This is a genomic window from Burkholderia sp. AU4i (assembly GCF_000466765.1).
Lineage (GTDB): Bacteria > Pseudomonadota > Gammaproteobacteria > Burkholderiales > Burkholderiaceae > Burkholderia > Burkholderia cepacia.
The window spans coordinates 1-53,953 of sequence record NZ_ASSI01000074.1 but is presented as its reverse complement, the minus strand read 5'-3'; the positions used below and the strand labels follow the sequence as shown (position 1 = coordinate 53,953).

At 68.4% G+C, this 53,953-nt stretch carries 57 protein-coding genes; 36 read left to right on the top strand and 21 right to left on the bottom strand.

The features are described from left to right. A partial coding sequence (locus tag L810_RS17615) for an AAA family ATPase (protein ID WP_042975125.1) occupies positions 1 to 2,435 on the bottom strand: 2,435 nt, incomplete at its 3' end. A gap of 241 nt (positions 2,436 to 2,676) precedes the next feature. On the opposite strand from L810_RS17615, the gene L810_RS17610 reads away from it, so the two are divergent. The 12 genes from L810_RS17610 (at position 2,677) to L810_RS17555 (ending at position 14,764) form a co-directional block, all read left to right on the top strand. Beyond that, a complete protein-coding gene (locus tag L810_RS17610; RefSeq protein ID WP_021159634.1) occupies positions 2,677 to 3,687 on the top strand; it encodes a universal stress protein in 1,011 nt (336 codons plus the stop codon). Positions 3,688 to 3,705: 18 nt separating this feature from the next. Next, positions 3,706 to 4,686: a quinone oxidoreductase family protein gene (locus tag L810_RS17605; RefSeq protein WP_021159633.1), complete on the top strand. Its 981-nt coding sequence runs from the start codon at positions 3,706 to 3,708 to the stop codon at positions 4,684 to 4,686. Between the two features lie 10 nt (positions 4,687 to 4,696). Then, on the top strand, positions 4,697 to 5,545 hold the full coding sequence (locus tag L810_RS17600) for a TauD/TfdA dioxygenase family protein (protein ID WP_021159632.1): 849 nt from the start codon (positions 4,697 to 4,699) through the stop codon (positions 5,543 to 5,545). A gap of 118 nt (positions 5,546 to 5,663) precedes the next feature. Beyond that, positions 5,664 to 6,719 carry a 3-keto-5-aminohexanoate cleavage protein gene (locus tag L810_RS17595; RefSeq protein ID WP_021159631.1) on the top strand — a complete coding sequence of 352 codons (1,056 nt, stop codon included), beginning with the start codon at positions 5,664 to 5,666 and terminating at the stop codon, positions 6,717 to 6,719. Between the two features lie 187 nt (positions 6,720 to 6,906). Continuing rightward, complete coding sequence (locus tag L810_RS17590) at positions 6,907 to 8,259, top strand: MFS transporter (RefSeq protein ID WP_021159630.1); 1,353 nt, start codon at positions 6,907 to 6,909, stop codon at positions 8,257 to 8,259. Positions 8,260 to 8,275: 16 nt separating this feature from the next. Further along, positions 8,276 to 8,869, top strand: a complete 594-nt coding sequence (locus L810_RS17585) for an RBBP9/YdeN family alpha/beta hydrolase (RefSeq protein WP_021159629.1) — start codon at positions 8,276 to 8,278, stop codon at positions 8,867 to 8,869. Positions 8,870 to 9,454: 585 nt separating this feature from the next. Continuing rightward, positions 9,455 to 10,621, top strand: coding sequence for an extracellular solute-binding protein (locus L810_RS17580; protein WP_042975123.1), 1,167 nt, complete (start codon positions 9,455 to 9,457; stop codon positions 10,619 to 10,621). Between the two features lie 49 nt (positions 10,622 to 10,670). Continuing rightward, the gene (locus L810_RS17575) at positions 10,671 to 11,750 is read left to right on the top strand and encodes an ABC transporter ATP-binding protein (protein WP_021159626.1); all 1,080 of its coding nucleotides are present in this window, start codon (positions 10,671 to 10,673) and stop codon (positions 11,748 to 11,750) included. Positions 11,751 to 11,796: 46 nt separating this feature from the next. Then, complete coding sequence (locus tag L810_RS17570; protein ID WP_021159625.1) at positions 11,797 to 12,669, top strand: ABC transporter permease; 873 nt, start codon at positions 11,797 to 11,799, stop codon at positions 12,667 to 12,669. After that, the gene (locus L810_RS17565; protein ID WP_021159624.1) at positions 12,669 to 13,601 is read left to right on the top strand and encodes an ABC transporter permease; all 933 of its coding nucleotides are present in this window, start codon (positions 12,669 to 12,671) and stop codon (positions 13,599 to 13,601) included. The genes L810_RS17570 and L810_RS17565 overlap by 1 nt, the downstream gene beginning before the upstream one ends. Positions 13,602 to 13,725: 124 nt before the next feature. Continuing rightward, on the top strand, positions 13,726 to 14,163 hold the full coding sequence (locus L810_RS17560) for a hypothetical protein (RefSeq protein WP_021159623.1): 438 nt from the start codon (positions 13,726 to 13,728) through the stop codon (positions 14,161 to 14,163). 388 nt (positions 14,164 to 14,551) lie between these two features. Beyond that, entirely contained in the window at positions 14,552 to 14,764 is a 213-nt protein-coding gene (locus tag L810_RS17555; protein ID WP_006497261.1) for a hypothetical protein, read from the top strand. Positions 14,765 to 15,071: 307 nt separating this feature from the next. Here L810_RS17555 and L810_RS17550 read toward each other — a convergent pair whose 3' ends face one another. After that, a complete protein-coding gene (locus tag L810_RS17550; protein ID WP_042975120.1) occupies positions 15,072 to 16,037 on the bottom strand; it encodes a D-2-hydroxyacid dehydrogenase in 966 nt (321 codons plus the stop codon). 253 nt (positions 16,038 to 16,290) lie between these two features. Here L810_RS17550 and L810_RS17545 point away from each other — a divergent pair, with 253 nt between their 5' ends. From L810_RS17545 to L810_RS17525, 5 genes are all read left to right on the top strand, one after another. After that, positions 16,291 to 17,481 carry a CaiB/BaiF CoA transferase family protein gene (locus L810_RS17545; protein ID WP_042975146.1) on the top strand — a complete coding sequence of 397 codons (1,191 nt, stop codon included), beginning with the start codon at positions 16,291 to 16,293 and terminating at the stop codon, positions 17,479 to 17,481. Between the two features lie 22 nt (positions 17,482 to 17,503). Then, entirely contained in the window at positions 17,504 to 18,466 is a 963-nt protein-coding gene (locus tag L810_RS17540) for a hydroxymethylglutaryl-CoA lyase (RefSeq protein WP_021159621.1), read from the top strand. Positions 18,467 to 18,488: 22 nt separating this feature from the next. Continuing rightward, positions 18,489 to 18,872 (top strand): VOC family protein, encoded by a 384-nt coding sequence (locus L810_RS17535; RefSeq protein ID WP_021159620.1) that lies wholly within the window; start codon positions 18,489 to 18,491, stop codon positions 18,870 to 18,872. A 251-nt stretch (positions 18,873 to 19,123) separates the two neighbouring features. Continuing rightward, positions 19,124 to 19,951: an alpha/beta hydrolase gene (locus L810_RS17530; protein WP_021159619.1), complete on the top strand. Its 828-nt coding sequence runs from the start codon at positions 19,124 to 19,126 to the stop codon at positions 19,949 to 19,951. A 114-nt stretch (positions 19,952 to 20,065) separates the two neighbouring features. Continuing rightward, positions 20,066 to 20,959 (top strand): LysR family transcriptional regulator, encoded by an 894-nt coding sequence (locus L810_RS17525; RefSeq protein ID WP_021159618.1) that lies wholly within the window; start codon positions 20,066 to 20,068, stop codon positions 20,957 to 20,959. A gap of 434 nt (positions 20,960 to 21,393) precedes the next feature. Here L810_RS17525 and L810_RS49105 read toward each other — a convergent pair whose 3' ends face one another. Continuing rightward, positions 21,394 to 21,597 carry a hypothetical protein gene (locus L810_RS49105; RefSeq protein ID WP_225740414.1) on the bottom strand — a complete coding sequence of 68 codons (204 nt, stop codon included), beginning with the start codon at positions 21,595 to 21,597 and terminating at the stop codon, positions 21,394 to 21,396. On the opposite strand from L810_RS49105, the gene L810_RS17520 reads away from it, so the two are divergent. The 4 genes from L810_RS17520 to L810_RS17505 all read left to right on the top strand — a co-directional run bounded on the left by L810_RS17520 (position 21,508) and on the right by L810_RS17505 (position 23,854). After that, positions 21,508 to 22,029, top strand: a complete 522-nt coding sequence (locus L810_RS17520) for an RNA polymerase sigma factor (RefSeq protein WP_257008902.1) — start codon at positions 21,508 to 21,510, stop codon at positions 22,027 to 22,029. The two genes, L810_RS49105 and L810_RS17520, sit on opposite strands and share 90 nt — an antisense overlap. Positions 22,030 to 22,380: 351 nt before the next feature. Beyond that, positions 22,381 to 22,689 (top strand): hypothetical protein, encoded by a 309-nt coding sequence (locus tag L810_RS17515; RefSeq protein ID WP_021159616.1) that lies wholly within the window; start codon positions 22,381 to 22,383, stop codon positions 22,687 to 22,689. A 2-nt stretch (positions 22,690 to 22,691) separates the two neighbouring features. Then, positions 22,692 to 22,988 (top strand): 4Fe-4S dicluster domain-containing protein, encoded by a 297-nt coding sequence (locus L810_RS17510; RefSeq protein ID WP_021159615.1) that lies wholly within the window; start codon positions 22,692 to 22,694, stop codon positions 22,986 to 22,988. 104 nt (positions 22,989 to 23,092) lie between these two features. Next, complete coding sequence (locus tag L810_RS17505) at positions 23,093 to 23,854, top strand: O-methyltransferase (RefSeq protein ID WP_021159614.1); 762 nt, start codon at positions 23,093 to 23,095, stop codon at positions 23,852 to 23,854. 202 nt (positions 23,855 to 24,056) lie between these two features. Here L810_RS17505 and L810_RS17500 read toward each other — a convergent pair whose 3' ends face one another. From L810_RS17500 to L810_RS17490, 3 genes are all read right to left on the bottom strand, one after another. Further along, on the bottom strand, positions 24,057 to 25,517 hold the full coding sequence (locus L810_RS17500; RefSeq protein WP_021159613.1) for an MFS transporter: 1,461 nt from the start codon (positions 25,515 to 25,517) through the stop codon (positions 24,057 to 24,059). A gap of 382 nt (positions 25,518 to 25,899) precedes the next feature. Then, on the bottom strand, positions 25,900 to 26,514 hold the full coding sequence (gene prfH / locus L810_RS17495) for a peptide chain release factor H (RefSeq protein ID WP_021159612.1): 615 nt from the start codon (positions 26,512 to 26,514) through the stop codon (positions 25,900 to 25,902). Continuing rightward, the gene (locus L810_RS17490) at positions 26,508 to 27,656 is read right to left on the bottom strand and encodes an RNA ligase RtcB family protein (RefSeq protein ID WP_021159611.1); all 1,149 of its coding nucleotides are present in this window, start codon (positions 27,654 to 27,656) and stop codon (positions 26,508 to 26,510) included. The genes prfH and L810_RS17490 overlap by 7 nt, the downstream gene beginning before the upstream one ends. Positions 27,657 to 28,393: 737 nt before the next feature. On the opposite strand from L810_RS17490, the gene L810_RS17485 reads away from it, so the two are divergent. Both L810_RS17485 and L810_RS17480 read left to right on the top strand, forming a co-directional pair. Further along, positions 28,394 to 29,263: an RNA ligase family protein gene (locus L810_RS17485; protein ID WP_021159610.1), complete on the top strand. Its 870-nt coding sequence runs from the start codon at positions 28,394 to 28,396 to the stop codon at positions 29,261 to 29,263. Positions 29,264 to 29,304: 41 nt separating this feature from the next. Then, positions 29,305 to 30,438 carry an AAA family ATPase gene (locus L810_RS17480; RefSeq protein ID WP_021159609.1) on the top strand — a complete coding sequence of 378 codons (1,134 nt, stop codon included), beginning with the start codon at positions 29,305 to 29,307 and terminating at the stop codon, positions 30,436 to 30,438. Between the two features lie 72 nt (positions 30,439 to 30,510). On the opposite strand, the gene L810_RS17475 is transcribed toward L810_RS17480, so the two are convergent. Together L810_RS17475 and L810_RS17470 are read right to left on the bottom strand one after the other, a co-directional pair. After that, complete coding sequence (locus L810_RS17475) at positions 30,511 to 31,194, bottom strand: hypothetical protein (protein WP_021159607.1); 684 nt, start codon at positions 31,192 to 31,194, stop codon at positions 30,511 to 30,513. Positions 31,195 to 31,207: 13 nt separating this feature from the next. Further along, entirely contained in the window at positions 31,208 to 31,840 is a 633-nt protein-coding gene (locus L810_RS17470; protein ID WP_021159606.1) for a hypothetical protein, read from the bottom strand. A 236-nt stretch (positions 31,841 to 32,076) separates the two neighbouring features. Here L810_RS17470 and L810_RS17465 point away from each other — a divergent pair, with 236 nt between their 5' ends. The 7 genes from L810_RS17465 to L810_RS17445 all read left to right on the top strand — a co-directional run bounded on the left by L810_RS17465 (position 32,077) and on the right by L810_RS17445 (position 37,162). Further along, on the top strand, positions 32,077 to 33,003 hold the full coding sequence (locus L810_RS17465) for a LysR family transcriptional regulator (protein ID WP_021159605.1): 927 nt from the start codon (positions 32,077 to 32,079) through the stop codon (positions 33,001 to 33,003). A gap of 117 nt (positions 33,004 to 33,120) precedes the next feature. Beyond that, positions 33,121 to 33,282, top strand: coding sequence for a hypothetical protein (locus L810_RS47300; RefSeq protein WP_021159604.1), 162 nt, complete (start codon positions 33,121 to 33,123; stop codon positions 33,280 to 33,282). Continuing rightward, positions 33,279 to 34,535, top strand: coding sequence for an MFS transporter (locus tag L810_RS17460; protein WP_021159603.1), 1,257 nt, complete (start codon positions 33,279 to 33,281; stop codon positions 34,533 to 34,535). The genes L810_RS47300 and L810_RS17460 overlap by 4 nt, the downstream gene beginning before the upstream one ends. A 278-nt stretch (positions 34,536 to 34,813) precedes the next feature. After that, the gene (locus L810_RS17455; protein ID WP_042975142.1) at positions 34,814 to 35,914 is read left to right on the top strand and encodes an NAD(P)H-dependent flavin oxidoreductase; all 1,101 of its coding nucleotides are present in this window, start codon (positions 34,814 to 34,816) and stop codon (positions 35,912 to 35,914) included. 183 nt (positions 35,915 to 36,097) lie between these two features. Then, positions 36,098 to 36,469, top strand: a complete 372-nt coding sequence (locus tag L810_RS17450) for a GFA family protein (protein WP_042975116.1) — start codon at positions 36,098 to 36,100, stop codon at positions 36,467 to 36,469. Continuing rightward, positions 36,466 to 36,594 carry a hypothetical protein gene (locus L810_RS49100; protein ID WP_021159600.1) on the top strand — a complete coding sequence of 43 codons (129 nt, stop codon included), beginning with the start codon at positions 36,466 to 36,468 and terminating at the stop codon, positions 36,592 to 36,594. The genes L810_RS17450 and L810_RS49100 overlap by 4 nt, the downstream gene beginning before the upstream one ends. A gap of 112 nt (positions 36,595 to 36,706) precedes the next feature. Further along, positions 36,707 to 37,162 (top strand): MarR family winged helix-turn-helix transcriptional regulator, encoded by a 456-nt coding sequence (locus tag L810_RS17445; RefSeq protein WP_021159599.1) that lies wholly within the window; start codon positions 36,707 to 36,709, stop codon positions 37,160 to 37,162. A 48-nt stretch (positions 37,163 to 37,210) separates the two neighbouring features. Here the strand turns inward: L810_RS17445 and L810_RS17440 are convergent, their stop codons facing one another. Further along, positions 37,211 to 37,945: a GNAT family N-acetyltransferase gene (locus L810_RS17440; protein ID WP_021159598.1), complete on the bottom strand. Its 735-nt coding sequence runs from the start codon at positions 37,943 to 37,945 to the stop codon at positions 37,211 to 37,213. 189 nt (positions 37,946 to 38,134) lie between these two features. Here L810_RS17440 and L810_RS49620 point away from each other — a divergent pair, with 189 nt between their 5' ends. Next, on the top strand, positions 38,135 to 38,548 hold the full coding sequence (locus L810_RS49620; protein WP_373453099.1) for a hypothetical protein: 414 nt from the start codon (positions 38,135 to 38,137) through the stop codon (positions 38,546 to 38,548). 260 nt (positions 38,549 to 38,808) lie between these two features. Here the strand turns inward: L810_RS49620 and L810_RS17430 are convergent, their stop codons facing one another. From L810_RS17430 to L810_RS17415, 4 genes are all read right to left on the bottom strand, one after another. Next, positions 38,809 to 39,138, bottom strand: a complete 330-nt coding sequence (locus tag L810_RS17430) for a DUF4148 domain-containing protein (protein WP_021159596.1) — start codon at positions 39,136 to 39,138, stop codon at positions 38,809 to 38,811. A gap of 72 nt (positions 39,139 to 39,210) precedes the next feature. Beyond that, a complete protein-coding gene (locus L810_RS17425; protein ID WP_042975138.1) occupies positions 39,211 to 39,537 on the bottom strand; it encodes a DUF4148 domain-containing protein in 327 nt (108 codons plus the stop codon). Positions 39,538 to 39,605: 68 nt separating this feature from the next. Next, entirely contained in the window at positions 39,606 to 39,932 is a 327-nt protein-coding gene (locus tag L810_RS17420; RefSeq protein ID WP_042975136.1) for a DUF4148 domain-containing protein, read from the bottom strand. Between the two features lie 70 nt (positions 39,933 to 40,002). Next, the gene (locus L810_RS17415; protein WP_042975135.1) at positions 40,003 to 40,422 is read right to left on the bottom strand and encodes an organic hydroperoxide resistance protein; all 420 of its coding nucleotides are present in this window, start codon (positions 40,420 to 40,422) and stop codon (positions 40,003 to 40,005) included. 388 nt (positions 40,423 to 40,810) lie between these two features. On the opposite strand from L810_RS17415, the gene L810_RS17410 reads away from it, so the two are divergent. After that, positions 40,811 to 42,130 (top strand): MFS transporter, encoded by a 1,320-nt coding sequence (locus L810_RS17410; protein WP_042975115.1) that lies wholly within the window; start codon positions 40,811 to 40,813, stop codon positions 42,128 to 42,130. Positions 42,131 to 42,185: 55 nt separating this feature from the next. Here the strand turns inward: L810_RS17410 and L810_RS17405 are convergent, their stop codons facing one another. Further along, the gene (locus L810_RS17405) at positions 42,186 to 43,073 is read right to left on the bottom strand and encodes a LysR family transcriptional regulator (protein WP_021159592.1); all 888 of its coding nucleotides are present in this window, start codon (positions 43,071 to 43,073) and stop codon (positions 42,186 to 42,188) included. A gap of 169 nt (positions 43,074 to 43,242) precedes the next feature. On the opposite strand from L810_RS17405, the gene L810_RS17400 reads away from it, so the two are divergent. After that, positions 43,243 to 44,430: an alpha-hydroxy acid oxidase gene (locus L810_RS17400; RefSeq protein WP_373453100.1), complete on the top strand. Its 1,188-nt coding sequence runs from the start codon at positions 43,243 to 43,245 to the stop codon at positions 44,428 to 44,430. A gap of 42 nt (positions 44,431 to 44,472) precedes the next feature. Here the strand turns inward: L810_RS17400 and L810_RS17395 are convergent, their stop codons facing one another. Continuing rightward, the gene (locus L810_RS17395) at positions 44,473 to 44,937 is read right to left on the bottom strand and encodes a RidA family protein (protein ID WP_021159590.1); all 465 of its coding nucleotides are present in this window, start codon (positions 44,935 to 44,937) and stop codon (positions 44,473 to 44,475) included. Between the two features lie 210 nt (positions 44,938 to 45,147). Here L810_RS17395 and L810_RS17390 point away from each other — a divergent pair, with 210 nt between their 5' ends. Then, a complete protein-coding gene (locus L810_RS17390; protein WP_021159589.1) occupies positions 45,148 to 46,113 on the top strand; it encodes a LysR family transcriptional regulator in 966 nt (321 codons plus the stop codon). 31 nt (positions 46,114 to 46,144) lie between these two features. Here L810_RS17390 and L810_RS17385 read toward each other — a convergent pair whose 3' ends face one another. The 4 genes from L810_RS17385 to L810_RS17370 form a co-directional block, all read right to left on the bottom strand. Continuing rightward, positions 46,145 to 46,852 carry an SDR family NAD(P)-dependent oxidoreductase gene (locus tag L810_RS17385; protein ID WP_042975114.1) on the bottom strand — a complete coding sequence of 236 codons (708 nt, stop codon included), beginning with the start codon at positions 46,850 to 46,852 and terminating at the stop codon, positions 46,145 to 46,147. A 579-nt stretch (positions 46,853 to 47,431) separates the two neighbouring features. After that, positions 47,432 to 47,995, bottom strand: a complete 564-nt coding sequence (locus L810_RS17380) for a shikimate kinase (RefSeq protein WP_021159587.1) — start codon at positions 47,993 to 47,995, stop codon at positions 47,432 to 47,434. Further along, positions 47,992 to 48,639, bottom strand: a complete 648-nt coding sequence (locus L810_RS17375; protein ID WP_021159586.1) for a hypothetical protein — start codon at positions 48,637 to 48,639, stop codon at positions 47,992 to 47,994. Before L810_RS17375 ends, L810_RS17380 begins: the two co-directional genes overlap by 4 nt. Positions 48,640 to 48,667: 28 nt before the next feature. Next, on the bottom strand, positions 48,668 to 49,078 hold the full coding sequence (locus tag L810_RS17370; protein WP_021159585.1) for an acyl-CoA thioesterase: 411 nt from the start codon (positions 49,076 to 49,078) through the stop codon (positions 48,668 to 48,670). Positions 49,079 to 49,459: 381 nt separating this feature from the next. Between L810_RS17370 and L810_RS17365 the strand changes: the two genes are divergently transcribed. Further along, a complete protein-coding gene (locus L810_RS17365; RefSeq protein ID WP_021159584.1) occupies positions 49,460 to 50,572 on the top strand; it encodes a 3-deoxy-7-phosphoheptulonate synthase in 1,113 nt (370 codons plus the stop codon). A 19-nt stretch (positions 50,573 to 50,591) separates the two neighbouring features. On the opposite strand, the gene L810_RS17360 is transcribed toward L810_RS17365, so the two are convergent. Both L810_RS17360 and L810_RS17355 read right to left on the bottom strand, forming a co-directional pair. Continuing rightward, positions 50,592 to 51,959, bottom strand: a complete 1,368-nt coding sequence (locus tag L810_RS17360) for a glutamate--cysteine ligase (RefSeq protein ID WP_021159583.1) — start codon at positions 51,957 to 51,959, stop codon at positions 50,592 to 50,594. A 114-nt stretch (positions 51,960 to 52,073) separates the two neighbouring features. Then, a complete protein-coding gene (locus tag L810_RS17355; protein WP_021159581.1) occupies positions 52,074 to 52,910 on the bottom strand; it encodes an AraC family transcriptional regulator in 837 nt (278 codons plus the stop codon). Between the two features lie 103 nt (positions 52,911 to 53,013). Between L810_RS17355 and L810_RS17350 the strand changes: the two genes are divergently transcribed. Continuing rightward, a partial coding sequence (locus L810_RS17350; RefSeq protein WP_155836285.1) for an efflux transporter outer membrane subunit occupies positions 53,014 to 53,953 on the top strand: 940 nt, incomplete at its 3' end.

Below are 53,953 nucleotides of genomic sequence, written 5' to 3'. Positions count from 1 at the left end.
GGCGGCAGCGCGTGCCGCGCGGGGCCGGCGCCGGCGGCCGCTTCGTCGCCGGCGCGGCGCGCCCAGTCGGCGATGGCCGGATGCGCGTCGGCGAGCGTGCGCGTGAGCCCGAACAGCTCCGCGAGGTTCATCGCCTCGTCGAGCAGCGCGCGGCCGTCGCCGCCTGACTGTTCGCGCGCGAACGCGCCGAGCGCCATGATCTCGATGCGCGCCTGCCCCATGCTCATTTCACGGGCCAGCACCGCCGCTTCGTCGAGCGCCGCGCGCGCGTCGTCCCAGCGGCGCGCGGCCAGCGCCGCACCCGCATGCGCGCTCGCCTGCAGCAGCACGACCGGGCGCCGCCACAACGGGCCGTGCGACGGAAACTCGGCGGCCGCGATCGCATCGATCCGCTCGACGAGCGCATGGCAGGTCGCCTCGCGATAACGCGCCGCGTGAATACGCACCTGTTCGGCGAGGCTCGCGACCGACAGGCGCGGCAGGCGGCGCGCGACGCCCATCGCGTCGAGCGCTTCGAGCAGGTCGATCGCGCGGTGCTCGACGCCGCGCAGCAGCGCGATGCGCGCGGCGGTGCGATAGCCGAGCAGCACGGTGTCGGGCGTACCCGCATGTTCGAGCACGTCGAGCCGGTTCGCGAGCAACGCGGCGGCCTGGTCGACACGGTCGGCCTCGTACGCGAGCGCCGCGCACATCGCCGCGAGCATGCAGGTGAGCGGATGGCGGCGCCCGAGATCGGCTTCCGCGCGTGCCAGCGCCGGCGACAGCGTGTCGTCGGCCAGCCGGACCTGGCCTTCGCGCAGGTAGCTCAGGCCCGTGATCAGCTCGCCCCAGCGTGCGACGTAGCCGAACCCGGCCGCCGTCTCGCCGCGTGGCGCGGCGTGCTGGAAGCGGCGCGCCTGCGCCGGTTCGCCGACGATGATCGCGCGCGCCGACAGCCGGTTCGCGTGCATTTGCGCGAGCCAGGTCGCCGCCGGCGGCGTGAAGTCGGCCCACGGTTCGAACAGCTCGACGAAACGGTCGATTTCGTCGGCGTAATACGCGGCCGCGCTGAGGATCAGCGCGCATTCGTAGCGCATCGCCGCGGGTGTGCCGGTGTCCGCGAGGATGCCCGCGATCTGGCGCTGCGCCTCGACGTGGCGCTCGCCGAGCGCCAGTGCCCACGCGACCGCGATGCGCAGCGTCGGGCGCTTGTCGAGCTCCGCGTCGGGCAGCAGCGCCAGCCAGTCGAGCACGTCGTTGATGCGGCCCTGCTTGATCGCATCCTCGAGGCAGCGCTGCGCGAGCCCGTACGCCACCTCGAACTGGCCGGCCGCATACGCGTGGCGCGCGGCTTCCTCGGTCATCCCGTGCGCGTCGAGCCAGGCGGCCGCACGCGCATGCAATCCGTTGCGCCCGGCGTCCGCGGCGAGGCGGTCGCGCAGCGTGTCGCGCACGAGCGGATGCAGGCGGCACCAGTCCGAATCGTCCGACGCGATGAACAGCGGCGTGTCGCGGGCGAGCCGCGCGAGACGGCCGGGCGCGTCCGCGTCGTCGAGCAGCGCGGCGCACAGCGACGGATGCAGGCGATCGGCGACGCTCGTGCGGATCAGGAACGCCGTGTCGTCGGCCGACAGGTTCGCGAGCAGCAGCTCGACGAGGCGGTCGCGTGTGCCGTCCACGCGGGCGGCGAGCGCGTCGACCGCCTGGCGCGGATCGGCCGAGCGCGCCATCGCGGCCATCGCGAGCTGCAGGCCGAGCGGCCAGCCGTCGACGCGTTCGAACAGCCGCGCGCACGCGTCGGCGTCGACCCGCTGCGCAAAACGCGCGCCGACCAGCGCGATCGTCTCGTCGAGCGTGAAGCGCAGCCAGTCGGGGCCCGCGAGCGTGCATTGCCCGCCGGCGAGCAGGTCGCCGGCCGTGTGGTCGAGGCCGCGCCGCGCGGCGACGACGACATGCAGGTTTTGCGGCGCATTGTGCAGCACGTAGGTCAGCGCCTCGAGGCCGGCCGGCGGCAACCGCTCCGCATCGTCGACGATCAGGAGCGCGTCGATCGACAGCTGCGCGACCTCGGCCAGCCAGGCGGTCACGCCCTCGAGCGCACGCGCCGCGTCGGCCGCGCCGGGCGGGATCAGGCGCCCGAAGCCGGGCCGGGCGCAACCGGTCCGCACCGCCTGCACGAGCCCCTGCAGCAACCGGGGCGCATCGTCGCGCTCGTCGGCCGACAGCCATACGACCGCGCGGCCGAGCGCGAGGGTCTCGCGACGCCATTGCGCGAGCAGCGACGTCTTGCCGTAACCGGCCGGCGCCTGCACGAGCGTGACCGGCCGGCCGTCGAAAGCGGGCGACGCGAGGCTCAGCCGCGCGCGGGCCAGCAACTGCGCCGGCACGCGCGGCGCGGTCGTCTTCAGGACCAGTTCGGTGGGAGGCGCGTCGGCGCGAGCGGGTGGGTGGGCCATCGGGCAGCAGTGGGAATCCGGCGGTGCCGTGCGGGCCAGCATCCGGGGTGGGTGTGGGGGGAAGGATCGGCCGAACCGCGTTCGCGCGTCAATCCCCCCCGCGACGAGTGGGGCCGTACCGGCACCGCGTCGATAGCATGGGTTCCGATTCACGACGAACGCAACGAGGAGAGGGCCATGAACATCGTATCGACCGGCACGCGGCGCAACGCGTCGCTCGCCGGATAAACGGAGCGGCACGATGTACCGCCATCTGCTCGTGACGGTCGACGGCGCGCCCGGCGGCATCGACGCGATCGGCCATGCGCTCGAACTGGCGCGCGCGGTCGGCGCCCGGGTCACGTTCCTGCTGGCCGGCGCCGCGCCGGCCTCGCGTTTATCCGGAGCGCGGCTGCCGGAACACGGTGCGAAAGTGGAAGCCGCCGCGCGGGCGCAGGGCTTGTCCCATGTGATCGCGGGGGCCGGCCTTCCGGGGGCCGGCCATCCGGGGGCCGGCGACGCGGCACCTGCCGCGCTGGCGGCCGAACTCGGCTGCGACCTGATCGGCGTTGCGGCGCTGCCGCACGATGCCGATGCGGCGGCCTGCGCGCAACGGCGGCACCTGCTCGCGACGAGCGGTGTACCGGTGCTCGTGTGCACGTCGCGGCGCACGCCGGCCGAGGCGCGCGTGATGGCGCGTTGCCTGGATGCGCATCGCGCGGTCGGCGAGTTGCTGCATGCGCTGATGGCGTACGGCGCGGACGCGGATGTGGACGTGGATGCACAGCAGCAGCGGCAAGCGAGAGACGCGCAGCGTGGCCTGATGGCGACCGACGCACACGCGGACGTACCGCTGCGCCACGCGGCCGACGCGCAGCGTGCGCTGGCATCGCTCGCCGCGTTGCAGCGCGCCCGTGTTGGCACGGCCGCCGAAGCGCAGCTCTTCGCGGCATTGCGCGTGCGTGCGGAGTGCGTCGCGGCCGAACTGGACGAACTCGACCGCCAGCGGCAGCGCGATGCGCAAGCGCTCGATGCGCTCGAGCGAATCGCCGCGGACGGCCTGCCGTCGGCCGCGTTCGACGCGGCGCTCGCCCGTTATGCGTACGGCGCGTTCGAGCAGATGGGGCGGATGGAAGGCGTGATTTTCCCGGCCGCGCGACGCTACCTGGGCGACGCGGACTGGGCCGGACTGGACGACCCGCTGGCGGACGGCGCAGCCGCGACGCCGCCGGGCATGAACGAACCCGACGATGCGCGGCGCGCATCCGACTGACAACATACGGAGAACACGATGGCACATGCAGTGCGATTCCACGAAACCGGCGGCCCCGACGTGCTGCGCTGGGAAGCAGTCGACGTCGGCGATCCGGGTGCCGGCCAGGTGCGCCTGCGGCACGAGGCCGTCGGGCTGAATTTCGCCGACACGTATTTCCGCAGCGGCCTGTATCCGGTGCCGCTGCCGGCCGGGATCGGCGTCGAGGCGGCCGGCGTGGTCGATGCGGTCGGCCCCGGCGTGACGAACGTCGCCGTCGGCGACCGCGTGACGTACACGGGCTTCCTGAACACGCTCGGCGCGTACAGCACCGAGCGGCTGATCCCCGCCGCGCCGCTCGTGCGGCTGCCGGCCGGCATTTCGTGCGAAACGGCCGCGGCGATGACGATGCGCGGCCTGACGTCGGCCTACCTGCTGCGCCGTATCCACGCGTTCGCGCCGGGCGACACGATCCTGCTGCACGCGGCCGCCGGCGGCGTCGGGCTGATCGTGTCGCAATGGGCGAAGCTGCTCGGGCTCACGGTGATCGGCACGGTTTCCAGCGAGCACAAGGCCGCGATCGCCCGCGCGCACGGCTGCGACCATACGATCGACTACAGCCGCGAGGACGTCGCGAAACGCGTGCGCGAGCTGACGGACGGCGCGGGCGTCGACGTCGTGTTCGACAGCGTCGGCAAGGACACCTTCGAAGGCTCGCTCGATTCGCTGAAGCGGCGCGGGCTGATGGTGTGCGTCGGCACCGCGTCGGGCCCGATCCCGCCGTTCGATCCGCAGCGCCTCGCGATGAAGGGCTCGCTGTACCTGACGCGCCCGGCGCTGGCCGACTACATCGCCGATCCGGCCGAGAAGAACGACCTGGCCGGCGAACTGTTCGCGCACGTCGCGGCCGGCCGCATCAGGATCGAAATCAACCAGCGCTACGCGCTGCAGGATGCCGCGCAGGCGCACCGCGATCTCGAATCGCGCAAGACGACCGGTTCGTCGGTGTTCATCGTCTGAGGAGACGCGCATGCGAGTCGAACCCCTGACCTGCGCGCTGGGCGCGGAACTGCTGGACGTGAGCCTCGCCGACGCCGTGCACGACGACGGCCTGTTCGCCGAGATCCGCGCGCAGCTGCTGCGGCATCGCGTGCTGTTCCTGCGCGACCAGGACATCACGCGCGCCGAGCACGTCGCGTTCGCGCGGCGCTTCGGCGAGCTCGAGGATCATCCGGTCGCCGGCAGCGACCCGGAACACCCGGGGCTCGTGCGGATCTACAAGTCGCCCGACCAGCCGAACGACCGCTACGAGAATGCGTGGCACAGCGATGCGAGCTGGCGCGTGGCGCCGCCGTTCGGCTGCGTGCTGCGCTGCATCGACGGTCCGCCGGTTGGCGGCGACACGATGTGGGCGAACATGGTGCTCGCCTACGAGCGCCTGCCGGACCACGTGAAGCAGCAGATCGACGACCTGCGCGCGCGCCACAGCATCGAGGCGAGCTTCGGTGCGGCGATGCCGATCGACAAGCGCCTCGCGCTGAAGGCGCAGTACCCGGACGCCGAGCATCCGGTCGTGCGCACGCACCCCGAAACCGGCGAGAAGGTGCTGTACGTGAACGCGTTCACCACGCATTTCACGAACTACCACACGCCCGCGCGCGTGCGGGTCGGGCAGGACGCGAATCCCGGCGCCGGCCAGCTGCTGCAATACCTGATCAGCCAGGCATACATCCCCGAATACCAGGTGCGCTGGCGCTGGAAGAAGAACAGCGTCGCGATCTGGGACAACCGCAGCACGCAGCATTACGCGGTCATGGACTACCCGCCGTGCGTGCGCCGGATGGAGCGCGCGGGCATCGTCGGCGACGTGCCGTTCTGAGCGCGCTCGCACCCTAACCGATTCGCCACGCCGAACAACGCGCCGGGCCCGCCGCCCGGCGCGGCGGGATACGCACGCCCGTACGCCTGCACAAAAACGATTTCCACTGGAGGACGACATGCAATTTCTCGACGATTCGCTGCACCCGGAAAACCAGGACAAGGTAGTCATCACGGTCGCGCCGTATGGCCCCGAATGGATGCCCGCCGATTTTCCGGAAGACATTCCGGTGACGATGGACGAGCACGTGCAGAAGGCCGTCGACTGCTACAACGCGGGCGCGACGGTGCTGCACCTGCATGTGCGCGAACTCGACGGCAAGGGCAGCAAGCGGCTGTCGAAGTTCAACGAGCTGCTCGGCCGGCTGCGCGAGGCGGTGCCCGACATGATCCTGCAGGTGGGCGGCTCGATCTCGTTTGCGCCGGAAGGCGACGGCGCGGAAGCGAAATGGCTGTCCGACGACACGCGCCACATGCTCGCCGAGCTGACGCCGAAGCCCGACCAGGTGACGGTCGCGATCAACACCGTGCAGATGAACATCACCGAGCTGATGAACCGCAAGGACATCGCCGGCACGTCGCTGAACGAAGCCGCGCTGTGGGACGCGTACCGCGAGATGACCGTGCCGGCCGGCCCCGGCTGGGTCGACGAGCACCTGCGCCGCCTGCAGGCGGCCGGCATCCAGCCGCATTTCCAGCTCACCGGCATGCATGCGCTGGAAACGCTCGAACGGATCATCCGCCGTGGCGTCTATCGCGGCCCGCTGAACGTCACGTGGGTCGGCATCGGCGGCGGCTTCGACGGCCCGAATCCGTACAACTTCATGGAATTCGTGCGGCGCTGCCCGGACGGCGCATGCATCACGCTCGAATCCCTGATGAAGAACGTGCTGCCGATCAACACGGTCGCGATGGCGCTGGGCCTGCATCCGCGCTGCGGGATCGAGGACACGATCATCGACCAGAAGGGCAACCGGATGACCTCGGTGCAGCAGGTCGAGCAGTGCGCACGGATCGCGCGCGAACTCGGCCGCGACATCGCGACCGGCAAGGAAGCGAAGGCGATCTACCGGATCGGCGTGCAGTACGACGGCATCGACGAGACCCTCGCGCAGCTCGGGATGGCGCCGAACCGCCGGCCTGGCCAGCCGAACGTGCCGCTGCGGGCCGCCTGACGCGCCGCGCATCCGCGCATCCGCGCATCCGCGCATCCGGGCCCGCGGCCATGGCGGCCGCGGCCCGCCGATCGTTGTGGCGTGGCACCCATCCCCGCGCGTGATGCGGGGGCGGACTCCGGTCAACGGAGCGGGGCCACGCAAGCCGCGCCGGAGCACGACCGCTCCGGTGCCGGAGGAGACACGCATGCTGATCCATCATGTCGAGCCGTCGATCCAGGACGTCGCCGCCGCCGGCCGGCGCGCGCCCGCCTATGCGTGGCTCGTGTTCGGGCTGACCGTCGGCCTGCTGCTGTCGGACTACATGTCGCGGCAGGTGCTCAACGCCGTGTTCCCGCTGCTCAAGCAAGCATGGGCGCTGTCGGACACGCAGCTCGGTTCGCTCTCCGGCGTCGTCGCGCTGCTGGTCGGGCTGCTGACGTTTCCGCTGTCGGTGCTCGCCGACCGCTTCGGGCGCGTGCGCAGCATCGTGCTGATGGCCGCGCTGTGGAGCGTCGCGACGCTCGGCTGCGCGCTGTCGACCCATTACACGGAGATGCTCGTCGCGCGCGGCCTCGTCGGGCTCGGTGAAGCCGCGTACGGCAGCGTCGGCGTCGCGCTGATCCTCAGCATCTTCCCGGCGCGGCTGCGCGCGACGCTGACCGGCGCGTTCATGGCCGGCGGCGCGTTCGGCTCCGTGTTCGGCATGGCGCTCGGCGGGCTCGTCGGCGCGCATCTCGGCTGGCGCTGGTCGTTCGGCGTGATGGCCGCGCTCGGCATCGTGCTGCTCGTCGCGTATCGCTGCGTCGTGACCGAACGGCGGCTCGCCGCATATCGCTCTGAATTCGGCACCGAATGCGGCGCCGAACCCTGCCGGCGCGACAGCGACACGCCGCGCGACCTGCGCGGCAGCGTGCGCGTGCTGATGTCGGGGCTGTTCGCGTCGCGTTCGGTGATCTGCGCGTATCTCGGCAGCGGGCTGCACCTGTTCGTGCCGGGCGCGCTGTTCGCATGGCTGCCGAGCTACCTGAACCGCTACTACGCGATGGCGCCCGACCGCGCGGCCGTGCTCGCCGCCGGCTTCGTGCTGCTCGCGGGTATCGGGATGGTCGGCTGCGGGATCGTCACCGACCGCGTCGGCAAAACCGACGGCAAGCGCAAGTGGCTGACCGCGATCGCGTATTGCGTGCTGACCGGCGTCTGCCTCGCGGTCGCGTTCCGGCTGCCGCCCGGGCCGCTGCAGCTCGCGCTGATCTGCGCGGGCATGCTGGTCGGCGCGGGCGCGTCCGGTGCGTCGGGCGCGATGGTCGCGAACCTGACGCCGGCCGCGATCCACGCATCGGCGTTCGCGACGCTCACGCTCGCCAACAACCTGCTCGGCATGGCGCCGGGCCCGCTGCTGACGGGGTGGGCCGCCGATCGCGCCGGCCTTGTCGGCGCACTCCAATGGATTCCCGTCGTGCCGCTCATGGCCGCCGTGCTGTTCGCGATCGGACGCGCGAGCTATGTGGCCGACCTCGCGCGCGTCGAACGCGAACGACGCGCGTCCAGACTTTCCTGAACGCTTCGGAGGCTGCATGACCCTGACGACCGCACCCACCATCCTGATCGTGCCCGGCTTGCGCGATCACGTCGAAGACCACTGGCAGACGCACCTCGAACGACGCCTGCCGAACGCACGCGCCGTCGCGCCGCTCGAAGCCGACAAGCTGAGCCGCGCCGCACGCGTCGCGGCGCTCGATGCGGCGCTGGCCGCGATCGACGGCCCCGTGATCCTCGTCGCGCACAGCGCGGGGGTGATGATTGCCGTGCACTGGGCGCGGCAGGCCACGCGCGAGATCCACGGCGCGCTGCTCGCGGCGCCGGCCGATCTCGATACGCCGATGCCCGCCGGTTATCCGGCGCCCGACGCGATCGACGCGCACGGCTGGACGCCGGTACCGACCGGGCGGCTGCCGTTTCCGAGCATCGTCGCCGCGAGCCGCAACGATCCGCTCGCGCGCTTCGATCGCATCGAAACGCTGGCGGCAGGGTGGGGCAGCAGGCTCGTCGATCTCGGCGAAGTGGGGCACCTGAATCCGGCGTCGGGGTATGGCGAGTGGAGTGATGCGGAACGGTTGATCGGCGAGGTGATGGCGTTGGGTGAAGGCGATTCAGGCTTGAGGAATTGATATTCGGGCATTGTTTGCCGTCCTCGGGCCGTTTTCGTCCATTCATCGGGCGCCATGACTGACAGCGACGCGACCGCTCCATCCGATTGACGGACAAGCGGCCGATCGCTGTCATTTTTTGCGGAATGCCGTCACGGATCCCAAACGAAAGGTGCTGTACGGCGTTGCGTTGAAACCCCGCACGATCATCCGTCCTACCCACGAGGCCAAGGCTTCGACCGAAGCCGAGGAGGACGACGTCCCGCGCGGCGCGAAATCATTTCCGGCCACCGGGACGTGTTGATCGCGCTGAAGAACCGCTGATTTGCCGGGCCTGCCGAACGCTGACGGCACCGATCCAGTCGGGGCCAGTTGAATCCACTTCGCCGGGATTGCCCCGGCAGAGATATGACGTCGCAAGACGACTGGGCATCCAGCCGCGATCCCGGCCCATCTTGCCGGGTAATCAAACTGGCACTCACCGGAAGGTGTTTGTCAGGGAAAGTCCCGCCCCGGCCACCTCGGTTTTTTGTTGACCGACATCGTATAACGCCGTCATGATTTCCTGAAAAGAAAGGTCCCATCCACCGACCGAAGTGAGGAGACATGAACGCCACCACGATCGCTCGCCGTGTCCGCCGGATCGCACTCGCCGTGGGCTTCACGCTGTCGGCCTCGGCAGCCGTTGCCGCCCCCGTATCGCTGAACATCGTCGATGTCGCGGGCAACCTGCAACTCACGCAGAAGGCCATCGAAGCCTTCAGGGACAAGAACCCGACCCTCGTGTCGAGCGTCACGTTCACGAACGCGCCGGCGCCGCAGCTGCCGGGCAAGATCAAGGCGATGCAGGCGGCGGGGCGCGCCGACATCGACCTCGTGCTGACGGGCACCGACGCGCTGGCCGCCGGCATCGAGCAGAACCTGTGGCTGAAGGTGCTGCCCGACAACGCGGGCGCATTCCCCGGCGTGCTCGACCGGTACGCACCCGGCCCGCGCAAGATGCAGGACCTCGCACAGGGCTTCGGTCTCGAAGTCACCTACATGCCGGCCGGCCCGCTGCTCGAATACAACCCGGCGAAGGTCAGCGACCCGCCGAAGACACCCGACCAGTTGCTCGCGTGGTGCAAGGCGCATCCGAACAAGCTGATCTACGCGCGCCCGGCGAACTCGGGCCCCGGCCGCACGTTCCTGATGGGGCTGCCGTACGTGCTCGGCGACAAGAACCCGCAGGACCCGATCAACGGCTGGGACAAGACCTGGGCGTTCCTGAAGCAGCTCAACGACTGCGTCCCGTACTACCCGGGCGGCACGTCGGCAGTGATGAAGGAGCTCGGCGAAGGCACGCGGGACATGACCGTGACCGTCACCGGCTGGGATCTCAACCCGCGTGCGCTCGGCATCGTGCCGGCCGAGTTCCGGGTCCAGGCGTTCGACAACATGACGTGGGTCAACGATGCGCACTACATGGTGATCCCGAAGGGCGTGCCGAAGGACAAGCTCGACGTGCTGTTCAAGCTGATGAACTTCCTGCTCGAACCGGCGCAGCAGGCGATGACCTACGACGACGGTTACTTCTATCCGGGCCCGGCGGTGAAGGGCGTGACGCTCGAAATGGCGCCCGCGCACAGCCAGGAAGTGATCCGCAAGTTCGGCCGCCCGGAATACGCGAAGCTGCTGGCGGATCGCCCGCACGTGCAGCCGCTCAGCGCGCAGGCGATGGTCGCCGCGTTCCAGAAGTGGGACCGCGAGATCGGTTCGCAGAAGTCGAAGTGACGCATGGGCCGGCGGGCGCCGCGGCGCCCGCGTCGATGGAGTTCGCGCAATGAAGCAGAGTTTCGAACGGCTGCGGCTCGATGGCGTCAGCCGCAGCTTCACCAATGCGGAAGGTGCGCAGGTCGCCGCGCTGAACGGGCTCGACCTCGAGATCCGGCGCGGCGAGTTCATCGCGCTGCTCGGCCCGTCGGGCTGCGGCAAGTCGACCGCGCTGAACTGCATCGCGGGGCTGCAGCCGCTCACGAGCGGCGGCATCTGGCTTGACGACACGCGCATCGACGTGCTGCCGCCCGAGCGCCGCGGCTTCGGGATGGTGTTCCAGAACTACGCGCTGTTTCCGCACCTGTCGGTGCTCGACAATGTCGGTTTCGGCCTCAAGATGCGCGGCGTGCCGAAGCAGGAAACGCGGCGGCGCGCGCAGCAGGCGCTCGAACTCGTGCAGCTCGTCGGCCACGAGGGCAAGCTGCCCGGGCAGCTGTCGGGCGGGCAGCAGCAGCGCGTCGCGATCGCACGCGCGATCGTCATCGAGCCGCCGCTCGTGCTGATGGACGAACCGCTGTCGAACCTCGACACGAAGCTGCGCATCGAGATGCGCGCCGAGATCCGCCGCATCCACACGCAGCTCGAACGCGCGACGATCTACGTGACGCACGACCAGGACGAGGCGCTGTCGATGGCCGACCGCATCGTCGTGATGAAGGAGGGCGTCGTACAGCAGGTCGCGGCACCGAAGGACGTCTACACGCGCCCGCACAACCTGCACGTCGCGCGTTTCATGGGTTATCGCAACGTGCTGCCGTTCACGCTCGACGGGATGGCCGGCGGCCACGTAAACGTCAGCGCCGCAGGCGTGCGGCTCACGGGCGTGCCGATGGCCGGCTTCGACACGAAGGACGTCGCGGTCGCGCTGCGTCCCGACGACATCGAGCGCGCGGCAGACGGCGCCGACAACGCGTTCGACGCGACCGTCGAAACGGTCGAATACGGCGGCCGCGATTCGCTGATCCGTGCGGCCACGCCGTTCGGCCCGATCTGGGCGCGCGTGGCCGGCGAATTCGCGGAAGGCGAGCATTTGCGGTTATGTGTTGCGCCGTCGCGCACGCTCGTCTATGCGGGAGACGCGCGATGAACGGCCGCCGCATCGCGTGCACCGCAACGCGCCACCGGGAGGCCGCGTGAGCACGCTCCCGGCCGGCGGCACACCGCGCGACGCGAAAGCATGGCTCGTCGCGCCCGCACTCGCGTTCATCGTCGCGCTGTTCGTCTATCCGTTCGCCTACGGTCTCGTGCTGTCGTTCCAGCCGATGAACAGCGGCGGCGCGTTCGCGAACTACGTGCAGTTCTTCACCGACACCGCGATGTGGCCCACGGTGCTCGTCACGCTGAAGCTGGCGGTGCCGGCGACGCTACTCAACGTCGGCGTCGCGGTGCCCGTCGCGTTCGCGCTGCGCCGCAATTCGCCTTACCAGAAGTTCGTCACGACGCTGCTCGTGATTCCCGTCACGCTCGGCACGGTGCTCGTCGCCGACGGGATGCTCACGTATTTCGGGCCGAACGGCTGGTTCCCGCAGGCGTTGCAGGGGCTGCACCTGTACACCGACGAAGTGCGCCTCACGCACAACTACTGGGGCGTGCTGCTGTCGCTGATCGTGTCGGGCTTTCCGTTCGCATTCCTGCTGATGCTCTCGTACATCAGCGGCATCGACCCGACACTCGCGCGCGCGGCGGCGACGCTCGGCGCGAACCCGTGGCAGCAGTTCCGGCGGATCTACCTGCCGCTGCTCGTGCCGGGGCTCACGATGGCCGCGTGCCTGTCGTTCGTGCAGGCGTTCTCGGTGTTCCCGTCGGCCGTGCTGCTCGGCGCGCCGGCCGGGCCCACGCGCGTGATCTCGATCGCGGCGGCGGAAGCGGCGTTCGAGAGCTACGACTATTCGCTCGCGTCGGCGATCGCGATCGTGATGGGTTTCGTGCAGCTGCTGGTGGTCGCGTCGATGCTCGGCGCGCGCCGCTTCTTCTATACCGGCGCGGTGACGGGGGGCAAGGGCTGATGGCGACCGACAATCATGCCGCCCGCGCGTGGCCGCCGAAGCACGATGCGCCCGATCCGCCCGACGTGCGGCCCGCCGACGCGAGGAAACCGCGGAAGATGGCAAGCCATCTCGCCGGCCGTGCGTGGCACGCGCTCGTCTGGGGGCTGATGGCGTTCTTCCTGCTGAACGTGATGCTGCTGATCGCGACCGTCGCGGTGAACTCGATCGCGACACGCTGGTTCGGCACGCCGCTGCCGCAGGGCTTCACGCTGCACTGGTACGCGAAGGCGTGGGCGGACTTCCAGCTCGCGAGCGTGCTGTGGGTGACCGTCGAGGTCGTTGGCGCGGTCGTGCTGCTGTCGATCGCGCTCGGCGTGCCGGCCGCCTATGCGCTCGCGCGCGTGCAGTTTCGCGGCAAGCGCTTCGCGCTGCTGGTGTTCCTGCTGCCGCTGATGGTGCCGCCCGTCACGTACGGGATCCCGATGGCCACCGTGATGTACAAGGTCGGGCTCGCGGGCACGCTGCCCGGCGTGATCCTCGCGAACCTCGTGCCGGCGCTGCCGTTCGTGATCCTCGTGATGACGCCGTTCATCGAGCAGATCGATCCGAATCTCGAAGCCGCCGCGCGCATCTTCGGCGCGAACACGTGGCGTTATTTCCGCCATGTGCTGCTGCCGCTGCTCGTGCCCGGCATGCTCGCGGCGGGGCTGCTCGTGCTGGTGCGCACGATCGGGATGTTCGAGCTGACCTTCTTCACCGCGGGGCCGAGCACGCAGACACTCGTCGTCGCGCTGTATTACGCGGTGTTCTCAACCGGTGTGCGCGCGCCGCAGTCGATCGACGCGATGGCGATGATCTACATGGCCATCACGCTCGTGTGGGTGGTCATCGCGCTGCAGTTCGTGAGCCCGACGCAGCTCGTGAGCCGCGTGAAGCAGGAGCGGCAGTAGGGGCGTCAGCAGGCGCGGGCGAAGCGGAGGGGCGATCGCGCCCGTGCAATTGGTTACAAATGGATACCGCGCACGATACGCGGACGTTGCAGACTACGCGGCGTTCACCCGATAACGGATATCCATGAAGTTCCAGACGCTGCTGACACTCGCCGGTGCATCGACTCTCCTGGCCGCGTGCAACCTGCTCCACGACGGCCCCGGATCGGGCGACGTCGATGCCGCCGTGCGCCGCGCGCTCGAGGCGGAAAACCACGGCGGGCTGAACGCGCTGTTCGGCCAGCCGCTGCCCGTCTCGGCCGATGTCGTGTCGGCGAAGCCCGACGGCGACTGCAAGAAGGTCGGCGATCGCACCTACTCGTGCGACGTCGTGGTCACGTGGCGCAATACCGACTACAAGCCGTCGCGCGCGAACCTGACCTTCGTGAAGGCCGCCGACGGCTCGTGGCAGACGTCCGGCGTCGACGCGGCGATCGTGACGGGCACCGCGAAATCGCTGGTCGACCAGATCGGCAAGGCATGGCCCGGCAATGCGGCAAGCGGCGCGTCGGCACCGCAGTGACATGGTGACGCGGTGACCTGCGAGGGCAACGAGCGGGGCGTTTCCCTCCGGTAATACGCGGCCTGTCGCGCCCGAACGCCGCGCCACGCCTTCCACCGACTTCACGCCACCGACCGATTGCCCGCAAGCGGATCGCCGGATGCACCGGGGCTGGCGCACCGCGACCGGGCTGGTGGCCGGACACGGTTGCCGGCAGCGCCAATACGGCGCGAACCCCGCAACCGGTCGACCCATCCTGTTCGATCGACACTCAGGCGCGGACCGGCAGGGAAAAAGGGCGCGAGCATCTTGTCCGCGCGCGACCGAATGCATCCTCGGTATGCGGGCCGACTTATAGGGAAAACCCTAATTTCGAGATATAATCACGGCCTAAGTGATAGGTCGAACCATGCCTGAACGTTTCCAAACCCTTGAAAAATTTGTGTTTTCCCTCGTCGTGATGTCCGCGGTCGTGTGCTCGGCATTCCTCGCGTACGAGCGTCACCCCGAGATCAAGATCGCGCTGCACGAAGGCGAAGCGCTGATGCGCGAGAGCGCCAAGTATTCGGTCATCTGCTCGCCGTCCAAGGTCGATCCTTGCGTCGAGATGTCCGCTTACTGAAACGCGCGCGTTCGGGTCGGGATCAGCGCGCCGGGTGGTGCGCTGCAGCCAAAGCCGGCGAGATCCAGTGCGCGGCCCGACCAGCGTCAGGCCGGCCCTGCAGCATCGGCGGCCCGAGTTCCCTGACGTAGCGCTCATCGGGCATTCAGAAACCCGCTGCAAGACAGGGCGGATGCATGAGCCCGATGCACAAACCCGCTACGTGCCGGGTCACTGGCGTAAGCAACTCCCGATCCAAAGCCCCGCTTCGAGCAATCGAGCGGGGCTTTTCTCGTAGAGCCGTCGAAACGATCTCCGCGCCTGCGCATCACACTACATGCGTCGGAGCGCCCTCGACGAACGCGGCGACATTGTCGACGAGCTGATCGGCGAGCGCCTGCATCGCCTCGTCGCTCGCCCACGCGACGTGCGGCGTCAGGATGAAGGCCGGATGCGACAGGATCGCGTGGAACGGATGCGCGGCCGGCAGCGGCTCCTGCGTGACCACGTCGAACCCCGCGCCCGCGATCTGCCCCGACTGCAACGCGTCGACGAGCGCGTTTTCATCCACGAGCCCGCCGCGCGCGGTGTTGATCAGCAACGGCCGGCGTGCCATCCGCGCGAACGCGGCCGCGTCGATCAGGTGTCGCGTCGCGGGCGTGAGCGGACAGTGCAGCGTGATCACGTCGCTGTCCCGAAGCAGCGTGTCGAGCGGCGCGTAGTCGTCCCCCGATGCATCGCCGTGCGCGGCGAACCGTACCCGCATGTCGAGCGCGCGCGCGATGCCGGCCACCGCGCGCCCGAGCACGCCGTCGCCGACGATCCCGAGCGTCGAGCCGGCCAGGTCGCGAATCGGATGATCGAAGAGGCAGAACTGCCCGCTGTCGAGCCAGCGCCCCGCGCGCACCGCGTCGCGGTACGCGACGAGGCTGCGGCGCAGCGCGAAGATCAGCGCGAACGTGTGCTCGGGCACCGTGCGGACCGCATACCCGCGAATATTGCTCACGACGATGCCGTGCGCGGCACACGCGTCGAGATCGACGATGTCGGTGCCCGTCGCGGCGATCGCGATCATCCGCAGGCGCCGCGCGTCGGCAAGCGCCGCCGCGTCGAGCCGCACCTTGTTGGTCACGACGATGTCCGCGTCGCCGATGCGTGCAGCGACTTCGTGCGCGGCCGTCCGCTCGAACGTGCGCAACACGTGCGGAAACGGGAACGGCTTCAGCACGGTTTGCGGTGACAGCGTCGCGCGGTCGAGGAACACGATCGTCGCGGGAGAGGAAACGGAAAACATGGCGGGCCTCGCTGGCAGGCGCCCGGGGCGGGCGCGGAACGGGTTCGATTCTGCCGGCGGCACGCGGGCCGTCGTTTGACCGTTGCGCGAGTGCGCTTTCCCGGATGGAAAGGCTGGCGCACCGCATTTGTGAACGGACGCGGCGCACGCCTTTCCGTTTCGGAAAGGCTGGTTGAGCATCGATCGATTTTCGCCGGGCGGGAACGCCGTCATGATCGCCGTCATCGACAACACGCTTTCATCGGAGACAACCATGACACGGCCCCTCGACGGCATCCGCGTGCTGGAACTCGGACAACTGATCGCCGGCCCGTTCGCGGGCCGGATGCTCGCCGAATTCGGTGCGGACGTGCTCAAGGTCGAGCCGCCCGCGCTCGGCGACCCGCTGCGCAAATGGCGGCTGCTGCACGACGGCACGTCGGTCTGGTGGGCCGCGCAGTCGCGCAACAAGCGCTCGCTGACGCTCGACTTGCGCACGCCCGAAGGGCAGGACGTGGTACGCCGCCTCGTCGCGGAAACCGACGTGCTGATCGAGAACTTCCGGCCCGGCACGCTCGAAGGCTGGGGGCTCGGCTGGGACGCGCTGTCCGCGATCAACCCTGGGCTCGTGATGCTGCGCGTGTCGGGCTACGGCCAGACGGGCCCGTACCGCGACCGTCCCGGCTTCGGCGTGATCGCCGAGGCCATGGGCGGCCTGCGGCACCTGACCGGCGAGCCGGGCCGCACGCCGGTGCGCGTCGGCATCTCGCTCGGCGATTCGCTGTCGGCGCTGCACGGCGTGATCGGCGTGCTGCTCGCGCTGCGGCATCGCGAGCAGCAGGGCGGCAAGGGGCAGGTCGTCGATGTCGCGCTGTACGAGTCGGTATTCAACATGATGGAAAGCCTGCTGCCCGAATACTCGGCGTTCGGTGCCGTGCGCGAGGCGGCCGGCAGCAGCCTGCCCGGCATCGCGCCGACCAACGCATATCGCTGCCGCGACGGCCGGTATGCACTGATCGCCGGGAACGGCGACAGCATCTTCCGGCGCCTGATGGAGTTGATCGGCCGGCCCGATCTCGGCAACGATCCCGCGCTCGCGCACAACGACGGGCGCGTCGCGCAGGTCGAACGCATCGACGCGGCGATCGGCGCGTGGAGCGCGCGGCACGATCTCGACGCGGTGCTGGCCGCATTGAACGACGCGCGCATCCCGTCCGGGCGCATCTACGACGTGGCCGACATCGCCGCCGATCCGCATTACCGCGCGCGCGACATGCTCGTCGATGCCGCGCTGCCCGACGGCACGCCCGTGCTCGTGCCCGGCATCGTGCCGAAGCTCGGTGCGACGCCCGGGCGCATCGAGCGCCCGGCGCCCGCGCTGGGCGCGGATACCGACGCGGTACTCGAAACGCTCGGCATCGATGCGGCGACGCGCGGCGACTGGCGCACGCGCGGCGTGATCTGAACCCGAACCAGGAGACGACGACATGAGCGCGCAACGCACACGGCTCTACATCCACGAAGTCGCGACGCGCGACGGTTTCCAGAACGAAGCGGCATTCGTCGACACCGACGACAAGATCGCGCTCGTCGACGTGCTGAGCGCCTGCGGCTACGCGAAGATCGAGGTCACGTCGTTCACGTCGCCGAGGGCGATCCCCGCGTTGCGCGACGCCGAGGCGGTGATGCACGGCATCGCGCGCGCACCGGGTGTCGTCTACACGGTGCTCGTGCCGAACGTGCGCGGTGCCGAGCGCGCGCTGTCGTGCGGCGTCGACGAAGTGAACCTCGTGATGTCGACGAGCGAAAGCCACAACCGCGCGAACCTGCGGATGACGCGCGAACAATCGTTCGCGCAGCTGCGCGACGTGATCGACGCGGTACGCGGCACGGGTGTCGCCATCAACGTCTCGCTGTCGACCGCGATGGGCTGCCCGATGGAAGGGGACATCGCGGCCGAGGGCGTGCTCGCGTGGATGCAGCGTTTCGCCGATCTCGGCGTGCATGGCTTCACGCTGTGCGATACGACGGGCATGGCATTTCCGTCGCAAGTGCGGGAGCTGTCGGCACGTGCGCGCGAGCGCTTCGGCGCGCTGCAGCTCACGCTGCACTTCCACAACACACGCGGGATGGCGCTTGCGAACACGCTCGCGGCACTCGACGCCGGGATCGACCGCTTCGACGCATCGCTCGGCGGCCTCGGCGGCTGCCCGTACGCGCCGGGCGCGACCGGCAACGCGTGCACCGAGGAACTCGTGCACATGCTCGAACTCGACGGCTACGATACCGGCGTCGATCTCGCGGCCGTGCTGGCCGCGTCGGCGCGGCTGCCGGCGCTGATCGGCCATGACGTGCCGAGCCAGATCCTGAAGGCCGGGCGCCGCTCGGACCTTCATCCGCCGCCGCGCGCGGACGCCGGCGACATGCCCGCGCAACGCGCTTTCTCGTGAACGACCAACCGGAGCGAACCTCATGGCACTGATTGACCACCTCGACCATCTCGTGCTGACCTGCGTCGATCCCGACCGGACGACGCATTTCTACACCGAGGTGCTGCAGATGCAGCTCGAAACCTTCGGAGCCGGCCGGATCGCGTTCCGCTTCGGCAACCAGAAGATCAACCTGCACGTGCGCGGCGCGGAGTTCGAACCGAAAGCGCATGTGCCGGTGCCCGGCGCGCTCGACCTGTGCTTCATCGCGTCGGTGCCGCTCGACGACGCGATCGCGCACCTGAAGCGCGTCGAATGGCCGATCGTCGAAGGGCCCGTCGAACGCACGGGCGCGACGCGGAAGATCCGCTCGGTCTACGTGCGCGATCCCGACCTGAACCTGGTCGAAATCTCCGAGCTGATCTGACTCGATCCGACCGCCGGCGCACCGTCGGGCATCTCGTGCCATCGCGCATGCGGCCCGGATCGTACCGGTGCGGCCTCCTGCCGCGTCGATCTGCCGCCGAAAACGGACAGCCGGTTTCCGCGCTCGCCGATTCCGGATAGCCGGCCCGTGCCGCGCTGCGGATAATGCGTGCTTCGGCGACTTAGAAGCCGCCTTCGCACCGGACGCGACGCCTGCGTCCGCGCTTCCGCAACCCGACCCGAACGATTCCGATGACGATCCTCTATCGCGGCATGGACCGCGCGGCCCTCGACGCCGCCTATCTGAACACGAAGGTGGTACCCGATTTCCCGGCGCTGCTGGCGTCGATGCAGGCGCGCAGCGCGGCGCTCTATGACACGACGCGCGGCCGGCGCGACCTGCGTTACGGTGCGCAGCCCGCGCAGCGATTCGACTGGCTGTCGTGCGGTCGGCCCGATGCGCCGCTGTTCGTGTTCATTCACGGCGGCTACTGGCAACACTGCGCGAAAGAGGATTTCGCGTACGCGGCGAGCGGGCCGCTCGCACGCGGTTTCGACGTGATACTCGCCGAATACACGCTGGCGCCGGTCGCGACGATGACCGGCATCGTCGGCGAGATCGGTGCGCTGCTCGACTACCTGGCGAACGACCCCGACGCAATCGGTACCGCCGGCCGGCCGATCCACCTGGGCGGCCATTCGGCGGGCGGCCACCTGACGGCCGTGTACCGCGCGCATCCGGCCGTCGTGTCGGCGCTCGCGATCAGCCCGCTCGTCGATCTCGAACCGATCTCGCTGTGCGTCCTGAACGACAAGCTGCAGCTCAGCGCGCGCGAAGTGGACGCGTACAGCCCGTTGCGCCATGTCGGGCCCGGCGCACCGACGGTCGTTGCGGTCGGCGATGCCGAGCTGCCCGAACTCGTCCGGCAGGCACGCGACTATGCGACGGCATGCGAAGCGGCGGGCGAACGGATCGTCCACGTCGGGCTCCCCGGCATGCGGCACTTCGACGTGCTCGACGATCTCGCGAAGCCGGACGGTGCGATGCTCGCCGCGTTGCAGTCGATCGCGCCGCGCTAGGCGCCGTTTTGCGTCGTCGTGCACCGTGTCGCGAGGGGGCGGCCGGGCGTATGATCGGCGTCAGGCCGCCGCGCTGACGGCAAGCACCGGCCTGGCCTCCCCAGGACCCACGACATGGTGAACCCGCTTCATTTCGATCTGCAATCGCTGCGCGTGTTCGCGCTCGTCGCCGAGCACGGCAGCCTGACGAAAGCGGCCGAGCATGGCCAGCTCACGCTGTCCGCGGTCAGCAAGCGCATCGCCGAGCTCGAAAGCGTGACCGGCAGTGCGCTGTTCGTCCGGCATGCGCGCGGTGTCGAGCTGACGCCCGCGGGACGCGCGCTGCTCGACCATGCGGCGAAGGTGATCGAGCAGGTCAACCGGATGGCGCACGAGATGAGCGACTACGTCGCCGGCGTGCGTGGCCACATCCATGTGTGGACCAACACGTCCGCGATCGTCCAGTTCCTGCCCGCCGATCTCGCGGCGTTCCTCACCGACAATCCGGGTATCAAGGTCAGCCTCGAGGAGCGTTTGAGCCACGAGATCGTCGATGCGCTCGCGTCCGGCAAGGCCGATCTCGGCGTGTTCGCCGACAACGTGCCGGCCCCCGGTATCGAACGGCGGCTGTACCGCCGCGACGAACTCGTGCTGCTCGTGCCGCGCACGCACCGGTTCGCCGCGCGCGACAGCATCCGCTTCGCGGACACGCTCGACGAGGACTACGTCGGGCTCAGCGACGGCAGTTCGCTGCTCGCGCGGATGACCGACGCCGCGTTCGCGGTCGAGCGTTCGCTGAAGCTGCGGATCCAGGTATCGAATTTCGACGGCGTGAGCCGGATGATCGAGGCGGGGCTCGGGATCGGCATCCTGCCGCGCGACGCGGTGACCGGCGAGCGCGCGGCGCGGCTCGGGGTCGTGAAGCTCGACGATGCGTGGGCGACGCGCACGCTGTGGGTCGGCGTGAAGGCCGGAACCGTGCTGACGACCGATATCGCGAAGCTGTTCGATTTCATGTCGGCGCGTTGAGGCCGGCCTGCAAGCTGGCGGGAATGGTCGCGGTGCGGCTTCGGGGAAGGGCGATCGTCAGGGCGCATTCGGCTCGCCGTCGCGGGAAACCGATGCTGTTGCGGGAACCCATTCGTAGCAGCCGCGCCGGACCGACCGGCGGACGACCGCGAACAGCCGGCGCGTAGTACGGCCCGGATGCAGCCGACAGTCGCGAGCACGGCACGCGCGTTCCTGTCTGGCCCCGGCAACGCCCGCGCCTGCCGCACACGCCGGTGCCCGCACACGTCGCCGCCGCGAAGCGCATGCTTCGCCTTGTCGTCGCGGGTTCGTTCCTTGCACTATCGTTACGCCGTTCCCGCTCGTGTCGGCGATGACCGTCGGGCCGGACCAATTGCTGCCTGCTGGATGGGCGGTGTAACCGATCTCTCCGTTGAAGCCGCCCGGTTGAGCAGTCATTTTTCGCACTCGCCACAATATTCCCGCGCCTGAAACGTCTTCAGGAGCATGGAATCGCCACCCACTTCACGCACATGACCGACCCAGACCGCGACATCACCGCGATAGTGATGCGTGAACGAACGAGGCTGGTGAGCTTCATCCGGCGTCGGATTCGCGACCCGGACGATGCCGAGGACATCCTTCAGGACGTGTTTCACGAGTTCGTCCAGGCTTACCGGCTTCCGGCGCCCATCGAACAGGCGAGCGCGTGGCTGTTCCGCGCGGCGCGCAACCGTATCGTCGACCGCTTTCGCAAGAAGAAGGAGCAGCCGCTGGCCGATCTGTCCGAGGCCGACGACGACGCGGACAGCGAGTACCGGCTGGATCTCGTGCTGCCGGCGCACGATGCCGGCCCCGAAGCCGTGTACGCGCGCACGCTCCTGCTCGAAGCCTTGCAGGATGCGCTCGACGAACTGCCGGCGAATCAGCGCGAGGTGTTTATCGCGCACGAACTGGAGGGCCGCTCCTTCAAGGAGATGGCCACGCAAAGTGGCGTTGCGCTCAATACGCTGCTCGCGCGCAAACGCTATGCGGTCTTGCATCTGCGTGCACGGCTGCAGCTCATTCATGACGAACTGGACAATATCTAGGGTCTGTTTACATATGGAACGCACATGCGAATGCCCGAAATCGCCCGTCCCCCAAGGGGACTTCCTCCGGGGCGTAGGGCAAGAAGTGAGGAGCGCCGTTTGGCCGAGCCAAACGCCCCGCAGGAAGTCCCCTTGGGGGACAAGCGACGAGCGACGCCGCCATACGGGCGATTTCGGGCATTCCCGTGGAATGAATTTTTTAATTAGGGGTTGCCACGAGAACGGCCGCTCGCCGCGTTGCGCTCCTTGCGAATACGTCAGTATTCGCGGCGTCACGCGCCTCGCGAGCGGCCGTTCTCGTGGCAACGCATGTGCGTTCCATATGTAAACAGACCCTAGAGGAGTCGACAAATGAATTTTCGAATCAGATGCGCGGGCAAGGCGGTGCTCGTCTTGATCGCCATAGGCGTGCTCGGATGGGTCGTCATGATGTTGTGGAACTGGGTGATGCCGGCGCTGTTCGTCGGTGCCCGCACGATCGATTTCGCCCGGGCGCTGGGCCTGCTCGTGTTGAGCCGCATCCTGTTCGGCGGCTTCCGCGGACACCACGGCTGGCGCGGCCGGCGCCACTGGCGCAAGTGGGAATCGATGACGCCCGAGGAACGCGAGCATTTCCGCAACGCGTGGCGCTCCGGCGGCGACCGGCCCACGGGAGCGTGAACGTGCGCGAAAAATCCACGGGCGACTGCAAACAGCAACCGGGCGTGATCGCGCCGATCGTCGATCTGAAACGTTGCGAAGGCAAAGCGGATTGCGTCGCGGTTTGCCCTGAAAACGTGTTCGAGGTCAGACGCATCGACCCGGCCGATTACGTCGGCCTCGGCCTGATGCATCGCCTGAAGCTGCGCGTGCACGGCATGAAAGTCGCCTACACGCCGAACGCGCATGCGTGCCGGTCATGCGGACTGTGTGTGACCGCGTGCCCCGAGCGCGCCATCACGCTCGCCCGAATCGCATGACAACCTCCGCGTGTCGCCGATATCGAGCGGCCGCGCCGAAACCGTGGCGCAAGAGGCGCGCCCGGATACATCGTCGACGTGATCAATCTCGTCAAGGAACGCACATGGCTTCATCCACCGCCGTTCTTCTGCGACGGCTCCACGAAGAGAGCCGGACCGAAATCATCGCCCGCGCCCGCGCGCAGTTCCCGGGATCGAACGAGGAGCTTCTGTCGTTGGCAGAGGAATACGAAGCGATCGCCCCCCGTCTGCGGGGGCGGTTTCTCGAAACGTTCGGGCTGTTCACCGACGACTTCGACTCCCCGGAAGGCAGCCGGCTATCGTTGGCCGTGTCGCCGGAAACGGGCGGGTTCTTGCGCAACATGGTGCTCTCGCAACGGCCGGCCCGCATCCTCGAACTCGGCAGCTCATGCGGCGTGTCCACGCTGTATTTCGCCGACGCACTGCGCACGTTGGGCCGTGGCGTGGTCGTCGCGACCGAACGCGACCCGCTCAAGTGCGCCCGATTGCGCGATCACGTCGGCACGGCGGGCCTGGATGCCCATGTCGACATCCGGGAGGGCGACGTATTCGAGACCGTTGCCGAACTGCACGGCCACTTCGACATGGTATTCATCGACGTCTGGGCCGACGCCTACCTGAAGTTGTTCACGCAGATCGAGCGCCTGCTGCGCCCGGGGTCGATCGTCCTGGCCGACAACATGTACACGGCCGAGGACGCCGTTCGACCGTACAAGCACTATCTCGATGGCGATCCGCGCTTCTCGACCACGACACTGGATTTTGAATCCGGGATCGAATTCACGGTCGTCGTTTCCCGAGCGGACATGGCATCGCAGGGCGCTTGCCGAGACGGCGCGCAGTGAAGGGCAGAACCATCGATCGCCGGGCATCTCGCTTCGGATTTCGCGTGGCAGCGGTCGACGCATACGAGCGTTACGTGACCGTAACCGTATGCGGAAAACACGACCGCCTGCCGTGGGCCGCCGGGCGACCGATACCCCGGCCATCGGCGAAGCATCAGGAACGACGCGTAAACGCGTTCCCGCGCCCCGCATCGACACGCGCTCAAACCGGATTGATCTCGTCCTGGCTGCGCCGCGTCGTCAGCGGCCCGAGCACGCGCAGCGTGACGGCGACAATGCCGAGCGCAACCGAGATCACGCCAAACATCGCGCCCGCGCCGTAACCGCCGAGCACCGGCAGCAACACGAACGGCAGCGCACCGCTGACGATGCGCGACAGCGCATAGGTACTGCCGATCGCCGTCGAACGCACGCGCGCCGGAAAGATCTCCGCCTGGTACACGTGGTACGCGTTGCTGAACACGTTCGACGCGCAGGTCGTCAGGAACCCGAAGCCGACGATCAGCACGGTTTGGCCCGAGTACGCGAAACACAGCCCGAACACCGCGATCGACAGGATCGACGCGATCACGAGCGTGCGGCGCTCGATCCAGTTGAGCAGCGGAATCGACAGCAGCGAGCCGACCGGATAGCCGATGAACGACAGCGCGATGAACAGCGTACTGTCCGTCACGTCGAAGCCGCGGCTCTTCACGACCGTGCCGGCCAGCGTGCCGAAGCCGTAATAACCGAAGCCCTGGAACAGATGAAAGATCGCGAGCATCAGGTAGCGCGCGCCGTACGGTTCGCGCCGCAGCAGCGCGATACGCTCGCCGAGCCCGAGCGGCCGTTGCGGCTCGACCGGTTCCGCGAATTGCTCGGGCACGCGCACGCCGGTGCCCTCCGCGAAGCGCCGCAATGCCGCGTACGCATCGGCGGTGCGGCCCTGTGCGAGCAACCAGCGCGGGCTTTCCGGCAGCCGGTGCTGGACGAACAGCACGTACACCGCGCCGAGGCTGCCGATCGCGAGGATGATGCGCCAGCCGGCCACGCCGCCCACGTGCAGCGGATTCAGCCACAGCGCGAGGAAACCGACGAGCGGCACCGCCACATAGGAAGTCGTATAGGCCCATGCGGCGAGCCGCCCGCGCTTTTCCTTCGGCAGGATCTCGGACAGGAAGCTGTCGGCAACCGGATAGATCGCGCCGACGCCGATGCCGGTCAGGAACCGGCACGCGACGAGCATGTCGGCGTTCACGGAAAACGCGCCGACCAGCGAGAACGCGCTGTACCACGTGAGCGTCAGCAGGAAGGCCTTGCGCCGGCCGATGCGGTCGGCGAGGCTGCCGAGGCACATCGCGCCGACGAACATGCCGATGAACGCCGATGCCAGCAGCAGCTTGAAATCGGTGCTCTGCCGGCTCAGCCCGTATTCGTTCTTCAACGCGGAACCGATCGTGCTGACGAGGAAGATCTCGTACATGTCGAAAAACAGCCCGATGCCGATCACCCAGACGACGAACCGGTGCAATGCGCCGACCGGCAGGTCGTCCATGAAATCGCCGAGCGTGACGCGGCGGGCGGGGAGGGCCGACCCGGCGGCGCCAGTGCCGGCGGCGGCCGCAGGTCGTGCGGGCGCGGGTTCGCCCGTGTTGCCGCCGAGATCGAGGGAATGGCTGTTCATCGTGTCTCCTGATTATCGGTACGCCGTGGCGCGGGGCCCGGCCGTTCGCGACCGGCGCGATGCATCCGGTCACACGACGTGGCGGCAGGCACCGCAAGCCCGTTGAAAGGGCCGGACAGGCGGGCTGTACCGATCGTCCGGCACATGGTGGGCAAATCCGCGGCACGTGATAATTGCGGATGTTTCAAGCGTCCTTTCCCGCGCAGAAAGGGTGCGGAACACGCGGCAGCCGGCATCCGTGCGAGTGGCCCGTGCAGCCTGCCTGGCGTGCGGTCGTGCACCGGAATCGCCGGCGCGCTCACACAACCGGCTGGCCGAGAAAACCATGAGGCCCGTCGCGCGACTGCCGGCGAAACAACCGCCGGCAGCCGGGCCGTCATGGTCAGTCGGCCGGCACGAACGCCGCCCCGTGAAACACGCGCACGGGGTTGCCGCGCTCGAGCGCAAAGTGCTGCATCCGCCGCTGCCGACGCGCGTCGGACGCGTGACGGTCGGCTTCCTGCTGCAGTCGAACCTGCAGCAACTGCAGCGCGAGGCGCTTGTTCGCGTGCTGGCTGCGCTCGCTTTCCACGCGCACCGAAAGGCCGGTCGCGACATGGGTCGCACGAATCGCCGAGCTCGTCTTGTTCACGTGCTGGCCGCCCGGCCCGCGTGCGCGCATCGCTTCGAACCGCACGTCGCCGTCCGGCAGCGGCTGCGCGTCGGCGCAGCGCGTGACACCGATGAACCAGTTCTTGCGCGGATGGCGCAACCGGTACGGGCTCGCGCAGATCCATTGCAGCGTGCCCGTCCAGCGGTCCGCCAGCGCCTGCGCGCCGGCACCGTCGAGATCGAGCAGCGCCGAGCGCAGCGTGCCGGGCCGTTCACCCGGCTGCACATCGAGCACCGTGACGACGACGCGCTGCGCATCGGCTTCCGCCTGCAGGCGCCGCAACGCATTGGCCGCGGCGAGCTGGCACTCCAGCGGCCCGTGCGCGGAAGAAATCTGCATCAGCATCGGCCTGCCTCCCCGGACGTCTTGTAGGTCAGCACCGGCGCGAGCCGCGCGAGCTTGCGCAGCAGGCCGGCCGCCTCGAGCGCGTCGACGACGCTGTCGATCGGCTTGTAGGCCTGCGGCGCTTCCTCGTACAGCAGTTCGCGGTCTTCGCAGACGACGTGGCTGCCGAGCGGCGTACGCGTGAGCTGCGACGGCGTGAAGCGCCGTTCGAGACGCCCCTTGCAATCGCCGCGCGCCCACTTGCGGCCCGCGCCGTGTGCAAGCGACGCGAGGCTGGCCGCATCGTCGGGCCGCACGGGGGCGACGAGATAGCTGTAGTCGCCGCGCGACCCGGGAATCACGACCGGCCCCGCATCGGCCGGCGTCGCGCCTTTGCGATGCAGCCAGCCGGGCTCGCCGTCGACGCGCGCACGGCTCACCAGGTTGTGGTTCACGTCGAGCACGCACCGGCCGTCGCTGCGCCAGCGCGCCAGCATGCGCCGCGCGATCAGGTCGCGATTCGCGATCGCGTAGCGCAACGCCGCGTCGTGGCGCGCAAGGTATGCTGTGCATGCGGTATCCGTGTCGTCGAGCCCGTTGTAGCCGTGCTCGCGCATGTGCTGTTCGAGGATCGACTGGCCGAAACCGCGCGACCCGCTGTGCACGAGCAGCAGCAGGCGCTCGTGATCGAGGCCGAGTGCGTGGACGGCATCGGCGTCGTACACCGCGTCGATCCGCTGCGCTTCCGCGAAATGATTGCCGCTGCCGATCGTGCCGAGCGATGCCGCGAACGCGTGATCCGCGAACCCGGCGGCCGCGATGAGCGGCTGCCAGCTTGCATCGGGCGTGGCGTCGATCGAGCCGAGCCGGCTCGCGAGCTTCGACGCGCTGACGCGCCGCGCATCGAGCGCGGTTTGCCACAGCGCCATTCCGCAGCCGATATCGCCGCCGATCAGCGCCGGGAACAGCCGGCCCGTCGAGAAGAACGCCGCGCCGACCGGGTAGCCGCGTCCGGGGTGAAGATCGGGCATGCCGGCGACACGCCGCATGCCGGGGAGGGTGGCAGCGTGTTCGAGCTGCCGGATGGCCTCACCTTCGATCCAGGTGGTGGCGCAAGCGCACAAGGTGACGCGCTCGCCCAGGTATTGCATGGAATTGCCCATGGAGGTTTCCGTTCGATGAAAAGGTAGAACGGCGGGCCATGGCGCAGGCAGCGCTCGAATGCGCTGCCCGGCATCGGAAGTCGGGAAGAGGGCGGCACGACTGGATCGGAACGACCCGGCTCATCGCCGTGACGGCGATACGGTGTGCTGCTGCGTGGCGTGAACGATGAAACGGACGGACGCGAAAAACCCGGACTACGACCCGCGACGGGAGGAGCGTTGGCGTGACGTCATGATGTTCTTCTCCTTGCGAGTGAGGGGTTGATCGGAATGGCGGCGACTCTAGCATGCACGCAGCGGGCGCAGCAAGCGGGCAGCACGGCGCTGCCCATCGAATCGTCGCCCGATGTGGCGAAAAACACACATATAGATATCCTGACAATGTGCGTGCCGACGGCGCGTGCGGCACGCCACAGCAGGTTTTCGACGCATGCAGGCGGCCGCATCAGCGGGTTCCGACAGCGCTTGACAGTGCAAAAGCCGTTTCGTAGCATCCGCCTGCTTCATCCCTGAACCCTCATCGAACCGGTGATCCAAGTGCCCGCAAACATTCGTCCCTTCGCCTGATACGCCGACGACTGCCGTCCCGGCCGCGTGTCGTCCTGCCCGTTTCCGCCTGCCTCGTGGCGCTGGAACGTCGACTGCAGGAACGCGCCCGGACAAGCACTGACACCGCAACGCACACCAGACCGTTCGTTCACGTCGTCGGCTTTTTCCCCTGTTTCCGGAGAAAGACCATGACGCTGGATTTTCGCGCATACGCGCAATCGCTCGACCTCGCTCGTTACCCGCGCACGCCGCATCTCGAAGGCTCGCGCCTGCAGGACGGCGACGAAGGTCGCGAACACGTTCCCTATCGCACCCTCGCGGGCGCACACATCGTCGTCGAGGAAAAACTCGACGGCGCGAACACGGGCATCAGCTTCGGCCCGGCGGGCGAACTGCTGCTGCAGTCGCGCGGCCACTATCTGGCCGGCGGCGGCCGCGAGCGGCAGTTCGGTTTCGTGAAGACGTGGGCCGCCGCCCATGCAGGCTGGCTGCTCGACCGCCTCGGCGATCGCTACGTGATGTACGGCGAGACGATGAGCAAGAAGCACGCGGTGTTCTACGACGCGCTGCCGCATCACTTCTTCGAATTCGACGTGTTCGACCGCACGACGGGCCGTTTCCTGTCGACGGGCGCGCGTCGTGCGCTGCTTGCCGACGGGCCCGTGCTGTCGGTGCCCGTGCTGTACGAAGGCATCGCCCCGGCGCGGCTCGCCGACCTGAAGGCCCTGCTCGGCCCGTCGCTCGCGAAGACGCCGGACTGGCGTCGCGCGTTCGAGGAAACGGTGCGGCGGCAGGGGCTCGACCTCGCGCGCGCATGGCAGCAGTGCGACAAGTCGGCCTGCGCGGAAGGGCTCTACGTGAAGGTCGAGACGGACGACACGACGACCGCGCGCCTGAAGTGGGTCCGCCACGATTTCGTGCAGGCGATTCTCGAATCGGCGCGCCATCACTCGGAGCAGCCGTTCATCCCGAACCTGCTCGCGCCGGATGTCGACCTGTATGCGCCGCGCCCGACGGTCACGTGGCGATCGATCGCCACCACGCGCGCGCACCCATGAATGCGGAACGGCCGTGCACCGTTTCGAGAGGAGTCTTGATCATGAATTACGAACAACTGCAGGCACTCGTGCCCGCGCCCGGCCGGCAGCCGGACTATCGCGCGTGCCTCGCGGCGTTTCCCGCGCTCGAACAGGCGAAGACGACACCGCAGGAGCCGGCGCATCACGGCGAAGGCGACGTGTGGACGCATACGACGATGGTGATCGATGCGCTGCTCGCGTTGCCCGGTTATCAGGCCGCGTCGCGCGACGACCAGGAAATCGTGTTCCTGGCCGCGCTGCTGCACGACATCGCGAAGTACCGCACGACGGTCGTCGATCCCGTTACCGGCGCGATCGGCCATCCCGGCCACTCGCGCAAGGGGGCGATCGATGCGCGTATCGCGCTGTGGGATGCCGGCGTGCCGTTCGCGGTGCGCGAGGCGATCTGCCGGATGATCGCCGTGCACCAGGTGCCGTTTTTCGCGATGAGCGGGTCGCGCCGCGGCACGCCCGAGTTCATCGCGCGCGAACTGTCGTGGCAGGTGAGCCTGCCGCTGCTGTGCCTGCTCGCCGAAGCCGATATGCGCGGGCGCATCTGCAGCGATACGCAGCGCGTGCTCGACAACATCGAACTGTTGCGCGAACTGGCGCGGGAAGAGGGGTGTTATGGCCAGCCGCGCGCGTTCGCCGACGCGCACACCGCGCTCAGCTACTTTCGCGGCGCGGACGTGCATCCCGACTATCCGCTGTTCCGCACGCCGGGCTCGCGGGTCGTCGTGATGTCGGGCCTGCCCGCGTCGGGCAAGAACACGTGGGTCGCGCAGCATCATCCGGAGCTGCCCGTCGTGTCGTTCGACGATGCACGCGACGCATTGGGGCTGCGCCATGGCCAGAACGAGGGCGCCGTCGCGCACCGTGCGGTCGACGCCGCGAAAGCGCTGTTGCGGGAGAAGCGACCGTTCGTGTGGAACGCGACGAACCTGTCGCCGCTGATGCGCAAGAAGACGCTCGACCTGCTGTTCGCGTACGGCGCCGACGTGACGCTCGTCTATCTCGAGCGGCCGCGCGCGGAGCTGTTGCGCCGCAACGCGCGGCGCGACACGTCGCTGACGAACCGCGCGCTCGAGGCGATGCTGCCGCGCTGGGATCCGCCGCTGCCCACCGAAGCGCACGCGGTGCGGTACGAAATCTGATGCAGCAATGTCGCGACAAATGTCACCGCACGAGCCGGTACACCGCCCGTCATGGCGGCATACCGGCTCGCATCATTTCAGCGCGGGATTCTGCTGCGTCGCACACGCGCGCAACGCTGTGACGAGATCGGGCTGGCCGAGCTTCTCGAACAGGTCGGCCATTTCCATCTGCGCGACCGGATCGCCTTCGCGCGCCGCGCGCCAGCGCAGCGACGCGATCATCCCGCTCATGCCTTCGCCGGGCGTTTCGCCGTCGTAGCCCGACATCGCCTGCAAGACGTCCGCGAGCTTGTTGTAGCCGGCCGGCACGTGATGAACGAGCAGCCACGCAATCGCCGGCTGCGCGCCTTCCCAATCCTCGTCGTCGAGCGAACTGCTCACGAGGCGCGCGGCCGCGCGCCACGAACCGAGCGATGCGGCTTTCGCGTAGGCCTTGTCGGCGTCGCGGCCGCGCGACGACGGCGCCGCGTCGAACGCGGCCTGCGCTTCGGCCGACGGCGGCGGCAGCGCGAGCTTCGTGCAGCTGAACGCACCGGCATCCGGTGCGTTGCCGGGCTGGCCGGCCCAGCGCGCCTGGTCCTTCAGCGCGCGATCGAGCGTGGGCCGCACGTCGCTTTCCTTCATCGACGCGAACACCCAGTCGGTACGGACATGGCGCGCGGCGTCCCAGTCGCTTTCGGCGGCGGCATGTTGCGCGAACGCGAGGCAGGCCGCCACGCAGCCGATGCGGAACAGGTTTCGGACAGGAGATTTCATCGCCGATCGCACCTCAACTCGCCACGATGATGAAGGTGGTGAGCGCGATCGGAAACAGCGCGAGGCCGAGCAGGCCCAACGCGCCATCGGCCGCCATCGCGATCGGCGACAAGGCCAGCTTCGCGCCGCGGCCGACAGCCGTCAGCTTGTCCGTCACCGTGACCTCGTACGGACGATTGAACGCCTGCGGAACCGACGAAGACGTGACATCGTTCGGCAGATAGCGCTTGCCGCTGATCCTGCCTTCCGACTCCAGATAGGCACCGTCCTTCTTGAAACCGTCTGCGAGCGCACGCTCGCGCACGTCGGAGCCGGTCGGCGCATCCGCGTAGTCCAGCCGCATCGTGTATTGACCGGTGATCGCGTCGCCGTGCGCCTCGAAATCGCTGAACCCCGTGTGAATCTTGGGGCGATAGGGGGCGTTGAGCACCGTCGCAAGGCTCGGCGGCATCTCGAAGATGTAGTGATACTTCTTGCCGAGCACGACGAGCTGTTTGCCGTCCGCGGTAATCAGGAACGTCGACAAGGTTTCGTCGTATTTCGAATCGCTCATCCACGCCTTGGTGACGGGACCGAAATTGGAGCAGCCGACAAGCATGCCGGACGCCGCCACGGCGGGCAGCGCGAGAAATGTTCTTCTTTTCATGAGTGCTGGTGGGTTGTGGTTCGTTATTCAGCGGTACCGCTTGAATGTCGGACGCCGCGTTCGATGAACGCGGCGCCCTGACGGCCGTTCGTGCGGTTTCTGCGCCTGCGCATTGTAGGGCCAAAGCGGCAAGTGCAGTGTCCCCGGAGCCGGGCATCGCACCGGTGTGCGGTAGACTGCTCGCTCGCTTGCCCGCCGCCCATTACACGGCCGTTCGCACCCGGCCCGCTCAAACCATGGATCGAATCGACGCGATGAAGGTGTTCGTCGCCACGCTGGACGAAGGCAGCCTCGCGGGCGCGGGTCGCAAGCTCGGCCGGTCGCCGGCGGCGGTCAGCCGCGCGATCGCGTTTCTCGAAGCGCACACGGGCACCGCGCTGCTGTACCGCACGACCCGGACGATCCGGCTCAGCGAAGCCGGCGAACGCTACGCCGCCGCGTGCCGCCGCATCCTGTCCGACCTCGAGGAAGCCGACATGCTGGTCGCCGACGAACGCTCGGCGCCGCGCGGCATGCTGACCGTCACCGCGCCGGTCGCCGCGGGCGAGGACGTGCTGCGCGCGCTGCTCGACGAATTCATCGAACGCCATCCCGCCGTGTCGATCCGCCTGCAGTTGCTCGACCGTCCCGTCAGCCTGATCGACGAAGGCATGGACGTCGCGCTGCGAATCGCGCACCTGAGCGATTCGACGCTGGTCGCGATTCCGGTCGGCGCGGTGCGGCGGGTCGTCGTGGCGTCGCCCGATTACCTGGCCAGACATCCTGCCATCGAGACGCCGGCCGATCTCGCCCGGCACCGGATCATCTCGATGACGCATTTCGGCCTCGATTCGTGGAGCTTCCCGCCGTCCGCGCCGGCGGCGCTGCCGCAGGTCGTCCAGTTCGCGCCGCGCTTCATCATCAACACGGTCCGCGGCGCGGTCGCGTCGGCCGTCGCCGGCCATGGCGTCACGCGGCTCTTTTCCTATCACGTCGCCGAACCGGTGCGGGACGGCACGCTGCGGATCGTGCTGCGCGACAGCGAACACGCGCCGTTGCCGATCCATCTCGTCACACCTTACGGGCGCCTTTCCGTACCGAAGGTGCGTGCGTTCGTCGATTTCGCGGCGCCGCGCCTGCGCGAGCACTTCGCGCGGCTGGCGGCCATCACCGACGGCGATTGAACCGGGATGCGGAAGAATGGCTTTCGAGTGACGGCGATTCACTCGGCAATCGGCTCAATCTAGACTTCCTTCAACCCACGGACGCGCAGGGCGCCCGTTCAGCGAATGGAGGTCAACATGGATCGAGCGCTTTCCAGCCGGCCCCGCGCCGGTGCGTTCGGCGCGCGCCGCGCCGGGTCCGGCATCGGCATGGCGCGTTTCGCCTTCCTGCCGTTGCCGGCGAATATCGTCGCGCAAGGGTTTGCCGCACCGATGACCGCGACGGCGAGGGCGCAATGAGCACGATCTCGCAGGCCCCCGCCGCGGCACGGGCCGAACGGCCCGCCGCCGGCTACGCCGAACGCAACGCGCGCTACTGGCGGCGCAATCTCGCCGTCTGCGTGTTCGGGTCGTTCACGACGCTCGTCAGCCTGAGCATGCTGCTGCCGTTCCTGCCGCTGTACGTGCGGCAACTCGGCGTCGACGCGCAGTCGGCCGTGATCCAGTGGTCGGGCGTCGCGTTCGGCGCGACGTTTCTCGGCACGGCCGTCACCGCGCCGCTGTGGGGCCGGCTCGCGGACCGCTTCGGCCGCAAGCCGATGCTCGTGCGCGCGGCGATCGGCATGGCGATCGTGATGTCGCTGATCGGCGTCGCGCACAACGTGGTCGAACTCGTCGTACTGCGGCTGCTCGCGGGGCTCGTCGGCGGTTACGCGTCGGCATCGACCGTGATGGTCGGCACGCAGGCACCGCGCGAACGCGCGGGCTGGGCGCTCGGCATCCTGTCGACCGGCGCGCTCGCGGGCAACCTGGTCGGGCCGCTCGTCGGCGGGCTGCTGCCGGGCTGGCTCGGCATTCGCGGCACGTTCTTCGCCGGTGGCGCGATGATCGCCGTCGCCGCGCTGCTGACGATCTTCGTCGTGAAGGAGGATTTCCACGCGGGCACCGACGCGAAACCGCGCACCGCGAGCGCGACGGCCGGCACGTCGCGCGGCACGGATCGTGCGGCGGTGGCCGCGCTGCTGGTGACGGCGATGATGGTGCTGCTCGCGAACATGTCGATCGAGCCGATCATCACCGTCTATATCGGCGGCCTCGGCGTCGGCGGCGATCATCTCGCGCGTGTCGCCGGCGTCGTGATGGCGTGCTCGGCGCTCGGCAGCATGCTGACCGCCGCCCGGCTCGGCGCGCTGGCCGACCGGATCGGCAGCTGGAACGTGATCATCGGCTGCCTGTTGCTGACCGCGCTCGCGATGGTGCCGCAGGCGTTCGTCACGCACTGGTGGCAGCTTGCCGCACTGCGTGCGCTGATGGGCATGACCCTCGCGGGGTTGCTGCCGTCGATCGGCAAGCTCGTGCGGCAATCGGTCGACGAGCGCGCGACCGGGCAGATGCTCGGTTACCTGCAGTCCGCCCAGTTCAGCGGGCAGGTGATCGGCCCGGTGATCGGCGGGCAGATCGGCGTCGCGCTCGGGCTGCATTCGGTGTTCTTCGTGACGGGTGCGCTGCTGGCGGCTTGCGCGGGGCTCGCGCATTGGGCGCGCGGCCGATAGCCGTTGGCCGTTGGCCGTTGGCCGCTGGCCCGCGGGTCACGGGCGGGCGTAGCATGAGCGCAGCAGCAGGTGCCGCGCCGCGCAACGCGCGATGCCGTACACCGTCGCTGCGAAGGCTAACATCGCGCCGAACGGCTGCGCGCCTTTTTCGACAGAACTTTCATGCGACCGGCTGCGCGCAAGGCACGATCCACGCGCACCGGTCCGAACCCGACTCACGCTTCGGCCCGCATCCGGCCGAAGCATTTCGATTGCGGATCTTGCAGGAGGCGAGCGACATGAATCAATCGACCGACAACCGGACGCTGTTGCGCACACTCGGCGTGCGCACACCGATCGTCCAGGCGCCGATGGCCGGCGTCAGCACGCCGGCGCTGGCGGCCGCCGTGTCGAATGCGGGCGGGCTCGGCTCGCTCGGCGTGGGCGCGACGAACGCCGACGGCGCCCGCAAGATGATCCGCGACACGCGCGCGCTCACCGACCGGCCGTTCAACATCAACGTGTTCTGCCACCAGCCGGCACGCGCCGACGCGGCCGTCGAACGCGCGTGGCTCGACTGGCTCGCGCCGGCGTTCCGCGAATACGGCGCGACGCCGCCCGCCTCGCTGTCGGAGATCTATACGAGTTTCGTCGCGGACGACGCGATGCAGGCGCTGCTCGTCGAAGAGAAGCCGGCCGTCGTCAGCTTCCATTTCGGGCTGCCGTCCGCGGACGTGATCGACGCGCTGAAGCGCGCGGGCGTCACGCTGTTCGCGGCCGCGACGAATCTCGACGAGGCGCACCGGATCGCCGCCGCCGGCATCGACGCGATCGTCGCGCAGGGCATCGAAGCGGGCGGCCACCGTGGCGTGTTCGATTCGACCGCCCATGACGACCGCCTCGGCACGTTCGCGCTCACGCGCCTGATCGTGCGCGAATGCGCGCTGCCGGTGATCGCCGCCGGCGGCATCATGGACGGCGAGGGCATCGCCGCCGCGCTCGCGCTCGGCGCGCAGGCCGCGCAGCTCGGCACGGCGTTCGTCGCGTGCCCGGAGACATCGATCGACGACGGTTATCGCCGCGCGCTGCTGAGCGACGCCGCACGGCGCACGACGTTCACGGCCGCGATCTCCGGCCGGATCGCGCGCGGCATCGCGAACCGGCTGACCGCGCTCGGCGACGACCCGCAGGCGCCGGCCACGCCCGCGTACCCGATCGCCTACGACGCCGGCAAGGCGCTGCATGCAGCCGCGAAGGCAAAGGGCGAATTCGGCTACGGCGCGCAGTGGGCCGGGCAGGCGGCGCCGCTCGTGCGGCAGTTGCCGGCGGCCGAGCTGTTCGCCGCGCTCGAACGCGAGACGCGGGCGGCGATCGAGCGGATGCAGCACGTGCTGGATTGATCGCACGATCCGCGCTCCACGCGCGGCGGGCCGCATGCGCATGCCGGCGATCGGAGCATGCAATCCGATTGCCCGCCGCCGATTTGAAACGTCCTGTATCTGCGCGAACCGCGGATACATCGCGGTACATCGCGGGTTCGGGCGTCCGCTATAAAGCAGGCATGACCTCTTCTGGAGTGCACCATGTCTGCCACCTGGCTCAAAGGGTCCTGCCATTGCGGGGCCGTCAGATTCGAAGTCCGGGCCGCCGTGACGCCGGCGGTTCGCTGCAACTGCAGCCTGTGCCGCCGGCGCGGCGCGCTGATGAGCCCGATGTTCGCCGCGAGCGAACTGAAGATCGTCGAAGGCGAGGGCGCGCTGACGTGCTACCGCTTCAACACATACACGGCGCGCCACTATTTCTGCAGCCATTGCGGCGTCTATCCGTTCCATCAGACCCGCAAGGACCCGGCCTGCTGGCGCGTCAATCTCGGCTGCCTCGACGGTATCGACCCGTATGCGCTCGACGCGACGGTCGCCGACGGCGCGAGCCTTTCGGTCGTGGAGGACGCATGAAACGCTGGCTGATGATCCTGCTGTTTGCGGCAGGCGGGGTCGCGACCGAAATCGCGCATCCGGTGCAATGCACGCTGTTGTCGGCCAGCCGCGTGCAGACCGGCAAGCGCCGCACGCCGGATTGACGGCGCGCGGCGCCCGTTGGTTCATCGAGACCGATTTATCATGCTTCCGATAAGATCGCACGCGATATATAATGCGTCCATCTGCGGCCGTTCGCGTCGCTGGAGGACGTTCATGAAACCGACCGAAGCACCATCCGCCGCCGCGCCGAAGCTGTCCGAGTTCCTGTGCTTCGCGATCTACTCGACGAACCTCGCGTTCGGCAAGGCCTACAAGCCGATCCTCGAGGAGCTGGGCCTCACGTACACGCAATACATCACGATCATTGCGCTGTGGGAGCAGGACCACCAGACGGTCGGCCAGCTCGGCGAGAAGCTGTTCCTCGAATCCAATACGCTGACGCCGATCCTGAAGAAGCTCGAGGCAATGGGCTACCTGGAGCGGCATCGCGATCCGTCGGACGAGCGCCAGGTGCTCGTCAGCCTGACGAAGAGTGGGCGCCGCGTGCGCGAGAAGGGGCTCGACATGAACCTGGTCGAGGCCACCGGGCTGAAGCCGGACGAATTCGCGAAGATGCAGAAGGCGATCGTCACGCTGCGCGGCAACCTGATCCAGTCGATCGACGAATAAGCCCACGGGCTACCGGCGGCCGGCACGTGCATCGTGCCGGCCGCGTCGTCATGCGTGCCCGTCGCCCAGCACCAGCAGGTGCATCTCGCGGCGCACGACAAAACCCAGTGCGAGATAGCGCTCGATCGCGACCTGGTTGGACGTGAGGACGTGCAGGAAAGGCGTTTCCGCGCGCGCATCGATGGCCGCGATCAACGACCGGATCAGACGTGCCGCTAGCCCTTGCCGCCGGAACGCGGCATCCACGCACACGGCGCTGATCTCGGTATACCCGTCGACCTGCATCCGCTCGCCGGCCATCGCGGCCAGCCTGCCTTCGTTGCGGATGCCGATGTAGCGGCCGAGCTCGAACGTGCGCGGGCCGAACGGGCCGGGCTGCGCGGCCGTGGTCAGCGCGAGCATGTCCGGCACGTCGGCTTCCGCGAGCGTGACGTGGCCCGCTTCCGGTGCCGGGGCGGGCGTCCCTTGCCAGACCATTTGCAACAGGGTCGCGCGCCGGATCGCCGACAAGCCTGCCGGCAACTCGATCTCGTCGGGCATGACGAGTGCCGCCGGCCCGTGTGCGGCGACCAGTGCGCGCAACGCGTCGAACGATGCCCCGCCGGTATCCTCGATCGCGGCAAACGGCGCGATGGCCGCCGGAAACCGCCATGCACGGCCGTCGCCGAGCGCAAAGCGGCGCTGCCTGCCGGTCAGCGCGTTCCACACCACATGGTCGAGCGGGTGCGTACTGTCTGTTGCGCCTGTTGCGCCTATCGCGTTTCCGGTCGTTGCATCGGACATCGGCTGCTCCTCGATTGAAGGTGTCGGTTGCACAGCATAGACCGGGACCGGACGGGCAGGGCGCCGCGCAACATCGATCGTGTCACCGGCACGGTGCGGGATGCGCGGCACGTGTTGCCGAAGACCGGGCCAGCGTTGCCGGCGCGCCGGCTCCACCCGGAGCGGGAACGACAGGATCGCCGCCAGTCCTTGCCCTCCGGTACCGGCCGTCACCGCGACGGGATGCCGCTTGTCGGGATGCCGGCCGAACAGGCCGTCGCGATCGTTCACTGCGCGTTCGCGCGCCACCTCGCCGAGGATGGCGCGTTCGACCAGTTCACCTGCGTGCCGCGCTGCCGGATCCCGGCGCGCTACCTGGAGGCGATGCGCATTCGCACCGTTCGGATCGGCATTGCGTGGATGAGCTTTCCGCCCGCCGTCGTGTACCGCTTCGAACGCCGGGTCGATGCAATCGGCCGTCAATGGCCCGATGCTGCGCCGCAGTGGCATGTGGTTGCGGAAGCAACGATCCTGCACGACGTCGATATTGTCCGGTTGCGCCATGCGCCATCACTCGATTCGAGCGGCGCCGGGCCATCGGCAGACGCGCGTTCATCATCGTGAACGCGCTCGGGAATGGGGTGTTGTGCGGCATGCCACGGCTGCTGTCTCTTCCTGCATGCCCGCTGGTCGCGAGAACCGGCGGCCGCGTCGGTGCGGCGGGCGATCGAAGCCCGGGCTGACGCAAATAACGGATGTACGCCAGCCTGCATCGCCGCTTTCCGCCGAAGGCCGACGAGGGGCGCGCCGTGCTCGCGCGCCCCCGCTCCCCGCACGTCGTACCGAGCCGCCCGGACAGGCGTCACGATTCCGGCGACGCATGCTCAATGGCCGAAGTAGATCGAACGCTCCGCCATGCGAATCGCGCTGCGGTTTCCCGACTGCGTCGCCCCGACGGCGTCGCCGCCGTAACCGGACGCTTGCGGCCCGACCGCGACCGTATCGTTGTCGTGAACCCGGCGCAGCGCGGCCTGCAGATTGTCCGGATAGTTCGGGTCGTTGGGGCGGTTCGGCAGGTAGCCGGCCGTTTGCAGCGCGGCCAGTTCCGCACGCACCTGCGCACGCGTCACGGTGCTTTCGCCGGCGTACGTCGGCGCGGCAACGGCGGCCGACACGGCAACAAGAAGGGCGGCGATCAGTGGGGTCTTCATCATTCACCTCGACAAATAATTGGATTCAGCGGTTGCGCATCGTGCGCCGGCATCCGGCGCCGTACGCGGATTCGTTCAATGACCGAAGTAGATCGAGCGTTCGGCGACGCGTGTCGCGGGCCGGCGGCCCGACTGCGTCGCGGTGACGGCATCGCTGCCGTAACCGGATGTCGCCGCATCGGCCACCACGGCGTCGTTCGCGTGAATGCGCGTCAGCGCGGCCTGCAGGTCGACCGGATAGTGCGGATCGTTCGCGCGGCCCGGCCGATAACCGGCCTGTTCCAGCTGGACGAGCTCGGCACGCACCTGCGCGCGGGACACGACAGCTTCATCGGCAAACGCCGGTACGGCGGCGGAGGCGGACACGGCGACGAGAAGGGCGGCGATCAATTGGGTTTTCATCATTTACCTCGACAGAACAGGGATGGAAGGAATTCAGGGTTCGCGTTTCGACGGACGGCGCGGCACGCTCAATGTCCGAAATACACCGAGCGGTCGGCCACGCTGACTGCATGGCGGCGGCCCGATTGCGTGGCCGCATCGCCGTTGCCGCCGTAGCCGGACGCCCGGTCGTTGCCGGCAACCGCATCGGCCGCCTGGATCCGCGTGAGTGCGGCCTGGAGATCGTCCGGATAGGTTGCGTCGGTCGCGCGATTCAGCGGGTAGCCGGCGTGTTGCAGCTGGGCGAGTTCGGCGCGCACCTGCGCACGCGTCACGGTGGCTTCGCTGGAGAACGCCGGTGCGGCGGCGGTGGCCGAAACAGCGACGAGAAGGGCGGCGATCAATCGGGTATTCATCATTCACCTCGAAAAAAAAGAAAAAGAACCGGGCATTCGGTCAGGCGGCGCCGGGCCGCCCGACGCACGTTCAGGCGATACGGATGTCGACGTCGATGTTGCCGCGCGTCGCCTTCGAATACGGGCAGGTCTGGTGTGCGGCATCGACGATGCGCTGGGCGACGTCGCGATCGAGCCCCGGCACGCTCACGTTCAGCCGGGCCTGCAGGAAGTACGCGTTGCCGGCGGTGCCGAGATCCACTTCGGCGTCGACGGCGAGATCGGCCGGCAACGTCACCTTCGCGGCACGCGCCGCGAGCTGCATCGCGCCGATGAAGCAGGCCGACCAGCCCGCCGCGAACAGTTGCTCGGGATTGGTGCCGGTGCCGGCGCTGCCCGGCGACGACAACTGGATGTCGAGGCGGCCGTCGGAACTGCGTGCGGCGCCGTCGCGGCCGCCGGAAGTCGTATGCGTCTTGCCCGTGTACAGCACGTGTTCGATCTTGCTCATCATTTGCTCCGTCAGTTGGGGTTTGTCTCAGATGCGATTCGATCGCATGCGACGCAGTTTGGTCTTGTCGCCCACTCACGTCAAGCGCATTCGATTAAATCGCATACGATATTTTGTATTTCAATGTATCCGGAACGCGGAGCGCCTTTCAGGGCAAGCCTTTCCGGCGATCGATCCCTGATAACCGGGGAACACGGAACGACGCCGAAACAGACACGGAAGCGGGGCGTTGCCACCCCGACTTTCCATAAAGCGAACAGGCTCCTTGTCATTATTTCGCTTTCTACAATGCATCGTCTCTTCTAACCTTGCCGCACCCGATCGCAAGCGGCCCGCCCACGGCCGGCACTTGCACGGATCACGAGCACAATCGAAACGGAGACATTACGTGTCGCGCGTCAGCCCTCTTGCAACGGCCACGGATTCCCGGCCGACCGGAACCCTCGCGAACCTTCGATCCATCTTCAGCGGATCGGTAGGCAACCTCATCGAGTATTACGACTGGTACGTGTACTCCGCGTTTTCGCTGTATTTCGCGAAGGCGTTCTTTCCGAACGGCAACCTGACCGTGCAGTTGCTGAACACGGCGGCCATCTTCGCCGTCGGTTTCGTCATGCGCCCGATCGGCGGCTGGCTCGTCGGCCTGTACGCGGATCGCAACGGCCGCAAGGCCGCGCTGCTCGTCTCGGTGCTGGCGATGTGCGTCGGCTCGCTGATCATCGGCCTGACCCCCGGTTACGACACGATCGGCCTTGCCGCGCCGGTGCTCCTGGTCTTCGCGCGACTCCTGCAAGGGCTGAGCCTCGGCGGCGAATACGCGAGTTCGGCAACGTACCTGAGCGAGATGGCCGACAAGTCCCGGCGCGGCTTCTATTCGAGCTTCCTGTTCGCGACCCTGTCGCTCGGCCAGTTGCTCGCGATGGGTGTGCTGGTCGTGCTGCAGCAGTTTTTCCTGACCACCGCGCAACTCGAAAGCTGGGGATGGCGCATCCCGTTCCTGCTCGGGTCGCTGCTGGCCTGCAGCGCGATCTTCCTGCGCAGCAACATGCAGGAAACGGCATCGTTCGAGCAGCACCGCCGCAGCAAGCGCCGCCACGCGTCGATCGCCGACCTGTTCCATCACAAACGCGAGTGCCTGATCGTGGCCGGCCTGACGCTCGGCGGCACGGTCGCGTTTTATGCCTATACGACGTACATGCAGAAATTCCTCGTCAACAGCGCGGGGATGAGCAAGGCCGACGCATCGATGGTCTCCGTGATCAGCCTGTTGGCATTCGTCGCGATGCAGCCGATCTTCGGCAGCCTGTCCGATCGCGTCGGGCGTCGCCCGCTGCTGATCGCGTTCGGCGTACTCGGCACGCTCTGCACCGTGCCGATCTTCCAGGCGCTCCGCGGCGTTCAGACAACCGGCGCCGCGCTGGCGCTGATCGTCGCCGCGCTGCTGATCGTCAGCCTGTATTCGTCGGTCAGCGCCGTGGCCAAGGCCGAACTGTTCCCGGTCGGCGTGCGTGCACTGGGCGTCGGGTTGCCGTACGCGGTCACGGTGTCGCTGTTCGGCGGAACGGCCGAATACGTCGCGCTGTGGATGAAGAGCATCGGACACGAAGCGTGGTTCTTCTACTACGTGTCCGCGTGCGTGCTCGTGTCGCTGCTGTGCTACCTGTGGATGCCCGATCCCAGGCAGGTCTCGCGCATCGACGAAGCGTGACGACGGCACGCATCATCGAAATCGCCCGGCCCGACGCCGGGCGGCAAATCACGGTTCAGCAGAAGTCCGCGTACTGACGCACCAGCGACAGCATCGACGGAATCAGCCCGCGCACGTCGCCGCGGCGCCACTGGAACGCATATTGAAGCGGCGCCAGCGGCGGCTCGCTCGTCAGCTGCACGAGATGGCCGCCCGGCCGCGCGCGTGCCCAGTCGACCGGCAGGAAGCCGATGCCGACGCCTTCGCTCAGCATGCCGGCCACCGCACTCCAGTTGTTGCACTCGATCCTGCGCGCGTGATTGATGCCGCACGCGAGCAGCCAGTCGTCGAGAATACGCGTCACGCCCGAACCGGACGGCAGCAGCACCAGCGCATGACTGGCGAGCAGCGCCGGCGTCAGCACGCGCTCGCGGCCGACCAGCGCCTCGGCCGCCATCCACGCGAACCGCGCTTCCGCCACCGGCTGCGACAGCACGCTGCTGCGCGACGACCGGCCGGCGATCACCGCGAAATCCAGTTCACCGGCATCGACTTTCTCCTCCAGTGCCGCGCCCACGTCGACATACGGCTCCAGCGCCAGCTTCGGGTGCTGCTTCTGGACCGCCGCCACGAAGCGGGGCAGCCACGTCAGCGCCGACAGTTCGCCGACGCCGAAGCGCAGCCGGCCGCTCAACCCTTCGTCCCTGGCAACCGATTCCTGCAGCGCGGCGACGGACTCGAGCACCCGCACCACGGCCGGCAGCAGCGCCTCGCCGTCGTCGGTCAGCACGGCCCGGTGGCCGCTCCGGTCGAACAGCGTGCGTTCGACGACCTGCTCCAGTTCGTTGATGCGCTTGGACAGCGACGACACCGACAGGTGCAGCCGTTGCGCAGCGGTCGAGAAGTTTGCGCAGGTCGCCGCCCAGTAGAACGCGTCGAGCTGCTTGAGAGTCGGGGTCGCCATTGTCTTTCGCTTTTATCGAACAAATTCATTGGAAGATTATCGCTTTTTAAGCACGCCGCGCGTACCTAAAATTCCGCCATCGATTCGAAAACAGGCTTCAGACATGACTCCTTCCGCCCCATCCGTTCCCGGAACAAGCCGCCCCCAGGCCGATACGCGCACGCCGCACATGCCGCGCGTGCTGCGAAAGATGCTGTGCCTCCATGACTTCGAAGCCGCGGCACGCCGCGCGCTGCCGCGCCCAATCTTCGGCTACGTCAGCGGCGCCGCGGAAGACAATCGCACGCGCGACGACAATCGTGCCGTGTTCGACGAATACGGGTTTGCGACGCGCGTGCTGCGCAACGTGTCGCGGCGGGAGCAGGGCGTCGAGCTGTTCGGACGACGCTATGCGTCGCCGTTCGGCATCGCGCCGATGGGAATCCATGCGCTGTCGGCCTATCGCGGCGATATCGTGCTGGCGCGTGCCGCACAGCGCGCGGGCATCGCGTCGATCATGAGCGGCTCGTCGCTCATTCCACTGGAGGAGGTCGCCGCCGCCGCGCCGGAAACCTGGTTCCAGGCATACCTGCCCGGCGACGCAGGCCGCATCGCCGCGCTGCTCGAACGCGTGGCGCGTGCCGGCTACCGGACACTCGTGATCACGGTCGACATCCCTGTATCCGCCAATCGCGAAAACAACGTGCGGACCGGCTTCACCACGCCGCTGCGCCCCGGGCCGCGCCTGTTCTGGGACGGCATCGTGCGCCCGCGCTGGCTCGCCGGCACCTTCGCCCGGACGTTGCTCGCGCACGGCATGCCGCATTTCGAGAACTCCTTTGCGACACGCGGCGCGCCGATCCTGTCGTCCACGGTGCAGCGGGATTTCTCGGCCCGCGACCATCTCGACTGGGGCCACCTGGAACGGATCCGGCAGGAATGGAAGGGCGAACTGGTGATCAAGGGCATCCTCAGCGTGGACGATGCCGTCATCGCCCGCGACGCCGGCGCCGACGGCATCATCCTGTCGAACCACGGCGGCCGCCAGCTTGACGGCGCGGTCTCGCCGATGCGGATCCTGCCCGACGTGGTTCGTGCGCTGGGCGCGGACTATCCGGTGATGATCGACAGCGGTTTCCGGCGCGGGTCGGACGTGCTGAAAGCGGTCGCGATGGGCGCGCGCATGGTGTTCGTCGGGCGGCCGTTCAATTACGCGGCGGCCGTGGCCGGTGAAGCCGGCGTCATGCACGCGATCGGGCTGCTGCGCGACGAAGTGGACCGGAACATGGCGATGCTGGGCGTCGAACAGTGCAGCGGCCTGACGCCCGATGTGCTGATCCGGAAAGGCGGCGTCTCTGCGTCGCCGACGACCGTGTAGCGTAGGGAAGGCCGGTTGCCGCCCTCCGGGACGATACCCGCGTTACGCCGGGTCGATCGCGGCGATCACGACGAGGGCCACGGCCGCGTCGGCCGGCAACTGGCGCAGGGAGAACACCGAGCGCGCGTGTCCCGCCTTGTCGCCCAGCGCGGCAGCGAACAGGTCGGACGCGCCGTCGATCACGGCCGGCTGCCCGAAAAAACCGTCGGCCGAACTCACGTGCCCCTCGACGCGCGCGATCTTGCGCAGGCGCTCGAAGCCGCCCAGGTGCCGGCGGATCTGCGCGAGCACGTTCAGCGCCGCAAGCCGGGCGGCATGCTTGCCGTCGTCGACGCTCAACTGCTCGCCGACGCGGCCGGTATAGGCGACCTTGCCGTCGACGAGCGGCAGTTGTCCCGACACGAACAGCAGGTTGCCCGCTTCGCTGACAGCCGTATAGCTGCCGAGCGGGTTCGGCGGTTCGGGTAACGCGAGGCCGAGCTCGGCCAGATTCTGTTCGACGGTCATGTCATGCTCCTTGCAGGAAAAGGGTTGGGGCGATCGGTGCTGCCTGCGAGTCACTGTAGTCATGCGACCGAAACCGGTAAATGTCAGCTGAGCAATTGATTCACGACGCGGTGTAACAAATCGCGCGACGCATGCCCGCTGGTTTGCCGCGCGAGATTCATGCACACTCGTGGCTCCATCGCGCGCCCTACGCCGGAGACGGCAGCAACCATGCAACGACAATTCGACGACCTGCTGCTGGGCAGCATCGAGCTGTTCTGTCTTGCCGCCGAACTCGGCAGCTTCACGCTCGCGGCAAACGCGGCGGGCGTCACGCCGGCCGCGGTCAGCCGGTCGGTGGCGCGGCTCGAGGAGCGTCTCGGTGTGCGGCTGTTCGTGCGCACGACACGCCAGATCCGCCTGACCGATTCCGGCCGCCGCTACTTCGAGCAATGCCGCGACGCGCTGTCGCAACTCGTCGACGCGGAGCGCGAGGCGACCGGCCAGCAGGCCACGCCCGCCGGCCTGCTGCGGATCAGCATGCCGACGCCGTACGGGCACTATCGCGTGCTGCCGCTGCTGCCGGCGTTCCGCGAGCGGTACCCCGAGGTACGCGTCGAAACCCACCTGAGCAACCGCAACATCGATTTCGCGGAGGAAGGCTACGATCTCGCGATTCGCGGCCGCGCACCGGCCGATTCGAACCTGGTCGCACGCAAGCTGGAGGACGCCGAACTCGTGGTCGTCGCGACGCCCGGCTACCTGAAGCGCGCGGGCATGCCGGCCGCCATCGACGACCTGCATGCGCACGAATGCATCCAGTTCGAACTGCCGAGCAGCGGGCGGCCGGTTCCGTGGCTGTTCAACGACGGGACGGAGGAAGTCGATGTCGCGACGACCGGCAGCTACGGAACGTCGGGGGACTACCTTGGCGGTGTGACGCTCGCGCGCAGCGGCGCGGGCCTGTTCCAGACCTACCGCTTCATCGTCGAGCAGGACCTGCGTGCCGGCACGCTCGTGGAAGTGCTGCCCGGCCTCGGCGGCCGGTCGCGGCCCTTCGTGCTGCTGTATCCGCATGCGCGTTTTTTGTCGTCGCGCGTGCGCGTATTCGTCGACTTTCTGGTCGAGCATCTCGAGCGTGCCCCGACCAGGCAGCCGGTCGGGCCACGCGCAAAACGGGCCGGCGCATCGCGCTAGGTGTGCCGGCTCGCGGTTTCGACGCCGCGACTCAATGCCCGGCGCTCTGGCCGCCGTCGACGTGCAGGATCTCGCCCGTGACGAACGGTGCCGAGTCCAGGTACAGGATCGCGTCGACGATGTCGCTCATCTCGCCCATGCGGCCGACCGGATGCAGCGACGCGAGCGTCGCATGGGTTTCGGGCGCATGCATCGGCGACTTGATGATGCCGGGCGACACCGCATTCACGCGAATGCCGGCCTTCGCATACTCGATCGCGAGCGACTTCGTCGCCGCATTCAATCCGCCCTTCGTCAGCGACGCGAGCACCGACGGCACGTTGCTGTTCGCATGATCGACCAGGCTCGTCGTGATGCTGACCACGTGTCCGCCGCCGTGCTTCTGCATCGCGGCGATCGCATGCTGCGTGATATGGAAGAAGCCGCTCAGGTTGACGCTCGTGATCTGCGCATAGTCGTCCGCGGTGTACTGCGTGAACGGCTTCGCGATGAACACGCCGGCGTTGTTGACGAGCGTGTCGACGCGGCCGAAGTGCTCGATGGCCGCGTCGACCACGCGCCGGGCGACGGCCGGATCGCCGATGTCGCCCGCGACGGTGACGAGATCCGGATCGTTCGACGGGCCGATCGAACGTGACGTCGCGACGACGCGATGACCGCGTGCGCGGAATGCGTTGACCGTTTCCGCGCCGATGCCTTGCGATGCGCCGGTGACGATGATGACCTTGGATGCGCTCATGATTTGCCTCGATAGGTGATGGGTTCCCGGCTTCAGTGCCGAACGGATCGATGAATCCGATGGGCTCACTGTAGGCGTGCCGGTCACGATCTCGAACACCCACCATGGCGCAACAGTCTTGCGTCGCAGGAACAAATGCGGCGGAGGGCGATTGGCGCCCGTTGGCGCGACGCGCGGTCGTCGACGAACTCCGCGCGTGCTGCGGGACCCGCGAACCTCACCGGAAACGATGCGCCGGTTCGTGAAGGCAGGCCGCCGCGATTCATCCCCGAGCCGCTCCTGGAAGCGGGCGAAGCAGCGCGTTTCGACGGCATGGTGACGGTCACCCGGCCGTGCCGCGCCAATTCGAAGCTCGGGCGAGCAAAACCGGCATGAAACAGCGCACGTTCCAGCAGCGCCTTTTCAGCGTCTTTGCTCTCCTGCTCATATCATCAAGATAACTTTTCTTATCACAACAACATGATTGAAAATCCAAACTCGCCATTTCGAAAACGCGTCGGGTACTCGAAGTTCGCGCCATGCCCATGCGTCCCGCGATCGCTTCGGGGGCAGGGGAGCGAACGTCCGTCGCACGCGCCGTCAATCCGGCGCATCGATCCGCGCCAGCAGCACCGTCAACACATCGGACGTCGCGCGCGCGACGTCCTGCGCCGTCGTGTCGACGAACGCATGTGCGCATTCGCGATACAGCGGGTCGCGCATCCGGTACAGCGCGGCGAGGGTTTGCCGCGGGTCGGCCACCTGCAGCAGCGGCCGCCGCGTGTCATCGCGCGTGCGGCGCCACAGCGCATCGGGATCCGCATGCAGGTAGATCACGCAGCCGCGCTCGCTCAGGCGCGTGCGGCTGCGCGGATTCAGCACCGCTCCCCCGCCGGTCGCCACGACGACGTTCGGGCGCTGCGTCAGTTCGTCGACGATTTGCGTCTCGAGCAGCCGAAAGCCGCCTTCGCCGACCCTGTCGAACAGCTCGGCGACCGAGCGGCCGGTGCGCCGCGCGATCTCGTCATCGCTGTCGGCGAACGTCCAGCCGAGCGATGCCGCGAGCGCGCGGCCGAGCGTCGATTTGCCCGCGCCCATCATGCCGACCAGGAACGCGCGGTCGGGCAGGGCACGCACGTCGACCGTCGTGGCGACGGCGCTCATAACCGTCGCGCAAGCGGCCAGCCGGCCCGCGTCGCCGCGCAGATCCGCCGCGCGCGTACCGCGTCCGACAACGTGTCGAGCGCCGCGTCGGTGGCTGCGTCGTCGGCGTCGAGCAACGCGCCGAGCACCTGGCCGTCCGGATCGCCGGCCGCGATGTGCTCGGCCGCATCCGCCGCGATCGTTTGCGGCGTGCGTTCGTGGGCCTCGTCACGTTCCGGCCGCCGCCACCCGTTGCGCAAGTCGCGCCATCGCACGACCAGGCCGCAGAACAGCCCGCCGCCCGGCACGGCTGCATCGTCGCGCGGCGGCGCCGTGTCGCCGGGCGTCGCGCACTGCGTGACCCAGCTCGCGAACTCGAGCAGCGACGCGTCGTGAGCGAGCGTCGCCGCGTCGAGCGCGACGGTCACGCCGGCATCCCGTAGCCGCCCGAGCAGCGGGCGCACGCCGTCGTGCGCGCCACCGCACGGCTGCAGCAGCACCTCGAGTTCGTCCTCGTGACGGCTGACGAGCGAACGATGCCGCTCGAGCGCGGCCGGCTCGAGCAACGCCTGCGCCGCATGCCGGACGATGACGATCGCGCGGTCGTCGCGGCGCTCGACGATCGCGCCGATCCGGCGCCGGGCGCGCGCCACCGCGGCGCTCACGTGTCGCTCCCGAAATGGCGCGCGCGCATCACAGCGAACCCTGGAATTCGAGCACGCGTGCCTTGAACTCGTCGGGCACGGCCTGCGTCGTGTTGTTCGCGTAATCGAACATCACGTGCGTCGACATGCCGCGCGCGACGATGGTCTGGTCGTCGCGTTCCATCAGGTGTTCGAGGTCGAAGCTCTTGCTGCCGAAACGCACGATGCTCGACCGGATCGTCAGGTTGTCGCCGAATTGGGCCGGTGCGAGGTACTCGCACTGCGTCTTCACCATGATGTGCGGCAGCTTCTCGCTCCGCGGCAGGCCGAGGAGATCGAACATGTAGCAGAGATAGGAATGCTGCAGATAGTCGTAATAGACGGGACTGCTCACATGGCCCATCGAATCGGTATCGCGATACTTGACGTGAATCGGCGTTTCATAATGACGTTTCGACATGGTGATTCTCCGCAATGACTGGGTTGATTTATATATATGAACCTGATCGGCCTTTCAGGAATCTGAAAATTAATTGAACGCCTATCGCGACGCCACTATCAGAACGAATAGCGACCCGCTTCGAAAGGTTGAACAATCGGCATCCGTGCGCCATAAAATGCTCCAGAATCGAGAATGGAAAATCACAGTCCCGGCCCGGAACGTGTCTCGAAATCAGGCAAACCCAATGCCTGAATTTCCGATCCTCTTGTTTATTTCTGTCATTCATAAGGTTATGAATTAGAAACTGGCAACTATGTTAGTTGCGCACGGAAAGCACCATTCAATACAGTCGCGCTGTAGTAAAAAATCCCCCGAATTATCGACAGGAGGGCAGTCCCCATGCATGCGAATACCTGGACGACGAACCGTGACGCCGAGCTGCACCTGCCGTCCCCCGCGGATCTGGCCTGCGCGCTGCAGCCCGCGTTGCGCGCGTCGCGCACGGTTCATCTGGCTCGCCACGCGATCGTCGACGTGTTGAACGGCACGGACGACCGTCTCGTGGTCATCGCCGGCCCGTGCTCGGTGCACGACCCGGCCGCGGCGCGCGACTATGCGGCACGGCTCGCGCTGCAACGCGCGCGCTTCGCGGACGAGCTGGAAATCGTGATGCGCGTGTACTTCGAGAAGCCGCGCACGACGGTCGGCTGGAAGGGGCTCATCAACGACCCGCTGCTGGACGGCAGCGAACGGATCGACACGGGGCTGCATACGGCCCGCGCGCTGCTGTGCGACATCAACGGCGCGGAGATGCCGGCGGCGACCGAGTTTCTCGATCCGCTGTCGCCGCGCTACCTCGCCGACCTGGTCGCATGGGGGGCGATCGGCGCCCGCACCGTGGAATCGCAGGTGCATCGCGAGCTGGCGTCGTCGCTGCCGATCCCGATCGGTTTCAAGAACGGCACCGACGGCAATGTCCAGGTGGCCGTCGATGCGATGTGCGCGGCCGCGCGCGCGCATCGCTTCCTATCGGTCGACACGGGCGGCCGGCTATGCGCGGCGGCCTCGCCCGGCAATCCGCATACGCACGTCGTGCTGCGCGGCGGACGCGAGCCGAATTTCGATGCAGCCGCGGTGAATGCCGCATGCGAACGCATGGCGGCCGCGCACTGCGCGCCGCGCGTGATGATCGACGTCAGCCACGGCAACAGCCGCCGCCAGTTCCGCAATCAGCTGGGTGTCGGCACGGCGGTCGCCGCGCAGGTCGCGGCCGGCGATACGCGCATCGTCGGCGTGCTGGTCGAGTCGAACCTGATCGAAGGGCGCCAGGATCTCGTGCCCGGCGTGCCGCTGCGCTACGGGCAGAGCATCACCGACGCATGCCTCTCGTTCGCCGATACCACGCAGCTCCTCGAGACGCTCGCGCACGCGGTTCGTGCGCGCCGGCGCGGGCATGCGCCGGTGCCGGACGTCGAGTTCGCGCACGAGCCGCTCCTCGCGTGCTGCGCATGAGCGGCCCCGCGCGACGCGGTCAGGTTTCGGCTTCGTCGTAGATCCGCGTCGCGTCGCCGGCCCACGCGTCGCGATAGCGGGCAAGCCAGTGCTCGGCCTGGGTCGGCGCACCGGCGACGATCTCGTCGAGCGGCGCGAGATACACGGATTCGTCGCGGCCGGCCGCATCCCTGCGCGCCCGCGCGCGCAGGCCGCGATGCGCGATCGCGAGCGCATCGGCCGCGAACGCGCGCAACAGGCGGCCGTCGACCGACGCGCCGAGCCCGAAACGCGGCACGTCGCGCCGCAGGGTCAGCAGCGCGCCGCGGTCGATCGCGGCGGCCAGCGTCTCGGCTTCCGACAGCGCGGTCGGGTCGTACAGCAGGCCGGTCCAGAATGCCGACAGCGCGACCATCATGGCGGGCGAACCCGCATCGGCGCCGCGCATCTCGAGGTAGCGCTTGAGCCGCACTTCGGTGAAGACCGTCGTCAGGTGGTCGGCGAAGTCGCCGAGAGTCGGCGTCTCGCCCTCGAGATGCGGAATGCGGCGTCGCATGAAATCGCGGAACGTCCATCCGGTCGCGTCCGCGTAGCGGTCGCCGCGCCGCACGAAATACATCGGCACGTTGTCGAGCAGCCAGCTCACGTAGCGCTCGAAACCGAAGCTGCGCGACAGGAACAGCGCAGGTACCCCGCAGCGATCCTCGTCGGTGTCGAGCCACGTGTGCGCGCGCGTCGACAGGAGGCCGGTCGGCCTGCCTTCGGCAAACGGCGAGTTCGCGAACAGCGCGGTCGCGACGGGCTGCAACGCAAGCGACACGCGCATCTTGCGCGCCATGTCGCTTTCCGATGCGAAATCGAGGTTGACCTGCACGGTGCAGGTGCGCTGCATCATGTCGAGCCCGCGCGTCCCGACGCGCGGCATGTAGCGCTGCATGATCCCGTAACGCTGCTTCGGCATCCACGGCAGTGCCGCGCGCGCAAGGTGAGGGTGAAACCCCAGCGGCGCGCAGCGCAGGCCGAGCGGTTCGCACGCGTCGCGCACCGCGGCGAGGTGCGCATGCAGCTCGGCATGCGTATCGTGCAGCGTTTCGAGCGGCGCACCCGACAGTTCGAGCTGGCCGGCCGGCTCGAGCGAGATCGCGGCGCCGTCGCGCTGGATCACGCCGACGGTCCGCCCGGCATCGACGATCGGCGCGCCGTCGCCTTGCAGCCCCGCGAGCACCGCGGCGATTCCCGACGGCCCGTCGTAAGGCGCGGCTGCGTGCGTCGCACGCGCGACGACGAACTTCTCGTGCTCGGTCCCGATCCGGAACTGCACGGCCGGCTTGCAGCCGGCGGCCAGATGATCGGCGAGCTGCTGCTCGGAGACGATCGGCGTGTGGTCCGACCCAACGGCATTCGACATCGACACCCTCCACAAGTCACATTGAGCGACCGACCGGCCGGTCGCACGGCGACTATAACGACGTCGATGCGGGTGCTGTACTGGCAGGGGTGATAGGGGCAGGGCCGTACCGCGCTACGGCTGCCTGCGCTTCGCGAAGTAATGCGCGGGCGAATCGCCGAACGCGCGGCGGAACATCGCGATGAAGTTGCTCGGCGTCGCATAGCCCAGCGCGTCGGCGATGTTGGCGACGCTGTCGCCGCTCGCGAGACGTTCGAGCGCATGCGTGAGGCGCGCCTGCTGGCGCCATTGCGCGAAGCTCGTGCCGGTTTCGGCGACGAACAGCCGGCTCAGCGTGCGGGCGGACAGCCCGGCCCATTCGGCCCACGCCTCGAGCGTGCGGCTGTCGTGCGGCTGCCCGAGGATCGCGTTGGCGATGCGCAGCAGCCGCCGGTCGCGCGGCATCGGCAGGTGCAGCGGCTCGTGCGGTGCGCGGCGCATCTCGTCGAGCAGCACGACGCTGATGCGTGCCTGCTCGACGTCGAGCCTGTCCTGATCCGCCCACGACACGGCGCGCCGCACGAGCGCGCGCATCAGCTCGGTGATCGCGATCACGCATGGCTGCCCCGGCATCCGCCGGCTTGCGGCCGGTGCGATCACGACGCTCCAGCCGCTCAACGCGCCGCTGATGCTGACCTTGTGCTGCTCGCCGGGCGGAATCCAGCCCGCGCGATGCGGCGGCAACAGCCACGAACCGTGCGGCGTGCGCACGTGCGCGAAACCGCTTTCCACGCAGAACACCTGCCCGCGCAGATGGCTGTGCCAGTCGACCTCGCGGGTGCCGAGCCGGTAGGTGTTGCTGCCGTCGTCCTCCCCCCAGACGGCGATCAGTGACGGGCCGTCCTCGCGTTCGCTCGGATCGGAATCGGCGCGCTGCACGGTGCGCGGTGGAGAAGTGTCTCGGATGGGCATGGCCGGAATTCATTATTTTTTGTCTAAACAACATTATCAGCTTTGCCCTGGGGCGTCCAACAATGCGTGTCGTGTTCAAACCGATACGAAGCAGAGGAATGCGATGCATGCAGCACTTGCTCCCTGGGCACGCGATGCCGGCGCACTGCGCGTCATGTCGCGAATCGCCGCCGCCGCCGTGCTCGTCGTGCTCGGCGCGTGCGCGAACCGCGACGGGCTCGCACCCGCAGGCACGCTGCGCGGCGCCGATACGCTCGCCGCATCGCGCAGCCTCGCGCATGCGCCCGCCGCCGACTGGCCGGCCGCCGACTGGTGGCGCGCGCTGAACGACGCGCAACTGAGCGCGTTGATCGACGAGGCGCTCGCCGGCAACCCCGATCTCGCGACCGCCGATGCGCGCGCACGCGAAGCGCAGGCGCTGGTGATCGAAGCGCGGGCCGCGCGGCTGCCGCATCTCGACGGCCGCGCGAGCGCAAAGGCCGAGCGGCTGTCCGGTACCCAGTTTTCGTCGGGCGAGGGCGGCGGCTTCTTCAGCCACACACGCGAGGTCAATCTCGGCCTGAGCTGGGATCTCGATCTGTGGGGCGGGCGCCGCGCCGCGTGGGAAGCCGCGCTCGGCGAAGCGCGCGCCGCGCAGATCGATGCGCAGGCCGCGCGCGTGCTGCTGTCGGTCAACGTTGCGCGCGCCTACGTGAATCTCGCGTATGCGTTCGATCAGCAGGACGTCGCGCGGGCCGAATACGCGCGCGCCGACGAAGCGCTCACGCTCACGCGCCAGCGTGTCACCAAGGGCATCGACAACGTCGCGCAACAGCGCCAGGCGGAAAGCGAAGTCGCGGCCGCGACGCGCGAGCAGGCGCGCACGGCCCAGGCGATCGACAGTGCGCGCATCGCGCTCGCGATCCTGCTCGGCGCCGGCCCCGACCGCGGCCTTGCGCTCGTGCGGCCCGCGCCGCTGCCGACCGCCGCGCTCGCGGTGCCGGCCGACCTCCCGGCCGCGCTGCTCGGCCGGCGCGCCGACCTCGTCGCCGCGCGCTGGCGGG

What these genes read in the sequence shown, in the direction of transcription:
- L810_RS17610 (WP_021159634.1), top strand. Translation starts at nt 2,677, where the DNA reads ATGTACCGCCATCTGCTCGTGACGGTCGACGGCGCGCCCGGCGGCATC.
- L810_RS17605 (WP_021159633.1), top strand. Translation starts at nt 3,706, where the DNA reads ATGGCACATGCAGTGCGATTCCACGAAACCGGCGGCCCCGACGTGCTG.
- L810_RS17600 (WP_021159632.1), top strand. Translation starts at nt 4,697, where the DNA reads ATGCGAGTCGAACCCCTGACCTGCGCGCTGGGCGCGGAACTGCTGGAC.
- L810_RS17595 (WP_021159631.1), top strand. Translation starts at nt 5,664, where the DNA reads ATGCAATTTCTCGACGATTCGCTGCACCCGGAAAACCAGGACAAGGTA.
- L810_RS17590 (WP_021159630.1), top strand. Translation starts at nt 6,907, where the DNA reads ATGCTGATCCATCATGTCGAGCCGTCGATCCAGGACGTCGCCGCCGCC.
- L810_RS17585 (WP_021159629.1), top strand. Translation starts at nt 8,276, where the DNA reads ATGACCCTGACGACCGCACCCACCATCCTGATCGTGCCCGGCTTGCGC.
- L810_RS17580 (WP_042975123.1), top strand. Translation starts at nt 9,455, where the DNA reads ATGAACGCCACCACGATCGCTCGCCGTGTCCGCCGGATCGCACTCGCC.
- L810_RS17575 (WP_021159626.1), top strand. Translation starts at nt 10,671, where the DNA reads ATGAAGCAGAGTTTCGAACGGCTGCGGCTCGATGGCGTCAGCCGCAGC.
- L810_RS17565 (WP_021159624.1), top strand. Translation starts at nt 12,669, where the DNA reads ATGGCGACCGACAATCATGCCGCCCGCGCGTGGCCGCCGAAGCACGAT.
- L810_RS17560 (WP_021159623.1), top strand. Translation starts at nt 13,726, where the DNA reads ATGAAGTTCCAGACGCTGCTGACACTCGCCGGTGCATCGACTCTCCTG.
- L810_RS17555 (WP_006497261.1), top strand. Translation starts at nt 14,552, where the DNA reads ATGCCTGAACGTTTCCAAACCCTTGAAAAATTTGTGTTTTCCCTCGTC.
- L810_RS17550 (WP_042975120.1), bottom strand. Translation starts at nt 16,037, where the DNA reads ATGTTTTCCGTTTCCTCTCCCGCGACGATCGTGTTCCTCGACCGCGCG.
- L810_RS17545 (WP_042975146.1), top strand. Translation starts at nt 16,291, where the DNA reads ATGACACGGCCCCTCGACGGCATCCGCGTGCTGGAACTCGGACAACTG.
- L810_RS17540 (WP_021159621.1), top strand. Translation starts at nt 17,504, where the DNA reads ATGAGCGCGCAACGCACACGGCTCTACATCCACGAAGTCGCGACGCGC.
- L810_RS17535 (WP_021159620.1), top strand. Translation starts at nt 18,489, where the DNA reads ATGGCACTGATTGACCACCTCGACCATCTCGTGCTGACCTGCGTCGAT.
- L810_RS17530 (WP_021159619.1), top strand. Translation starts at nt 19,124, where the DNA reads ATGACGATCCTCTATCGCGGCATGGACCGCGCGGCCCTCGACGCCGCC.
- L810_RS17525 (WP_021159618.1), top strand. Translation starts at nt 20,066, where the DNA reads ATGGTGAACCCGCTTCATTTCGATCTGCAATCGCTGCGCGTGTTCGCG.
- L810_RS17520 (WP_257008902.1), top strand. Translation starts at nt 21,508, where the DNA reads ATGCGTGAACGAACGAGGCTGGTGAGCTTCATCCGGCGTCGGATTCGC.
- L810_RS17515 (WP_021159616.1), top strand. Translation starts at nt 22,381, where the DNA reads ATGAATTTTCGAATCAGATGCGCGGGCAAGGCGGTGCTCGTCTTGATC.
- L810_RS17505 (WP_021159614.1), top strand. Translation starts at nt 23,093, where the DNA reads ATGGCTTCATCCACCGCCGTTCTTCTGCGACGGCTCCACGAAGAGAGC.
- L810_RS17500 (WP_021159613.1), bottom strand. Translation starts at nt 25,517, where the DNA reads ATGAACAGCCATTCCCTCGATCTCGGCGGCAACACGGGCGAACCCGCG.
- prfH (WP_021159612.1), bottom strand. Translation starts at nt 26,514, where the DNA reads ATGCTGATGCAGATTTCTTCCGCGCACGGGCCGCTGGAGTGCCAGCTC.
- L810_RS17490 (WP_021159611.1), bottom strand. Translation starts at nt 27,656, where the DNA reads ATGGGCAATTCCATGCAATACCTGGGCGAGCGCGTCACCTTGTGCGCT.
- L810_RS17485 (WP_021159610.1), top strand. Translation starts at nt 28,394, where the DNA reads ATGACGCTGGATTTTCGCGCATACGCGCAATCGCTCGACCTCGCTCGT.
- L810_RS17480 (WP_021159609.1), top strand. Translation starts at nt 29,305, where the DNA reads ATGAATTACGAACAACTGCAGGCACTCGTGCCCGCGCCCGGCCGGCAG.
- L810_RS17475 (WP_021159607.1), bottom strand. Translation starts at nt 31,194, where the DNA reads ATGAAATCTCCTGTCCGAAACCTGTTCCGCATCGGCTGCGTGGCGGCC.
- L810_RS17470 (WP_021159606.1), bottom strand. Translation starts at nt 31,840, where the DNA reads ATGAAAAGAAGAACATTTCTCGCGCTGCCCGCCGTGGCGGCGTCCGGC.
- L810_RS17465 (WP_021159605.1), top strand. Translation starts at nt 32,077, where the DNA reads ATGGATCGAATCGACGCGATGAAGGTGTTCGTCGCCACGCTGGACGAA.
- L810_RS47300 (WP_021159604.1), top strand. Translation starts at nt 33,121, where the DNA reads ATGGATCGAGCGCTTTCCAGCCGGCCCCGCGCCGGTGCGTTCGGCGCG.
- L810_RS17460 (WP_021159603.1), top strand. Translation starts at nt 33,279, where the DNA reads ATGAGCACGATCTCGCAGGCCCCCGCCGCGGCACGGGCCGAACGGCCC.
- L810_RS17455 (WP_042975142.1), top strand. Translation starts at nt 34,814, where the DNA reads ATGAATCAATCGACCGACAACCGGACGCTGTTGCGCACACTCGGCGTG.
- L810_RS17450 (WP_042975116.1), top strand. Translation starts at nt 36,098, where the DNA reads ATGTCTGCCACCTGGCTCAAAGGGTCCTGCCATTGCGGGGCCGTCAGA.
- L810_RS49100 (WP_021159600.1), top strand. Translation starts at nt 36,466, where the DNA reads ATGAAACGCTGGCTGATGATCCTGCTGTTTGCGGCAGGCGGGGTCGCG.
- L810_RS17445 (WP_021159599.1), top strand. Translation starts at nt 36,707, where the DNA reads ATGAAACCGACCGAAGCACCATCCGCCGCCGCGCCGAAGCTGTCCGAG.
- L810_RS17440 (WP_021159598.1), bottom strand. Translation starts at nt 37,945, where the DNA reads ATGTCCGATGCAACGACCGGAAACGCGATAGGCGCAACAGGCGCAACA.
- L810_RS17430 (WP_021159596.1), bottom strand. Translation starts at nt 39,138, where the DNA reads ATGATGAAGACCCCACTGATCGCCGCCCTTCTTGTTGCCGTGTCGGCC.
- L810_RS17425 (WP_042975138.1), bottom strand. Translation starts at nt 39,537, where the DNA reads ATGAAAACCCAATTGATCGCCGCCCTTCTCGTCGCCGTGTCCGCCTCC.
- L810_RS17420 (WP_042975136.1), bottom strand. Translation starts at nt 39,932, where the DNA reads ATGAATACCCGATTGATCGCCGCCCTTCTCGTCGCTGTTTCGGCCACC.
- L810_RS17415 (WP_042975135.1), bottom strand. Translation starts at nt 40,422, where the DNA reads ATGAGCAAGATCGAACACGTGCTGTACACGGGCAAGACGCATACGACT.
- L810_RS17405 (WP_021159592.1), bottom strand. Translation starts at nt 43,073, where the DNA reads ATGGCGACCCCGACTCTCAAGCAGCTCGACGCGTTCTACTGGGCGGCG.
- L810_RS17400 (WP_373453100.1), top strand. Translation starts at nt 43,243, where the DNA reads ATGCCGCGCGTGCTGCGAAAGATGCTGTGCCTCCATGACTTCGAAGCC.
- L810_RS17395 (WP_021159590.1), bottom strand. Translation starts at nt 44,937, where the DNA reads ATGACCGTCGAACAGAATCTGGCCGAGCTCGGCCTCGCGTTACCCGAA.
- L810_RS17390 (WP_021159589.1), top strand. Translation starts at nt 45,148, where the DNA reads ATGCAACGACAATTCGACGACCTGCTGCTGGGCAGCATCGAGCTGTTC.
- L810_RS17385 (WP_042975114.1), bottom strand. Translation starts at nt 46,852, where the DNA reads ATGAGCGCATCCAAGGTCATCATCGTCACCGGCGCATCGCAAGGCATC.
- L810_RS17380 (WP_021159587.1), bottom strand. Translation starts at nt 47,995, where the DNA reads ATGAGCGCCGTCGCCACGACGGTCGACGTGCGTGCCCTGCCCGACCGC.
- L810_RS17370 (WP_021159585.1), bottom strand. Translation starts at nt 49,078, where the DNA reads ATGTCGAAACGTCATTATGAAACGCCGATTCACGTCAAGTATCGCGAT.
- L810_RS17365 (WP_021159584.1), top strand. Translation starts at nt 49,460, where the DNA reads ATGCATGCGAATACCTGGACGACGAACCGTGACGCCGAGCTGCACCTG.
- L810_RS17360 (WP_021159583.1), bottom strand. Translation starts at nt 51,959, where the DNA reads ATGTCGAATGCCGTTGGGTCGGACCACACGCCGATCGTCTCCGAGCAG.
- L810_RS17355 (WP_021159581.1), bottom strand. Translation starts at nt 52,910, where the DNA reads ATGCCCATCCGAGACACTTCTCCACCGCGCACCGTGCAGCGCGCCGAT.